Annotated in this window: 32 protein-coding genes and 6 pseudogenes; 20 read left to right on the forward strand and 18 right to left on the reverse strand. The window is 69.8% G+C overall.

What is annotated here, in order from left to right:
• Positions 1-183 precede the first annotated feature (183 nt).
• Genes ACH4UM_RS39410 through ACH4UM_RS39430 form a run of 5 tightly spaced genes read left to right on the forward strand, consistent with a single transcriptional unit; the run spans position 184 to position 5,701 of the window.
• Complete coding sequence (locus tag ACH4UM_RS39410; protein WP_398190776.1) at positions 184-1,119, forward strand: FAD binding domain-containing protein; 936 nt, start codon at positions 184-186, stop codon at positions 1,117-1,119.
• The gene (locus ACH4UM_RS39415) at positions 1,116-1,622 is read left to right on the forward strand and encodes a (2Fe-2S)-binding protein (RefSeq protein ID WP_398190780.1); all 507 of its coding nucleotides are present in this window, start codon (positions 1,116-1,118) and stop codon (positions 1,620-1,622) included. Before ACH4UM_RS39410 ends, ACH4UM_RS39415 begins: the two co-directional genes overlap by 4 nt.
• The gene (gene cutA, locus ACH4UM_RS39420) at positions 1,619-4,102 is read left to right on the forward strand and encodes an aerobic carbon-monoxide dehydrogenase large subunit (protein ID WP_398190783.1); all 2,484 of its coding nucleotides are present in this window, start codon (positions 1,619-1,621) and stop codon (positions 4,100-4,102) included. Before ACH4UM_RS39415 ends, cutA begins: the two co-directional genes overlap by 4 nt.
• Positions 4,099-4,743 (forward strand): carbon monoxide dehydrogenase subunit G, encoded by a 645-nt coding sequence (locus ACH4UM_RS39425; RefSeq protein ID WP_398190786.1) that lies wholly within the window; start codon positions 4,099-4,101, stop codon positions 4,741-4,743. The genes cutA and ACH4UM_RS39425 overlap by 4 nt, the downstream gene beginning before the upstream one ends.
• 49 nt (positions 4,744-4,792) lie before the next feature.
• On the forward strand, positions 4,793-5,701 hold the full coding sequence (locus tag ACH4UM_RS39430; RefSeq protein WP_398190789.1) for a carbon-nitrogen hydrolase family protein: 909 nt from the start codon (positions 4,793-4,795) through the stop codon (positions 5,699-5,701).
• 387 nt (positions 5,702-6,088) lie between these two features.
• Here ACH4UM_RS39430 and ACH4UM_RS39435 read toward each other — a convergent pair whose 3' ends face one another.
• The 7 genes from ACH4UM_RS39435 to ACH4UM_RS39465 all read right to left on the reverse strand — a co-directional run bounded on the left by ACH4UM_RS39435 (position 6,089) and on the right by ACH4UM_RS39465 (position 17,246).
• Positions 6,089-7,195 (reverse strand): ring-opening amidohydrolase, encoded by a 1,107-nt coding sequence (locus ACH4UM_RS39435; protein ID WP_398190791.1) that lies wholly within the window; start codon positions 7,193-7,195, stop codon positions 6,089-6,091.
• 52 nt (positions 7,196-7,247) lie between these two features.
• Positions 7,248-8,237, reverse strand: coding sequence for a carbamate kinase (locus tag ACH4UM_RS39440; protein WP_398190794.1), 990 nt, complete (start codon positions 8,235-8,237; stop codon positions 7,248-7,250).
• Positions 8,238-8,333: 96 nt separating this feature from the next.
• The gene (locus ACH4UM_RS39445; protein WP_398190796.1) at positions 8,334-9,878 is read right to left on the reverse strand and encodes a carboxyl transferase domain-containing protein; all 1,545 of its coding nucleotides are present in this window, start codon (positions 9,876-9,878) and stop codon (positions 8,334-8,336) included.
• Positions 9,875-11,122 carry a CaiB/BaiF CoA transferase family protein gene (locus ACH4UM_RS39450; protein ID WP_398190799.1) on the reverse strand — a complete coding sequence of 416 codons (1,248 nt, stop codon included), beginning with the start codon at positions 11,120-11,122 and terminating at the stop codon, positions 9,875-9,877. The genes ACH4UM_RS39445 and ACH4UM_RS39450 overlap by 4 nt, the downstream gene beginning before the upstream one ends.
• 165 nt (positions 11,123-11,287) lie before the next feature.
• A complete protein-coding gene (locus ACH4UM_RS39455; RefSeq protein ID WP_398190802.1) occupies positions 11,288-13,156 on the reverse strand; it encodes a hydantoinase B/oxoprolinase family protein in 1,869 nt (622 codons plus the stop codon).
• Between the two features lie 4 nt (positions 13,157-13,160).
• On the reverse strand, positions 13,161-15,287 hold the full coding sequence (locus tag ACH4UM_RS39460) for a hydantoinase/oxoprolinase family protein (protein WP_398190804.1): 2,127 nt from the start codon (positions 15,285-15,287) through the stop codon (positions 13,161-13,163).
• A 255-nt stretch (positions 15,288-15,542) separates the two neighbouring features.
• Positions 15,543-17,246: a PucR family transcriptional regulator gene (locus ACH4UM_RS39465; RefSeq protein WP_398190807.1), complete on the reverse strand. Its 1,704-nt coding sequence runs from the start codon at positions 17,244-17,246 to the stop codon at positions 15,543-15,545.
• Positions 17,247-17,406: 160 nt separating this feature from the next.
• Here ACH4UM_RS39465 and ACH4UM_RS39470 point away from each other — a divergent pair, with 160 nt between their 5' ends.
• Genes ACH4UM_RS39470 through ACH4UM_RS39480 form a run of 3 tightly spaced genes read left to right on the forward strand, consistent with a single transcriptional unit; the run spans position 17,407 to position 21,301 of the window.
• On the forward strand, positions 17,407-18,339 hold the full coding sequence (locus ACH4UM_RS39470; protein ID WP_398190809.1) for a DUF2877 domain-containing protein: 933 nt from the start codon (positions 17,407-17,409) through the stop codon (positions 18,337-18,339).
• A 56-nt stretch (positions 18,340-18,395) separates the two neighbouring features.
• On the forward strand, positions 18,396-19,883 hold the full coding sequence (locus ACH4UM_RS39475) for an FdrA family protein (RefSeq protein WP_398190812.1): 1,488 nt from the start codon (positions 18,396-18,398) through the stop codon (positions 19,881-19,883).
• Between the two features lie 44 nt (positions 19,884-19,927).
• Entirely contained in the window at positions 19,928-21,301 is a 1,374-nt protein-coding gene (locus ACH4UM_RS39480) for a DUF1116 domain-containing protein (RefSeq protein ID WP_398190815.1), read from the forward strand.
• 57 nt (positions 21,302-21,358) lie between these two features.
• Here the strand turns inward: ACH4UM_RS39480 and ACH4UM_RS39485 are convergent, their stop codons facing one another.
• Complete coding sequence (locus ACH4UM_RS39485) at positions 21,359-22,462, reverse strand: XdhC family protein (protein ID WP_398190818.1); 1,104 nt, start codon at positions 22,460-22,462, stop codon at positions 21,359-21,361.
• A 168-nt stretch (positions 22,463-22,630) separates the two neighbouring features.
• Between ACH4UM_RS39485 and ACH4UM_RS39490 the strand changes: the two are divergent.
• The 4 genes and pseudogenes from ACH4UM_RS39490 to ACH4UM_RS39505 form a co-directional block, all read left to right on the forward strand.
• A pseudogene (locus ACH4UM_RS39490) lies at positions 22,631-23,252 on the forward strand (IS3 family transposase); the annotation flags it as partial.
• A gap of 275 nt (positions 23,253-23,527) precedes the next feature.
• On the forward strand, positions 23,528-24,748 hold the full coding sequence (locus tag ACH4UM_RS39495; protein ID WP_398190821.1) for a sensor histidine kinase: 1,221 nt from the start codon (positions 23,528-23,530) through the stop codon (positions 24,746-24,748).
• Positions 24,749-25,736: 988 nt separating this feature from the next.
• Positions 25,737-27,167, forward strand: coding sequence for a S28 family serine protease (locus ACH4UM_RS39500; protein ID WP_398190824.1), 1,431 nt, complete (start codon positions 25,737-25,739; stop codon positions 27,165-27,167).
• 670 nt (positions 27,168-27,837) lie between these two features.
• Positions 27,838-28,323 (forward strand): annotated as a pseudogene (locus tag ACH4UM_RS39505) (transposase); the annotation flags it as partial.
• A 480-nt stretch (positions 28,324-28,803) separates the two neighbouring features.
• On the opposite strand, the pseudogene ACH4UM_RS39510 reads toward ACH4UM_RS39505, so the two are convergent.
• Positions 28,804-29,026, reverse strand: a pseudogene (locus tag ACH4UM_RS39510) (transposase); the annotation flags it as partial.
• A gap of 421 nt (positions 29,027-29,447) precedes the next feature.
• Here ACH4UM_RS39510 and ACH4UM_RS39515 point away from each other — a divergent pair.
• A complete protein-coding gene (locus ACH4UM_RS39515; RefSeq protein WP_398190828.1) occupies positions 29,448-30,455 on the forward strand; it encodes a LysR family transcriptional regulator in 1,008 nt (335 codons plus the stop codon).
• Positions 30,456-30,544: 89 nt separating this feature from the next.
• Here ACH4UM_RS39515 and ACH4UM_RS39520 read toward each other — a convergent pair.
• Positions 30,545-30,756: pseudogene (locus ACH4UM_RS39520) on the reverse strand (IS701 family transposase); the annotation flags it as partial.
• Positions 30,757-31,552: 796 nt separating this feature from the next.
• Between ACH4UM_RS39520 and ACH4UM_RS39525 the strand changes: the two are divergent.
• On the forward strand, positions 31,553-32,323 hold the full coding sequence (locus ACH4UM_RS39525) for a transposase family protein (protein ID WP_398190831.1): 771 nt from the start codon (positions 31,553-31,555) through the stop codon (positions 32,321-32,323).
• 57 nt (positions 32,324-32,380) lie between these two features.
• On the opposite strand, the gene ACH4UM_RS39530 is transcribed toward ACH4UM_RS39525, so the two are convergent.
• Positions 32,381-33,199: an MHYT domain-containing protein gene (locus ACH4UM_RS39530; protein ID WP_398190834.1), complete on the reverse strand. Its 819-nt coding sequence runs from the start codon at positions 33,197-33,199 to the stop codon at positions 32,381-32,383.
• A gap of 155 nt (positions 33,200-33,354) precedes the next feature.
• On the opposite strand from ACH4UM_RS39530, the pseudogene ACH4UM_RS39535 reads away from it, so the two are divergent.
• Positions 33,355-33,645 (forward strand): annotated as a pseudogene (locus ACH4UM_RS39535) (hypothetical protein); the annotation flags it as partial.
• Here ACH4UM_RS39535 and ACH4UM_RS39540 read toward each other — a convergent pair.
• The 4 genes from ACH4UM_RS39540 to ACH4UM_RS39555 all read right to left on the reverse strand — a co-directional run bounded on the left by ACH4UM_RS39540 (position 33,608) and on the right by ACH4UM_RS39555 (position 36,140).
• Positions 33,608-33,772 (reverse strand): hypothetical protein, encoded by a 165-nt coding sequence (locus ACH4UM_RS39540; RefSeq protein ID WP_398190863.1) that lies wholly within the window; start codon positions 33,770-33,772, stop codon positions 33,608-33,610. The pseudogene ACH4UM_RS39535 and the gene ACH4UM_RS39540 overlap by 38 nt on opposite strands.
• Positions 33,773-33,932: 160 nt before the next feature.
• Positions 33,933-34,217, reverse strand: a complete 285-nt coding sequence (locus ACH4UM_RS39545; protein ID WP_398190836.1) for a transposase — start codon at positions 34,215-34,217, stop codon at positions 33,933-33,935.
• A 377-nt stretch (positions 34,218-34,594) separates the two neighbouring features.
• Positions 34,595-35,104, reverse strand: a complete 510-nt coding sequence (locus tag ACH4UM_RS39550) for an RICIN domain-containing protein (RefSeq protein WP_398190839.1) — start codon at positions 35,102-35,104, stop codon at positions 34,595-34,597.
• Between the two features lie 352 nt (positions 35,105-35,456).
• Positions 35,457-36,140 carry a S1 family peptidase gene (locus ACH4UM_RS39555; protein WP_398190842.1) on the reverse strand — a complete coding sequence of 228 codons (684 nt, stop codon included), beginning with the start codon at positions 36,138-36,140 and terminating at the stop codon, positions 35,457-35,459.
• Positions 36,141-36,670: 530 nt separating this feature from the next.
• Here ACH4UM_RS39555 and ACH4UM_RS39560 point away from each other — a divergent pair.
• The 5 genes and pseudogenes from ACH4UM_RS39560 (at position 36,671) to ACH4UM_RS39580 (ending at position 42,106) form a co-directional block, all read left to right on the forward strand.
• The gene (locus ACH4UM_RS39560) at positions 36,671-38,752 is read left to right on the forward strand and encodes a bifunctional polysaccharide deacetylase/glycosyltransferase family 2 protein (RefSeq protein ID WP_398190845.1); all 2,082 of its coding nucleotides are present in this window, start codon (positions 36,671-36,673) and stop codon (positions 38,750-38,752) included.
• 424 nt (positions 38,753-39,176) lie between these two features.
• Entirely contained in the window at positions 39,177-40,343 is a 1,167-nt protein-coding gene (locus tag ACH4UM_RS39565) for an LCP family protein (protein WP_398190847.1), read from the forward strand.
• 263 nt (positions 40,344-40,606) lie between these two features.
• Positions 40,607-40,693: pseudogene (locus ACH4UM_RS39570) on the forward strand (MHYT domain-containing protein); the annotation flags it as partial.
• Between the two features lie 200 nt (positions 40,694-40,893).
• Complete coding sequence (locus ACH4UM_RS39575; RefSeq protein ID WP_398190850.1) at positions 40,894-41,397, forward strand: SigE family RNA polymerase sigma factor; 504 nt, start codon at positions 40,894-40,896, stop codon at positions 41,395-41,397.
• A 184-nt stretch (positions 41,398-41,581) separates the two neighbouring features.
• Positions 41,582-42,106: a L,D-transpeptidase gene (locus tag ACH4UM_RS39580; RefSeq protein ID WP_398190861.1), complete on the forward strand. Its 525-nt coding sequence runs from the start codon at positions 41,582-41,584 to the stop codon at positions 42,104-42,106.
• Between the two features lie 46 nt (positions 42,107-42,152).
• Here the strand turns inward: ACH4UM_RS39580 and ACH4UM_RS39585 are convergent, their stop codons facing one another.
• The 3 genes from ACH4UM_RS39585 to ACH4UM_RS39595 all read right to left on the reverse strand — a co-directional run bounded on the left by ACH4UM_RS39585 (position 42,153) and on the right by ACH4UM_RS39595 (position 46,307).
• Entirely contained in the window at positions 42,153-43,376 is a 1,224-nt protein-coding gene (locus tag ACH4UM_RS39585) for a TniQ family protein (RefSeq protein ID WP_398190853.1), read from the reverse strand.
• Positions 43,369-44,529 carry an AAA family ATPase gene (locus ACH4UM_RS39590; RefSeq protein ID WP_398190855.1) on the reverse strand — a complete coding sequence of 387 codons (1,161 nt, stop codon included), beginning with the start codon at positions 44,527-44,529 and terminating at the stop codon, positions 43,369-43,371. Before ACH4UM_RS39590 ends, ACH4UM_RS39585 begins: the two co-directional genes overlap by 8 nt.
• 1,109 nt (positions 44,530-45,638) lie before the next feature.
• On the reverse strand, positions 45,639-46,307 hold the full coding sequence (locus ACH4UM_RS39595; RefSeq protein ID WP_398190858.1) for a CAP domain-containing protein: 669 nt from the start codon (positions 46,305-46,307) through the stop codon (positions 45,639-45,641).
• Between the last annotated feature and the right edge of the window lie 1,313 nt (positions 46,308-47,620).

A 47,620-nucleotide genomic window follows, 5' to 3' on the forward strand; every position in this document is an offset into this window, starting at 1 on the left:
GGGTCGCGGCGCCGCCCGTGGGGGCGCGGGGGCGTCCTCCGCTGTGGGGGGGCGGCGTTGTGGCCCCCGTGGGGGGGGGGGGGGGGGGTTTGGGGGGGGGGGGGGGGGCCGCCCCCCCCCCCCCCCCCCACCACCGGGTGGCACACCGCGGCACCGACCGGATCACTCAGGAGAGGCACCACCGTGAAGCCGTCGGCATTCCACTACCACGCCCCGACGTCCCTGCCCGAGGCACTCGAAACGCTGAATCACCTCGGCCCGGACGGGAAGGTCCTCGCAGGCGGGCAGAGCCTCATCCCCATCCTCAACATGAGGCTGGCTGCTCCCGGCCATCTGGTCGACATCAACCGCCTGCCCGATCTCGCCTTCGTCCGCGTAGACTCCGGCGGGGTCCGGGTGGGTGCGCTGGCCCGGCACGCGGAGGTCGAACGCGACGGCGCCGCTCACCGCGCCGTGCCCCTGCTGCGGCAGGGCCTGCGGCTGGTGGCGCACCCAGTGATACGCAACCGCGGCACGACCGTGGGCAGCCTGGCGCACGCGGACCCCTCCGGGGAGATGACCGCGGTTCTGACGCTGCTCGGCGGTTCGGTGGAGCTGGCCCGCCAGGGCGGCACCCGCACCGTCGGCGCCGCGGACTTCTTCGTTGGCCCGCTCGAATCCTGCGTGGAACCGGGCGAGCTGGCGGTGTCGGCGTACTTCCCGCGACTGCCGGAGCGCACCGGGACCGAGTTCGCGGAGGCGGCGCGCAGACACGGCGACTACGCGATGTGCGGGGTGGCGACAGCCGTCACCCTCGACGAGGACCTGCGGATCGTCCGCGCCCGCGCCGCCTATCTGTCGGTCTCCCCGGTACCGCTGCTGCTCGACCTCACCGAGGCCGTGGCAGGTGCCACCCCCGACATGGCCCACTGGGACTCGGCCGGAGATCTTGCCGCGGGGCGAGTCGATCCGGAGCCGGACATCCACGCCTCCGCCGAGTACCGGCGCCACCTCGTGCGGATCCTCACCCGGCGGGCGGTCCGCACCGCGGCGGTCCGGGCGGCGCAGATTGCATCGCGGCCTCTCGGCACCCACGACGACGAGATCAGCGATGACCAGCAGGAAGGCGGCTGTCGATGACCGAGCAGACACACGAGATCCGGTTGCGGGTGAATGGCGTGTTCCGCACCGCTACCGCCCCCGCACGCCGGCTGCTGTCCGACTGCCTGCGCCACGACCTGGGCCTGACCGGAACCCACGTCGGCTGTGAGCACGGCGTGTGCGGGGCGTGCACCGTGCTGATCGACGGGCGGCCGATGCGTTCGTGCCTGATGTTCGCGGTGAGCGCCGAGGACAGCGACATCACCACCGTCGAAGGACTCGGCCGGCCGGACGGCACCATGCACGCGGTGCAGCACGCGTTCCGCGAGTGCCACGGACTGCAGTGCGGGTTCTGCACCCCGGGCTTCCTCACGGTGATCGCCGCATACCTGGAGGAGAACCCGCATCCCACCCGAGAGGAGGCCCGTGAGGCGGTATCGGGGAACCTGTGCCGGTGCACCGGCTATCAGAACATCGTCGAGGCGGTGCTGCGCGCGGCTGAGATCCTCCGTGCGGGTGAGTGCGAGGAGACGGCGCGATGACGACCGCGCAGACCCGGCCGGTGACCGGGAAGGAGAACGCAACGCGCCTGATCGGCAAGGCGCTTGAGCGCAGCGAGGACCTTCGGCTGCTCGTGGGCAAGGGCAGATACCTCGACGACCTGGGACGGCGGGCGTACCAGGCCGCGTTCGTGCGCAGCCCGCATGCCCGCGCCCGGGTGACCGGAATCGACATCGGCGACGCGTTCGAGGTGGACGGCCTGGTCGCCGTCTACGTCCATGACGACCTGCCGGGGAGGATAGGCGAGCCGTTGCCGCTGCTGATCCCTCACCCGGCGCTCACCCACGGCCGTACCGGGTACCCGCTGGCGAAGGAATTCGTGAACCACGTCGGCGAAGCGGTCGTCATGGTGGTCGCCCGCGACCGCTACGCGGCCGAGGACGCCTGCGAGCGGATCACCGTCGACTACGAGCCGCTGCCGCCGGTCGTCGGCATCGAGAACGCCTTCCGAAGCGAGCACCGGGTGCATCCGGACGTGCCCGGCAACGTCGCTGCCCACCTGGTCCAGGAGACCGGTGACGCACGCGCCGCCGTCGCCGCCGCACCGTACGCCCTTGAACTCCATCTCGACATCGAGCGCAGTGCCTGCATGCCGATGGAAGGCCGTGGCGTGCTGGCGCGCTGGGATGAGGCCGACGGGTCGCTGCGGGTCTACAGCTCGACCCAGACCTCCACCGGGTTGCGGGCGGCCCTGGCCGCCAGGCTCGACCTGCCGCTGGCGAAGGTCGAGTGCGTGACTCCGGACGTCGGCGGCGCCTTCGGCGTGAAGATAGTCCACCCCTGGCCGGAGGAGGTACTGGTGGCGTGGGCGGCCCGGGAGCTGGGGCACGAGGTCAAGTGGACCGAGGACCGCCGCGAGCACTTCGTCTCCTCCGCCCATGAGCGCGGTCAACTCCAGACCGTCCGGGTCGGGTTCGACGACCGCGGCCGGATCCTGGGGCTCGAGGTGGAGATCCTGCACGACAACGGTGCGTACACCCCGTACGGCATCATCGTGCCGATCATCACCTCCACCCAGCTCCTGGGGCCGTACAAACCGCGCGCCTACCGGGTGGAGTTTCGCAGCCTGTACACCAACACGGTCATCGTCACGCCCTATCGCGGAGCCGGTCGGCCGCAGGGCGTGTTCGCGATGGAACGGACCATGGACGCCATCGCCGACCACCTGGGTCTGGACCGCACCCAGGTGCGGGCGGAGAACTTCATCCAGCCCTGGGAGATGCCCTACGACCACGGGTTGCTCTTCCAGGACGGGCGCCCTCTGATCTACGACTCCGGCGATTACCCGGCCTCGCTGGAGAAATTGAAGAAGCTGGTCGGCTGGGACGAGTTCGACGCCTACCGGGCCCGGGCTCGCGCGGAGGGCCGCCGGGTGGGGATCGGTATGGGGGCCTACGTCGAGGGCACTGGCGTCGGCCCGTACGAGGGCGGCCATGTGCAGGTGGAGACGAGCGGCCGGGTCAATGTCGCCACCGGGTTGACCACTCAGGGGCAGGGTCACCAGACGGTGTTCGCCCAGATCGTCGCCGACGAGCTGGGGGTCCGGGTCGAGGACGTGCATGTGACGACCGGGGACACCCGCCGGTTCGGCTATGCGGTGGGCACGTTCGCCTCCCGTGCGGCGGTGACGAGCGGCAACGCGATCGCGCTGGCCGCCCGCAAGGTGCGGGCCAAGGCGCTGCGCATCGCGGGCAGCGCGCTCGGGGTCTCCAGTGAGGAACTGGAGATCGTGGACGGCATGGTGCGAGTGGCCGACGAGCCGGACCGGGAGATGCCGCTGGGTGCGGTCGCGGTGCTGTCCAACCCGCTGCGGTACGCGTTCGACGCGGCGTCCAGGGCGGCCACACAGTTCGGTGGCCCCGCCGACTTCGGCAAGCCGCCGGTGGCCGAGGGCGACGAGCCCGGCTTGGAGGGCCGTGACTACTACTCCCCGCCACGGGCCACGTTCGCCAACGGCATGCACGCGGCTGTGGTGGAGACCGACCCGGAGACGGCGGAGATCCGCGTGCTGCGCTACTGCGTGGTCCACGACTGCGGGTATCTGCTCAACCCGCTGATCGTCGAGGGCCAGGTGCACGGTGGGGTCGCGCAGGGTGTGGCCGGAGCGCTGTACGAGCGCATGGAGTACGACGACAACGGCCAGTTGCTCAACGCCTCCTTCATGGACTTCCTGATGCCCTACGCCAGCGAGGTTCCCGAAGTCGAGATCGATCACCTGGAGACGCCGTCCCCGCTGAATCCGCTGGGCCTCAAGGGCGCGGGCGAGGCGGGTGTGATCCCGGCGGCGGCCGTCATCGCCTCCGCGATCGAGGACGCCGAGGGATTCCCCATCAGGCGGATGCCCATCAAACCTTCCGAACTGTTCCATCTGCGGCTGCGCTTCACGGCCGGGGAGATCCCGGCGCTGCGCCGCGGCGAGCACCCGCACCACCAGAACGACGAGGAGCACCCCGAGCGATGAAGGTCAGCGGAAACGCCACACTCAATGCGACCATCGACAAGGTCTGGGACGCACTGAACGACCCGGCCGTACTCGCCCGCACCATCCCCGGCTGCGAGAAGCTGGAGGAGACCGGCCCTGACGCGTACCGGATGACCGTCACCATGGGAGTGGCCTCCATCAAGGGCACCTACATGGGCGATGTGCAACTGCTGGACCTGCAGCGGCCGGGGGCGTTCACCCTCAAGGCGTCCGGGGCCGGCGGGCCGGGCACGGTCACCGCCGAGGCGAAGGTGTCTCTCCAGGACCTGGGCGACGGGCGCACCCTGCTGGACTACGACGCCGACGCCGTCGTCGGCGGCATGATCGGCGGCGTCGGACAGCGGGTGCTGAGCGGGGTGGCCAAAAAGACCGCGAGTGAGTTCTTCAAGACGGTGGACAAGGTGCTGGCCGGGCAGCAGCCTGTCGAACTTCCCGCTCCGTCAGGGGTGCCGGCCGCTGCGCGGATCCCGCAGCGGCCGGCTGTCTTCACCCCGCCCGCCGCCGCTCCCGGCGGGGCGTCCCGGCTCACCAGCGGTGACTTCGTCAAGGGGGCGCTGTTCGGCGCGGTCGTGGCGCTGCTCGGCGCCGTCGTCGGCGGCATCCTGAGCCGAATGCACTGAGGTCCCGCACGCACGACGATCACGGCCGGACAAGGAAGGGCAGAAAACCATGCGGGCGTTCACTGCGGCGGCAATTCAACTCGTCCCCGCGCCAGGGCCGTTGACGACGGCTGTCGTGAAGGACAACGTCGAGCGGGCGGCGCAGTGGGTGACCCGATGTGTGCAGTCCACTGGCGCCGAGTTGGTGGTGCTGCCCGAGAGCGTCACCACGGGCTTCACCCCGGCGCTGCCGCCCGAGGAGTTGTGGGACCTCGTCGACGAGCTGTCCAGCGGCGCGTTGTGCGAGCCGCTGCGCGACCGCGCCCGCGAACTCGGTATCCACCTCGTGTGGGGGGCCTACGGGCGCGGCGATGAGCGCGGCGTGGTGTACAACTCGGCGGTACTCGCCGGCCCGGACGGACAGGTGCTGGGCGTGTACCACAAGACCCATCCGTTCGGGCCCGAACTGCGTGACCGCGGCGGTTGGGTGACGCCCGGCGACCGGGTGACGGTCGTGGACACCGACCTCGGTCGTATCGGCATGATCATCTGCTTCGACGGGGACTTCCCCGAGCTCAGCCGGGTGCAGGCGGTGCGGGGCGCGGAGATCCTCTGCCGGCCGTCCGCGTTGCTGCGCTCGGTGGACCTGTGGGAGCTGACCTGCCGGGCCCGGGCGTACGACAACCATGTGTACGTGATCGGCGCCAACGCCACCGGCGCCGACCCGGCCGGGGTGCTGTACTTCGGCAACTCGATGATCGTCACCCCTGGAGCCGAGGTCGTGGCACGCGGATCCAGCCACGAGAGCTGGGTGTCGGCCCGGCTGGACCCGTCGCGCGCGCTCGCCGCGCTGACCCCCGGATCGAACGTGCCACAGGTCTTCGACCACCTGCGTGATCGCAACCTGGCGCTGCTGCGCCACTACGCCGACGACCTTACGGCCGCTGCGCAGACGCCGTTCCCGCGCGGCTCGGCCTGACCGCCCGGCAGCCGCCGCGAGCGGCACCACGCCAAGGGACCGCCTCTTCATCGACATCCGCACCGGCAGGAAGCTGTCTCAGGGCGTAAGCCGACCGGCTCGCGGAAGGGCGCTGCTACCGCTCGACACGGTGGCGGCGCCTTCCCCGCGCCGTCCCGCCCGAACGCGGCCCGGGCCCGCGCTCCGCCCACCGGCCTGTCCGTCGACCTCCGCGGCCGCTTCGCCGCTGTCGGCGCCGGACCGGCGGCCGACGACGCACAACGCTCGGCCGGGAATTCCCGGCCGAGCGTTGTGCAGGAACCACTCACGGCCCGGTCGAACCGGTCACGTGGTGCGACTGCCCTGGCCGACGCCCCCTTCGTCTGCGCTGGGCGCCGTCCAAGAGTTTCAGTCCGTCGCCGCGATCGCCGCGACGGGGCCGCCGCCGGATGGCCCTTGGTGCACCGCCGCCACCGACACAAACACGGCCGGGTCCCCGGTGACGGCTGCGGTCACCCCGCCCACCGTCGCCTTGATCTGGCGGTGCCAGTGGACGTCCGAGTCGTCCAGCATGATGTTGCGCCGCCCGCGCACCCGGCCCGTCGGATCCGCCTCGCACTTGAGGAAGACGTTGACCAGACGGTCCCCCAGATCGGATGGATGCGGCCGCTCCGGCAGCTCCACCCCCGCGGAGCGGATGGCCGCCCAGATCCCGTCGGCGTCCAGCGCGTCCCTCATCAGGCCGTGGCCGATCCGGAAGCGCCCGCCGAGCCCGGTGACGTTGCCGACCACGACGATCTGCGCCCGGTCCAGTTCGACGCCGGAGGAGCACGAGGCGACGGAGGAGTAGAGGGAGAGGTCGTGGTGGATCTGGTCCGCCCTGGGGGCCTCGATCTCTTCCAGCGCCACGGCTATGCCCAGTGCGGTTGTGGAGTTGGAGACGTCCATCGATTTGAGGGTGTCCTCGGTCCACACGTCAAAGCCGCGGGCCTTGGCGTCGTTGATGGTCTCCAGCACCAGCAGCGGCGTCTTGGTCTGCACGTAGTGAACGTCCGCCGGATCCGTGATGCCTGCCGCCTTCATCGCGTCACGTACGCCGGCCGCGACCTTCTCCACCATGGTGGGGCGGCCGATGTCCTCGGGGAGGATCACCTCGCTCATGGCCACACCGACGGACAGACGCGGCTCGTCGACCGGGTCGTACCGGCCCTCCGGCGCGTATGCGAAGACCGTGGCGTGCGGGGAGATGACCCCGTCGGTACCGCCCGACCAGACCAGCGGCACCTGCCCGGCCTCCTCGGGCGTGCGGGTGCCGCGATCGACCAGCACCTCGCGGAAAGCCCGGTCGGCCAGGATCCGCGTGTAGTCGTTGACCCCTCCATTGCCCTCGGTCTTACCGATGACGGCGAGCACGTCGTCGGCGGCGAACACTCCGTCGTCGATCAGCGCGGCCATTCCGCTCGCATCGGTGACACTCTCGATGGCCACCTTGTGCACCTCGATCGGTCTTGGCACCCACGCCACCTCTTTCGCGTATTCGTCTGTTCGTTCCTGTGATGTGGAGGCGTCATAGGTCATGACGCTCCCGCTGTGCGGGAATCGGCACGTCGGCGGGTTCCACCACCGTGCCCACCGTGCCCGCCACCGCCTCCGTGATCCGGTCGAGGCTGGTGATCACGGCGCGCCCTCCGCAGTCGGCGAACCGCAGGGAAGCCTCGACCTTGGGGCCCATGCTCCCCTCGGTGAACTGCCCGGACGCGGCGTGCCGCCGCAATTCCGCCGCAGTGATCCGGGTGATCGGCCGCTGCCGTGGCGTGCCGAAGTCGAGCATGGCGTGCGGCACATCGGTCGCGATGACCAATGTCTGCGCACCGACGGCGGTCGCCAGCAGCGCCGCCGTCAGGTCCTTGTCGAGCACGGCCTCCACGCCGTGCTCGCTACCGTCGGCGCCGCGCGCCACCGGGATGCCGCCCCCGCCGGCCGCCACGGCGACGAACCCCGCGGACAGCAGAGTGCATACCGCCTGCGCGTCGAGGACTTGCAGCGGTTCGGGGGAGGCGACCACCCGCCGCCAGCCGGCGGCGCCCCGGTCCACCCAGTGCTGGCCCTGGGCGGTCAGGCGCAGTGCTTCCGCCCGGGGCAGATGGCGGCCGACCGGCTTGACGGGCCGGCCGAAGGCGGGGTCGGCCGGGTCGACGAGGGTCCGGGTGACCACCGCGGCGACTGGGGCTGAACAGCACCGCCGCCGCAGTGCGCTCTCCAGGGCGGAGACGACGGTGAATCCGAGGGTGCCCTGCGTCTGCGCCACGCACCAGTCCAGCGGGACCGGGGGGACGACATGCGCGGTGAGCTCGTTCTTCACCAGCAGGTTGCCGACCTGCGGCCCGTTGCCGTGCGTGAGCACAACCTCCGCTCCCGAGGCCACCAGGTCGGCGACGCACTCCGCGGCGATCGCCACGGCGGTGCGCTGTGCCTGCGCGGTCGCGGAGCCGTCGGGGCCCGTCATGGCGTTCCCGCCGAGGGCGATCAGGACGCGTCGCTTCTCCGGTGCTGACATGGGTGGGGCTCTCCTGTCCTGCCCGTCACCAGAGGGGGTGGTGCCGGTGCACAGATCTAAGTACGCGTGGGGTGCGCTTACATGGGCGGTTCTTGCCTAGAAATCGGCGCCGTCATAGTGGGAATTGCCAAGGTCAGCGGCCGGTGTTCTGCCCAGCCGCGCGAATCGCTCCAGACGTGTGGCCCGGCGGGCCGCGGCAGGGCTTCGCAACAGCCCGACCAGCTCGTACTCCAGTGCCTGCGCCAGCCGGGCGAGGAACGCATGTGGCTCGTCGGCGGCGTCCGGCCGCTCCGCGACTATCCGGTCGACCACTCCATGGGCGAGCAGGTCCCGGGAGCTCACCCCCTGGGCTCCGGCGACTTCGGCGGCGCGGTCGACACTGCGGTGCACGATCGCCGACGCGCCCTCCGGGGCCAGCGGGGCCAGCCAGCTGTGCTGTGCGCACAGCACCCGGTCAGCGGGGAGCAGCGCCAGCGCGCCGCCGCCCGCGCCCTGCCCCAGCAGGAGGCAGAGCGTGGGTACGGGCAGGGTGGCCAACTCGGCCAGGCACCGGGCTATCTCGCCCGCCAGCCCGCCCTCTTCGGCCTGCGGGGTCAGCGCCGCGCCCGCCGTGTCCACGACGCTGACCAACGGCAGGCCCAGCTCGGCCGCCAGCCGCATGCCGCGCCGTGCGGTGCGCAGCCCTGCCGGGCCGAACGGCCCGTACAGGCGCTGCCGTTTGCGGTCCTGCCCGAGCACCACGCACGGCGCACTGCCGAACCGGGCCAGGGCGAGTAGCAGCCCCGGGTCGCTTTCACCCTCGCTGGTGCCGTGCAGGGGGACGACGTCATGGGCGGTGTGCCGCAGCAGGGAGCGCACGCCCGGACGGCCGGCGCGGCGTGAGCGTTCGATCGACGCCCAGGCCGGCAGGTCCGCGAGCGGTTCCACCGGTAGCGGTGGTACGTCCGGCAGGCTCTCGCGCGGTGCGGCGAGCACCGAGAGCACTCGCGCCGCCGTCTCCCGCAACCGTGCTGGCGGCACCACCGCGTCTATCACCCCCTGGCTGCGCAGGTTCTCGGCGACCTGCACCCCTTCGGGGAACGGTTCGCCGTGCAGCGCTTGGTAGACCCGGGGACCGAGGAACCCGATCAGGGCGCCCGGCTCCGCCGCCGTCACATGCCCCAGCGAGCCCCAGGAGGCGAGGACACCGCCGGTGGTGGGCGCGCGCAGATAGACCAGGTACGGCAGCCCGGCCGCCCGGTGTGCGGCCACGGCCGCGCTGATGCGCACCATCTGGACGAAGGCCGTGGTGCCCTCCTGCATGCGGGTTCCCCCGGACGCGGGGGAGGCGAGCAGCGGCAGACCCTCGTCCGTGGCCCGCTCGATCGCGGTGACCAGCCGGGTCGCCGAGGCCACCCCGATGGAGCCCGCCAGGAACGCGAACTCGCCTGCGACCACTGCTACTCGGAGTCCCGCCAGACGACCCTCGCCGGTCACCACGGACTCATCGGTCCCGCTGCGCGCGGCGGCCTCGCGCAACTGCTCGGCGTACCGCGCGTCCATCCGCGCAGGCTGGTTCGGTGGGGTGTCCCAGCTGAGCCAGGTGCCAGGGTCGAGGACCTGCGTGATCAGTTCATGGGCCCCGACCCGGCGGCGCCTCATGGCCGGTCCGCGCCGACCCGGTCGGCGGAGGCGGTGGTTTCCCCGGCCGAGCCCGGAGCGGGGCCGGCGGGCATTTCGCTGCCGACCCCGTCGAGGTGGTCCAACCACGCCAGGACGGCCCCGGTATGCTCTCCCAACACGGGCGGGGCGGTGTGGCGCTGCCTGCCGCCGCCGTCGAACCGGATGGGAGGACCCGGCAGTTCGACGGTGCCCAGTGTGGTGTGGTCGACCTCCACCACCAGTCCCTGCGACCGGGTCTGCGCCCAGTCGTAGACGCGGTCCAGGGTGCGCACCTCGCCCGCGGGTATTCCTGCCGAGGACAACTCGGCGAGAAGTTCCTCCACCATCTGCGCGGCGAAGGCCGCGTTGATCACCGCGGCCAGCTCCGCCGCGTTGACCACCCGGTCGGCGTTGCGCGCGAAGCGAGGATCGTCGGCGGCCAGGCCCACCAGCGGTGCGAACCGCGCCCACAGGCTCTCGCTGCCCACCGCCACCTGGACGATGGCGTCCCGGCAGCGGTAGGAGCCGTACGGTTGGAGGGAGGGATGGAGATTGCCCTGGGCGCGCCCGATCCGTCCGGCGACCGTGTAGTTGGTGCCCTGGAACGCGTGGACCCCCACGATCGCGGCGAGCAGCGAGGTGCGCACCACCCGACCGCGACCGGTGCGGGCGCGTTCGTGCAGCGCGGCGAGGACGCCGTAGGCGCCGTACATGCCGGCGAGCAGGTCGCCGATGGGCACGCCGATCCGGGTGGGCGAGTCCGGGTCCGCGCCGGTCAGGCTCATCAACCCGGCCTCGCCCTGAGCGATCTGATCGTAGCCGGGGCGCCCGCCCTGCGGTCCGTCGTGGCCGAATCCGGTGATGGACAGCACGACCAGGCGGGGGTTGAGCCGATGCAGCTCCTCCACCGGGAAGCCGAGGCGGTCGAGCACTCCGGTGCGGAAGTTCTCCACCAGCACATCGCTGCGCTTGATCAGGCGGCTGAGCGCGTCGTGTCCGCGCGAGGACTTCAGGTCCAGCGCCACGGATTCCTTGTTGCGGTTGCAGGACAGGAAGTACGTCGATTCGGGGGCGTCGGCCGGGCCCACGAACGGCGGTCCCCAGCCTCGGGTGTCGTCGCCGCCCGCGGGGTTCTCCACTTTGATCACCCGCGCCCCCATGTCGCCGAGCATCATCGCGGCGTGCGGGCCCGCCAGGGCTCGCGACAGGTCCAGTACGACCAGGCCGGAAAGCGGTCCACTCATTTCGAGCCATCCCTTCCTGAAGGCGCGCGGGAACGCACGCGGTTGGGGGGTCGGGGGCTGCGGGCCCCGGGGAACCGCCCGCGCTCTGCGGCGCGGGGCGGTGTGGTGTGCCGGTCCGGCGGGGTGTGCGCGTGGTTGGCACCCCACCGGACCGGCCGCATGGGGTCACACCAGGTCGACCTCGGCGTACGGGCGGCCGCCGGACAATGTCGCGTAGCCCGGGCCGCGGTCGAAGAACGGCTGGACCTCGCCACGTTCCGCGCGCATCCGCGCCCGCAGAGCGACGGTGGCCTCCTGGTCGACCCGCAGGCCGTCGTCCTCGCCGACCACGGCCACCCCGTAGTCGTCGCGAGCACCCGGTACGGAGACCTTGCCCCACTGCACGTCCCGCAGGACCGACTCGGTCTCGCGGTCCAGCGGATCGCCCCAGCCGCCCCCGCCGGTGGTGCGGATGCAGATGATCTCACCGGCCCGCACCGGCTCGTCGTCGACGAGACCGTCCATGACCCGCTCGTTGGGGCCACCGGGGTCGATCACGACCTGGAAGGGCCGGCCTGCCTTGCCGCCCTTGACGCCCCAGCAGGAGAGGATGGAGCGGTCGGCGATCGACATGAAGGAGGCGTCCTGCAGCATGCGGATGTGCTTCTCGTAGCCCAGGCCGCCGCGGAACTGCCCCGGGCCGCCGGAGTCCGTCGCCAGCCCCAGGCGCTCGACCCGGAACGGGAAGCGCGACTCGGTGAACTCGGTGGGCAGATTGCGTGAGTCGGGCACCACATGGATGGTGTCCTCGCCGTCGGCGTAGTAGCGCCCGCCGGATCCGCCCCCGAGGACCTCGCGCATCAGATACGAGCGGCCCTGGGCGTCCTTGCCGTACACCCCCGTGTAGCGGATCGTCTCCTGGTCGGCGGGCATCCGGCCGTCCACGGCCTTGGCCAGTACCCCGGCGAGCACGCCCAGCAGACGCAGGATGACAAACGTCCGAGCGTTGGTGGGTGCCGGGAACACCGGGGTCAACAGCGTCCCCTTCTCAGGGAACTTCATCTCGATCAGCGGCACCACGCCCTCGTTGACGTCGAGTTCGGCCATCCGCTCCGGGGTGTCCGCGAGGTTGCGCAGGATCGGGGCCAGCCACTTCTTGAGGAAGTTGCCGTCCGCGTAGTCACCACAGTGGTTGATCGGGCCCTTGGCCTGCGGTGAGGTGCCGGTGAAATCAATAATGATCTTGTCTGGTGTCTTGGTGAGCGTGATCCGCTGGGTGTGCAGTCTGGGCTCGTCCACGCCGTCGTGCTCGGCGTAGTCCTCCCACACGTACTCGCCATCCGGGATCTTGGCCAGGATCTCCCGCCGGTAGGTCTCGGTGGTCTTGTCCAAGATGGCCTGGAAGCATGTCTCGACCGCCGTCCGGCCGTAGCGTTCGAACAGCTCGGTCAGCCGCCGCGAGCCCATCAGGCAGGCCGAGCACTCCGCGTCCAGATCCGCCGCGAGCGAATCCGGCATGCGCGAGTTACGGGTCATGATGCGCAGCGCCGCCGCGTTGGGTACGCCCTGGTCCCACAGCCTGATCGGAGGGACCATCAGCCCCTCCTCGTAGACGGTGGTCGCCCCGGAGGGCATCGAACCGGGACAGCAGCCGCCGATGTCGTCGTGGTGGCCGAACGCCTGGACAAACGCGACGACTTCGCCGTCGTGGAAGACCGGAACGGTCACACACAGGTCCGGCAGGTGGCCGATGCCGCCCTCGGACTCGTACACGTCGTTGTGGAAGAACACATCGCCGGGGCGCATGGTCTCCAACGGGAAATCGCGGACGACCGGGTGCACCAGGGCCGAGTACGAACGGCCGGTGAGCTTGCGCAGGGCTCGGTCGTGGATCCCTGCGCGGAAGTCGTGGGCGTCCCTGATCATCGGTGAGCGCGAGGTGCGCGCAATCGCCGTCTCGACCTCCATCTCAACCGAGGCCAGGGTCCCTTCGACGATCTCCAGAACGACCGGATCCACTGTGTGCACCGGCGGTTGCGTGGTCTGCCCGGTCATGGCCTCAAGGCCTCCTTTCGTTGCGCGACACCAGGACGTTGCCGTGGTCGTCGACGCGGGCGGTGAACCCGGGGTGGACCGGGATGGTGGAGCCGAACTCCTCGATGATCGCCGGGCCTTCGACGACATCGCCGGGCGCCAGATCGGGCCGCCGGTAGACCGAGGTGTCGACGTAACCGCCGGCGGCGTCGAAGCAGACCGGGCGCACGCCGCTCAACGCGCGGGACGGGTCGCCGTCACCGGCAGGCAGCCGTCGCAGTGCCGGGCGGCGGATCGGGCCGATACCTGTGACCCGCAGGTTCACCCACTCCACCGACTGATGCGGATCGCCTCGGAAGTCGTAGCCGTACAACTGGTGATGCGCGTCGTGGAACGTCTTCGCGACCTCTTCCGCCAGATCCGCGTCGATCGGGCCGTCGGGGACGGGAACCCGTACCTCGAATGCCTGCCCGAGGTAGCGCAGGTCCGCGGTGCGCGCATAGCGCTGGTCGGCGCGGGCGAAGCCCTCCTTGCCGAGCGCCTCGGAGGCTCGTGCGGTCAACTCCCGGAATATCTCGGCCGTTCGCTCGTGGTTCAACTCGGCGTGCCCACACACCGCGGTCTGCACGTAGTCGCAGCGCACGTCGACGGTGAGCAGGCCGAACGCGGAAACGTTTCCTGGATCGCGCGGCACGATCACCCCGGCCAGACCCAGAATGTCGATCAGGCGGCACAGCAGCAGCGAGCCGGAGCCGCCGAAGGTGGCCATCACGAAGTCGCGCACGTCAAGGCCGCGTTTGACGGTGATCTGCCGCAGCGCGTTGGCCTGGTTCCACGCGGAGATCTCCAGGATTCCGGTGGCGCACTGCTCCACACCCAGACCCAGGTCGTCGGCGAGCTTGGTCAGGCCCTGCCGGGCCGCCGCCACATCGAGTGCGATCTCACCGCCGAGCAGGTGCGGCGGAATGCGGCCGAGCAGTACATGTGCGTCGGTGATGGTCGGTTCGGTGCCTCCCCTGCCGTAGCACAGCGGCCCGGGGTCGGCGCCGGCCGAACGGGGGCCGACCTTCAAGGTGGCCTCGGGGGAGATCCAGGCGATCGAACCGCCGCCCGCGCCAACGGTGACCACATCGATCATCGGGATCTTGGAGGGGAAGCGGCCGACGGTGCCCTCGGTTGTCAGGGTCGGCTCGCCGTCGAGGACCACCGAGACATCGGTGGAGGTGCCGCCGCCGTCGCAGGTCAAGACCTTGTCGAAGCCCGCTGTCTGAGCGATCAGGGCGGCACCCAGCGCTCCCGCCGCCGGGCCCGACAGCACGGTGGTGATCGGCTGGTGGACGACTTCCTCGGCGGACAGGATGCCGCCGTTGGACTTCATGATGGCGAAGGGCACCCGCCGGCCCTGCTCCTCGCCGGTGCCGAGGGCGGCGTCAAGACGCTCCTTGATGCCGCCGACGTACCGGGCGACCCGGGGCTTGACCGCGGCATCGACCAGTGTGGTCATCGAGCGCTCGTACTCCCGGTACTCGCGCAGGACTTCCGAGCTGATGGACACAACTGCGTCGGGGTGCTCCGCGCGCAGGATCTGGCGCATCCGCTGCTCGTGCGCGGGATTGGCGTACGCGTGCAGCAGGCAGACCCCGAGCGTGGTGATGCCTTGGTCTCGGAACCAGCGTGCGGTCCTACGGGCGGCTACCTCGTCGAACGGCCGCACCTCGTTGCCCTGGTAGTCCAACCGGCCGCCGATCGTGCGCACCCGGTCCACCGGGACGATACGGTCCGGCTTGACCCAGAAGTAGGAGTTGCCGTAGCCATCCGGCACCGCCTGGCGGGCGATCTCCAGAACGAACTCGTACCCCTCGGTGGTGATGAAGCCGAGGCGGTCGATCTTGTCCTCCAGGAGCTGGTTGGTGGCCACGGTGGTGCCGTGCACCACGGCGGTGACGTCCGCGCCGGTGCAGCCCATGAGACCCAGTACCTTCGCGACGCCGTTCATGAAGCCGTCGGCCGGGTCGGAGGGCGTCGAAGGGGTTTTGGTGGTGATGAGATCGCCGGTGTCCTCATCGAGGGCCACGACGTCGGTGAACGTTCCACCGGTGTCGATTCCGATGCGGATCCGGCGCCGGGAATTCGCGTGCGCGGCAGGCGTCACGGGGACGCTCCTCTCGGGCGGGACGGTGGCGAATGTGCAGGCCGCGCTCTACGCCCTGGCGGCGGCTCGCGGTGTGCCAGCGATTCAACGTCGTGGCGACCGAGCGGGAATCGGCAACTTCTGCCAAGAGTTACGGCAAGAGCTGGTGGCGCTGGGTCTTCTCAAGGAACGCGTCTGCCCGAGGATGGGGGAGCCGGCCGGCCGGTGGGCGGGGGAGAGGGGCGCGAGAGCAGCCCGCTGCCGCGGGCCCCGAGGTCACAGCCCGCGCATCCGCCGGACCTGGAGCGCCAGCGCGAGATTGAGCCGCAGGTGGGGATCGGTGGTGAACGGGCCGAGCAGCCTTTCGAGCTTGCCGATGCGGTAGCGCAGCGTGTTGTAGTGGAAGTGCAGCACCCGAGCGGTTTCGGCCACGTTGAGGTTGGTGTCCAGCAGCACCTGGAGCGTCGTGCGCAGGTCCACCGCCTCCTGGTCGTCCCTCGTCGCCAGATCGCGCAGCGTCTCGCGGAGGAAGCCGGACAGCTCCGCCGAGTCCGGCACCAGGCTGAGCAGCCGGTACACCCCCAGGCTGTCGAAGTCGGCGACTGCCCCCGGCCCGTGCATCTGGCGTCCCACCCGCGCCGCGCGCCGCGCCTGCTCGTACCCCTGCGGCAGCAGGGCCGGGCGGTCCATGACGCGGCTGATGCCGGTGCTGAACGACCGGCGCCCGCCGCCGCCGTCACCCGAGACCTGCGCCACCATGTGGTGCACGATGCGGTTGGCGGCGGCCGCATCGACCGCGCCCATCACGATGACGACCTCCTGGCTGAAACCGCCCACCGCGGCCCCGGGATCGTGATCGCGGACCACCATGGCCCAGGCGGAGGCGAACCTCTCGTGGACCGGGCGAAGCCCGCGCGGCTGCGGGACCGCGTCCGCACCGGTGTCGAGCTCGGCGACCACGACGACCACTGGGCGGTCGATGTCCCAGCCCAGCGAGGCGCAGTGCGGCACGGTCTGCTCCGGATCGCCGACCCGGCCCGCCAGCAGGTCCCGTAGGAAGTCGCTCTGGTACTTGCCCTCCACCGCCGCGACCGCCAACTCCTTGGTGATCACCAGTGCGGCGGTGGCCGCGGCGCGCTCGAGTACGTGGACGTCGCTGCCGTCGACCGCCCGCTCGGCGGTGATGAGGACGACCCGGCCGTGGTCCAGCGACCCGGCCATCACCGGCACCAGCACGACCCGAGCCGCGCCGTCGTCCAAACCGTGCAGTCCGTGCTTGAAGCGCTCGACCCGGAACCGTCCGCTGGGATCAAAGCAGTCGTCCGACGCCGGTCGGCCCTGCGGGGGGTCGGATTCGGCCAGCATGCGGCCGTCCGGAGTGGTCACCAGCACGGTGCCGCCGAGCAGGGTGCTCAACTCGGAGGTCAGGGCGCTCAGGCCGCCTCCGGCCAGGACCACATTGACCAGCACCCGATGGGCGTCCTCGGAGCGTTCCAGGACCGCCGCCTGCCGGTTCAGGATGTCGGTGAGGACGTGGTTGAGGATTTCGTCGAACGCCACGTCCTCCGGCAGCGCCACGATCGGCAGACCCAGGCGGTCCGCCGTGTCCAATACCCGCGGCGGGAGCCGGTCGAGGTAGCGGCCCAGCTTCACGGCCACCGCCGCGATGTCGCGCCGGTCCAGTTCGGTGACGAGCTCGGTGAGGTCCTGCGTCTCCCTGAGCGGATACCCCGTGGTCAGCAGGAGCTCATGCGGCTTGACCCAGTCCAGGACGTCGGGTACTTCCATGATGTTCATCCGCTGGACCACCCGGTCCAGCCCGCGCTCCCCGGCCACCAGCCGGGCACCGGCCAGGCAGGGCGAATCGAGCACCTCGCGCACCGGGATACCGCGGATGAGCATGCCGCCGTTCGCGGGGCGCGCCTTCCCCGTCTCCGCGCTGCCCGCCGGGCGCGCCGCAGAGCCTTCGCTGCCTGCCACCGGGGCTTGGCCGGAACCGGTTGGCAATTCCTGCGAAGGTTCCATCTGATCATTGGCAACCTTGCCCATGGGGAGACCTTAGCGACCTGACTACCTTCGCAACAGGTCGCGGAGCCGTCGATCTGCGGCCTCCCTCGAGGTACCCGAGGAGGTGCCGACCTTGGCCATCCACACCGCCACCGACCCGGTAAGACCGCGGACGGTCCTGCCCGCGGCCGCGTCCCGAGCCCTGCGCCCGGCTCTGGAGGGCCCCATCGGGCGGGCTCGCCTGTTGGCGGTCTTCCCGACCGCGGTCTACCTGGCGACGGCCGATGGTACGGTCCTCGCACTGCTCACCACCGACGCGGTGCGCCTGCCGAACTCCCTGGTGGTCGCGACCGACGGGGCATCGCCCCTGACCGACGTCGTGCACGAGGGTGACGCCGCCGGCTGCGGCGCCGGCTTCCTGCGTATCGGCGGCCTGAGGGTTCGGGCGGCACGGTGGTGGAAACCGCGCCACCCGTCCCGGCCTCGCGACCGCACGGCGCTTCGTGTCGGTACCGCGGAACTGGGAGCGTTCTTCCACGCCACCGGCCGGCCGAAGGCGGGCCTGCCCGGCTCCGGCCATCCGGCCCTCGCCGACCTGGCCCGGTACACCGTCAAGGGCGACGGTCCGGCCGCCGCAGAGGCCGCCGCCCGCCTCATCGGACTCGGGCCCGGACTGACGCCCAGCGGGGACGACGTGCTCAGCGGCTTCCTCCTGGCACTGCACCACCTGGTACCAGCGACCCGGGCGCGTCCGATGGAAGTCGGCGAGCAGGTTCCCTGGCGCGGTACGACGGACCGGGACGACGAGGTCGCCCGGCTCGGAGCCCGCGTCGCCGCGCTCGCCGCCGGGCGTACCACCGACCTGTCTGCCGCGCTGCTCGGCCATGCCGCGGGGGGCGACGGCTGCGATCCGGTCATCGATGTGATCGACGCGGTCGCCGGTCACCAGCACCTGGCCCCTGCGCTGGCCCGCCTGCTGACGGTCGGTCACACCTCCGGGGCGGATCTGTGCCTTGGTGTGCTGGCCGGGGCGCGCACAGCCCTGGCTCGATGGCCCACCCGCTGACCACTCGCGCAGTCACGGCACAACCCCCACGCAAGAGCCGACAGTAAGGAGATTCGGTGACCAGCGCACTGGAACTGCGTCGCGGCATGTATCGCGACTCGGTGCGTCTCATGCAGGTGAGCAGATCGGTGGGCGCGCTCGACGGTGTCGCTCGCGCACTCGTGTCCATGGCGACGGAGCTCAACCTGGAGCTGCTGGCAGGCATGGGCTTCGACGTGCCGGAGGACGCCGGGGCCAACGACCTAGTGATCGCCATCCGGGCGCACGATGACGACGCGCTGCGACGCGCCCGCGAACACGTCGAACAAGAACTGGCTGCCCCCTCCGGCGGCTCCTCGCGGGGTGGCGGCACGGCGCTCGGCCCGACGTTCCGCACCGTTGGCGCGGCCGGGCAGGACGCCACCGTGGCGCTGCTGTCCATCCCCGGCCCGCATGTCTTCGCCGAGGCCGTCGACGCACTCGACTCCGGCCTCCACGTCATGGTCTTCAGCGACAACGTTCCAGTCGAGCACGAGATCCGGCTCAAGGATTATGGGCGCGAACGCGGTCTGCTGGTGATGGGTCCCGACTGCGGGACCGCGGTGGTGGGCGGGGTGGGCCTCGGCTTCGCCAACGTCGTGCGCAGCGGCCCGGTCGGGATCGTGGCGGCTTCGGGAACCGGCAGCCAGCAACTCATGTGCCTGCTGCACTCCGCCGGTGCCGGGATCAGCCACTGCCTGGGGGTCGGCGGGCGCGACCTGTCCGAAGCGGTCGGCGCGCGGTCGACACTCCAGGCCATGGCCATGCTCGACGCCGACCCCGCCACCGGACTGATCGTGGTCGTCTCCAAACCTCCGGCGCCCTCCGTCGCCGCCGAAGTGGCCCGCTACGCGGCAGAGTTGGCGACACCGGTACAACTCGCCTTCCTTGGACGGGGCCAGGACGACCTGACCACCGCAACGGAGAAGGCGCTGACCCTGCTCGGCCTGAACGGCGGCGACAGCGGCCCCACCGTCTGGCCCGCCTGGCTTCCCGAGTGTCCGTTGACCCGGCGCGGCGGTGTGCTGCGCGGCCTGTTCTGCGGCGGAACGCTGTGCGACGAGGCGATGGCCATTGCCGCCGAGTCACTGGGCCCGATCGCTTCCAACATCCCCCTGGAACCGGGCTGGGCGCTCCCTGCCAACCTTCATTCCGAGGGCCATCTGATGATCGATTTCGGTGACGACGGACTCACTGCCGGACGGCCCCACCCCATGATCGACCCGAGCCCCCGCCTGGAGCGGCTCGCCGCCGAGCTGGCCCGGCCCAGGACGGCCGCCGTCCTGCTCGACGTCGTGCTCGGCCACGGCGCCCATGCCGATCCCGCCGCGCCAGTGGCCGAGGCGATCCGAACAGCCGGCCCGGGCGCGCCGCCCGTCGTCGTATCGCTGTGCGGCACCGACGCCGACCCGCAGGGGCTGTACGCCCAGGCCCGGGTACTGGCCGAGGCGGGCGCCGAGGTGCATCTGTCCAACGCCGCGGCCACCCGCCGGGCAGTGGCGCTCGTCGAAAGGCAACCGTCGTGACCGACTGCTCCTCAGCCTCCCGGCATCTGCTAAACCGTGACCCCGTGGTGGTCGCTGCGGGCGCCGACCTATTCGCTGGCGCCCTGGCCGCCCAGGCCGTACCCGTCACCCGGGTCGACTGGCGTCCGCCGCTACCGGGCACCGCCGACGACCTCACCCGGGTGCTGGCCGATCCACGCCGCGAGGAGGCGAACCGCATCGCCGTCAGCCGGTTGCTGGCTGCCGGCGCACGGCTCGTGGCCGTTCGTCCGGCTCGGGAGGCCCTCGGCCTGGAGCCCGGACGCTTCCTGCACGCCGGGCCCCCGATCGACTGGGAGCACGCCTCCGGCCCGATGCGCGGCGCGCTGGTCGGCGCCATGCTTTTCGAGGGCCTGGCAGCCACCCCGGAAGAGGCCGAACGGCGACTGGCGCGGGGTGAGGCGGAGCTCACCCCCTGCCATCATCACAACGCGGTGGGGCCGATGGCCGGCGTCGTCAGCCCGTCGATGTGGATGTTCGAGCTGGAAGACCCGGTCCACGGCGGCCGCTCATGGTGCTCACTGAACGAAGGGCTCGGCAAGGTCCTGCGGTACGGCGCGTTCGGCCCCGAAGTCATCGAGCGCCTCCATTGGATGGCCTCGGTTCTCGGCCCGCTGCTGAGCACCGTGGTCCGCGCCCACGGGCCGGTCGACATCCGGGCGATCATCGCCCAGATGCTGGAGATGGGCGATGAGGGCCACAACCGCAACCGCGCCGGTACGCTGATGCTGCTGCGCGAACTCCTCGCTGAACTGATCGAGTGCGGCGCCCCGGCCGGAGCCGTCGCCCAAGTGGTGCGCTTCGTCAGCGGCAATGACCACTTCTTCCTCAACCTGGTCATGCCCGCCTGCAAGCTGGCGCTGGACGCGGCGAGGGGCGTTCCCGGCTCCACCCTCGTCGTCGCGATGGCCCGCAACGGAACAGAGTTCGGCATACAGGTCTCGGGCACCGGCGACCGCTGGTTCACCGGTCCCGCACAGGTTCCTGAGGGGATGTACCTGGGCTCGTACGGGCCCGGGGACGCCAACCCCGACATCGGGGACTCGGCGATCACCGAGACTGCGGGCATCGGCGGGTTCGCGATGGCGGCGGCACCCGCCATCGTGCGATTCGTCGGCGGAGAGGTACGGGACGCGCTGGACGCCACCCGCCGTATGTACGAGATCACGCTGGCCGAGAATCCGGCGTACCAGGTGCCGGTCCTCGACTTCCGCGCCACGCCGACCGGCATCGATGTCACCAAGGTCGTGCGGACCGGTGTGCTGCCGCAGATCAACACCGGCATCGCGGGGCGGGTTGCGGGCACCGGCCAGGTCGGTGCCGGGCTGGTGACGCCGCCCGCCCAGTGCTTCACCTCGGCGTTGGGCGCACTCGCGCGGGATGCGCCCCCGTTGGGATAGCGCAGTTGCGCGGCGGCAGAAGGCCGAGGGCGGACCGCCCTCGGCCTTCCCACGGCCTCAGCAGGTGGCGTGGATGCGGCCGGTGGTACGGGCGAGCTGCGACCCCGAGCCGCCGCGTCGGCACATCACGATCTCCGCCAGCACTGCGATGGCTGTCTCCTGCGGTGTCCGCGCCCCCAGGTCGAGTCCGATGGGCGAGTGCAATCCGGCCGTCTCTCGCTCCGACAGGCCGGCTTCGTGAAGCCGGGTGAGCCGGTCGCGATGCGCTCGGCGGCTCCCCATCGCCCCCACATAACAGGCCTCCGAGCGAAGGGCGCGGGCGAGCAGAGGCACATCGAACTTGGGGTCGTGGGTCAGCACGCACACGGCGGTCCGGGCGTCCACCGAAAGGGCCGCGAAGTGACGGTCGGGCCAGTCGACGACCAGTTCGTCCACGTCGGGGAAGCGCTCCTGCCTGGTGAAGAGCGGTCGCGCGTCGCAGACGGTCACCCGGAAACCGGCGAATGCCCCGGCCCGCGCGACGGCCGCCGCGTAGTCGTTGGAGCCGTACACCAGCAGCCGCGGCCGGGGAACGAACGACCGGACAAAGACGATCTCCTCGCCCGGCGCGCGGCTCGCCGCCGCGATCCCCCCGCCTGCGGGCCCGAGTCGGACCAGTCCGCTCTCCGCACGGGCGAGCATGGCTCGTGCGGCGTCCGCGAGCGGCCCCCGGTCGAGGGCCCCGGGGAGACCGGTCACGGCGCGGGTACCGATCCGGTCGGCATCGCACGAGGCGACGATCGTGGCCGTCGCCACCGGGGTGCCCGCCCGCAAGGCGGCGATCAGAGCCGGGAAGTCCGGCCGGTGAACTCGGTCGACCGGTTCGACGAACACCTCGACGGTGCCGCCACAGGTCAGGCCAGCCATCAGAGCGTCGTCCTCGTCCACTCCGTAGGCGGCCAACTCCGGCCGCGCCGAGCTGATCACCTCACATGCCAACTCGTAGACAGCACCTTCCACACACCCGCCGGACACACTGCCGAGCACCTCGCCTCTTTGCCCGACCGCCATCACCGCGCCGACCTCGCGCGGTGCGCTGCGCAGTGTCGAGACCACCGTTGCCAGTGCGAAAGTCCGCCCGGTGGCGTACCACTTTTCCAGATCGTCAAGCAGTTGCTGCATGCCGTTGCCACCTCCACTGGGCCACCCTGAACGCGGCTCAGTACACGCCCGGTGCCACCGGGGTCACGACGTCAAGTTCTGACAAGTCCACCACCGCTCCATGGTGAGCCGGACGCTCGCGTCCCCGCCCTGCCACGGCACCTACGAGGAGCGGATCATGGAGCTGGTCGACTCAAGCAGATCGTCGGCCGTCACCTGCGCCGCACCAAGCGCTCCACGATCGCGGACAGGACGGTCCCACCCGCACCGGACCTGGTCTGCGCAACTTCACCGCGAAGACGTTGAACACCAAGTGGCGCGGCGACATCACGTATGTCGCCGTCGGCTCGACGCGGCTGTATCTGGCCACGGTCATCGACATCTGCTCGCGCCGCGTGATCGGCTGGTCCATCGTCGGCCACATGCGCACCCAGCTCGTCACCGACACGATCGACATGGCGGTCTGCGCCCGCGGCGGCAGGCCAACGGCGTTGTGTTCCACACGGAAAGGGGCGCGCAATATATGGTGGCGGCCTTCGCCGACGTCTGCCACCGGCACGGCATTCGCCGCAGCATGGGCCGCGTCGGCTCGAGTTGCGACAATGCCCTGGCCGAGTCGTTCTTCCAGGGCCTGAAACGGGAGCTGCGCCACAGCGACGCCTCACCTCAAAGGCGCAGACATGGCTGGAGCCGCTCCGCCGGCCGGCCTACTACAACCGGCGCCGCCGCCAATCCGCCCTCGGCTACCTCACGCCAGTCGAGTTTCGAGCAACAGCTGATCTCATCACGTACGCTGTCGCTCATCGCATGAAACCCGGTGTCCACTCCCGAGGTTGAGCCTTCAGGTTCACGGGAGGCAGTCGCCCTTCCGAACCCGTCTCCTTGGCAAAGTAAGGCACCGTACCTCTCCGTCGCGCCTTACCAGTAGACTCTCTGCTCTCTCGCGGCTCCGCCGCTGCGGTTGCGATGCAAGGAACGTTCCTGTGCTGCGTCGTGTGTTGGGCCCGGAAGTGAGGGAGGCCCATGACAATGCGTGTATACAGGCGTGACGCCAAGTCGGCGTGCAAGCGCGGAAGACGAGGTTCGGTGGCCGGTGTCGGGCTGGGGGACGTGCTGTTGTCGTCGGCGGTCGTGGTCTACGTACTGGTGATCTACGTCGCCGTTGGTCCTTCCACTCGGGGTCTGCGCTCGGCTGATTGGTTCTACGTTTCTTGTCTGGCGACGGACATGGCTGCGGGACTGTCGTTGCTGACACGTCGTCGCTGGCCGCTGCTCTTGACCTGTGCCTCTGTGGCTGCCCAGTTCGTCACCGGGGCGGTGACGACGCTTCCGATTGCCTTCTACACGCTGATCTCTTTGCGGCGTTATGTGTGGGCAGCAATCGGTGCTGTCTTCGTCTGTGTGGCATTCGTGCTCCATTTCATGGACCTGTCGCGCGGCTATTCTTCTTATGTCAGTCTGCCGGTGGCCTTGGCGTATGCCTTCGAAGGGATCGCCATACGTGAGATGATCCCGTTCGTCGTCTTCCCGGCGCTGGTCGCCGTCACGGTCCGAGAGCATCGGCAGCGCATCGACAGTCTGCGGACGCTCAATGTGCAGTTGCGGCGCGAGCAAGAACTGGTGGCTCAGAACGCGGCGTTGACCGAACGTACTCGCATCGCACGGGAGATGCACGACGTCGTGACACACTACGTCGGACTCATGGTCCTGCGGGCGGGGGCGCTGGAGTTGACGGTCGGTCGTGCATCCGAGGCCGGACGGGGTGCCGGCGTGATCGCAGATCTCGGGCGCAAGACGATGTTGGAGCTGCGGGACCTGCTTCACGTCCTGCGTCAGGACGGCAAAGGGGAGAAGGCGGCTCTCAGCCGTGCAGGGGAGGAACCATTCGACCCCGACCTGGTACCGCTGCTGTGCAGCGCTCATGATGCCGGCATGTCAGTGTCCTGGACGGTCGACGATGCCCTGGCAGGGCAGCCGGCGCTGTTGAAGTATGCGGTTTATCGCATTGTGCAAGAAGCGCTGGCGAACGCTGCCAAACATGCTCCCCGGTCCGCGGTGCACGTGACAGTGAAACAAGAGAAGGACGCGCTGCGGCTGACCGTGCGGAATCCTGTGCCGGCGTTCGCTCCGCGGGACTGTGATCGTATGGGCACCGGCACCGGCACCGGCAGCGGACTCGGCCTGATCGGCATGGAGGAGCGTGCACGGCAGCTGGACGGTCACGTGGAGGCTGCCGTCGCCCCGGACGGACAGTTCCAGGTACTGGCAACCTTCCCACTGGCGCGGACGCAGCCAACGAAGGTGTGACCATTCACCTGCGCACACGTTGGACCGCAACTCGTGGCCGGACCCCTCGGGGGAGAGGAGGGAGGCGGGCAGGAGCGGGGGCAGTCCTGCTCCTGCCTCGCCGCTTCTCACGGAAGGCGGCGCAGCCGTCCGGCTTGCATCAGGCCGCTGCTGCCACTGGGCACTGTCAATCCCCTCGAACTGTGGAGATCTTCTATGTGGGCGCCGGCCGTTCCGAGAACGGCGACCCCGTACGCCGCCAGCGCGAGACCAAAGCTGTGCAGCGTGCCCGCATGAAACCGAGGTCCTCGGCGGCCTGTGCGGGATCGGCTTCCCCGTCTCGATCACGATGCGTGCAGCACCCTCACGGAACTCGGCGTTATGTGAGCGGTGCTTGGGCCCCGTGAACCTCAGCTTCCCCTGTCATCCGCGGGCTTCACGGTACGAGGGGAGGAACCCACCGACGGCTGATCAGCCGGGGATGTTCAGAGCAGATCGAGGCGAACGGGCTGCGCCATCGGCCCCAGACGTCCCCAGCAACAACCGGGGGCCTGGGGAATGGCGTGAGCGTCCACTGCCCTGTATTTCCCGGCCTGGCGGCAATGTCACCTGCTGTGGATTTCGCGGCGGGTCGTCCCGTAGGACGCAGCCTTAACCGATTCTTAAGGGCTCCATAACAGCCTCTCTGGTATCTCACCGCCTGGTTCTGGGGGGCGTTGCGGGGCTGTAGAAACGTTGTGGCGGGTTCCGTGAGCCCGCGATGAATTGGCCGAGAGGATCTGAGCTGCTGCTGCCCCAGGCGGACAGCCAAGCCGGCCGCGAAGACGAGCGCTGACCGGCATTTGCCGATCCCTGTAACCGTCACGCCTGTCACCGAACCTTTCCGGGGAGCAGGCGGCGCACCCGGGCCGGACGGTGTCCTGCAACTGTCCGGTCCCGCAGATTTCACGGTCCGCGCTGCTCGGGACCACCGAACAGCGCACGAGATGACTCTCAGTTAGGAGGACACATGCGTCACCGCCGTAACCGAAGTAACCGCACGTTAGTGACATGGCTTCTTGCTCTTGTGCTGCTCATACCTGCAACGGCTGCGGGCACCGCCGCTTTGGCCGCGGCCGGTCCGGCATCTGCGGGGCAGGACATCCGTGTGAAGCTCGAGGCAGTACCCGGAATGAAGGTGATCGGCGAGTCCCGTCCCGAGTCCGGATACCGGTTCTTTCAGCTGACGTTCCAGCAGCCGGTCGACCACGCCCACCCGTCGGCAGGCGTTTTCCAGCAGCGGCTCACGCTGCTGCACAAGTCGGAGTCCAGGCCGATGGTCCTCTTTACCACCGGCTACGGCGTGCTGCCCCAGCCGTACCGTTCGGAGCCGACGCAGCTGGTGAACGGAAACCAGCTCTCCGTCGAGGAGCGGTTCTTCATCCCGTCGCGCCCCAGCCCCGCCGACTGGTCGAAGCTGGACATCTGGCAGGCCGCGAGTGATCACCACAGCCTGGTCATGGCACTGAAGAAGATCTATCCGAATAGGTGGATCTCGACCGGTGGGAGCAAGGGCGGGATGGCGACGGTGTACCACCGCCGCTTCTACCCGGGCGATGTCGATGGCTCCGTTGCGTACGTGGCGCCGAACGACGCGGTCAACGACGAGGACTCGGCCTACGACACGTTCTTCCAAAAGGTCGGCACCAAGAAGTGCCGTGACGCGCTCGACAATCTCGAGCGCGAAGGCCTGCTCCGCAGGAGCAGGCTGGTTCCGCGGTACGCGGCCGAGGCCAAGAAGCAGGGGTTGACCTTCAAGCTCCTGGGAGGCCCAGACCAGGCGTACGAGAGCGTCGTGGCGGGCGTATCGTGGTCGTTCCGCCAGTACCACAGCGAAACTGAATGCGGCAACATCCCGTCCAGCAGCGCCTCCGACGACGCGATCTACCGGTCCATCGACGGCATCAGCCAGTTCACCGCCGGTACGGACCAGGAGCTGGATGGGTTCCTGCCCTACTACTACCAGGCGGGTACCCAGCTGGGATGGCCGACCTACAAGCAGCCGCACCTGCGCGGCCTGCTGCGCTACCCCGATGTCGACGTGCCGCGCAAACTGGTACCGCGGAGCATCCCGATGCGCTTCCAGAAGGATGCGATGGCGGATGTGAGTAACTGGGTGCGTGATCACGGGAGCCGGCTGCTGTTCGTCTACGGCAGCGACGACCCGTGGGGCGCCGAGCAGTTCGCGCTCGGCAGCGGCGCCCGCGACTCGGAGAAGTTCATCGCCCGCGGGGCCAACCACAGCGCGGACATTTCTCAACTGACCCCCAAGGATCGCGCCACGGCCACCGCCGATGTGCAGCGCTGGGCGGGAGTCGGCGGGCCGGAAGCGGAAGTGAGGACGGAGCGCATTCCCGCCCTCGACTCGTACAAGGAGGGGCTGGAGCGGCGGCCGCTGTAGGGGCTGCCGCGGGCTGGCGGAAGGCTGCCCGCGGCAGCTGCCGACGTCAGGGCAGCCGCCGTCGCCGGTGGCGCGGGCTTCGGGTCCGCGCCACCGAGCCCCGGCGGCTGCGCTGACGTATTGCGGGCGCCAGGCCGTCAGGCGGGAGCAGCTCCCGCACTGACATAACACATCGCGCCGGGCCACAGCGCCCCGCCGCCTGCGGGACTGGACCGAAGCCGACGTCCCTCGGCGGCCGTTGAAGTCTGCGTCCTGCCCGGGGGCACGCGGCGAGGGCGACCTGAGCGTCGCCCTCACTGAACATTTGCGCGGCCTGAACGGCTGAGCCGATGTCACCCGTTGCGTGGACAGCTTCCACCAGGTCTCCTGCCCCGCCTGGAATCGCGTGGTCGGGTTGCCGGGGGTACCGGCAATGGACATCGCGGCAACCTGACGACGAACACGGGGCCTTTGGAGGGCATGCCCTTCATGGCCGGGTCGGGCCCGCAGTTGCACGCATCGCGGAGAGGAGCGCCGGAAGGCGGTCGGGACGGCAGTGCGGCCGGGGCTGCGCGGCCGGCGCATCATCCAAGTGCGGGAACGTGTGAGAGGCCGAGCGCGAGCCCGGGCCGGTCCAGGCGCTGCACGCCCAGGACCGGGCGTATACGGGCGGATGGGGGGCAGGATGCGCGGCCGCGATCCACTCCCCGTCTGCTTGTGGACGTCGGCCACCGGCCTGTCGGGCGAGGGCATCGACCTGCGCCGGCAGGCGTTCTTGCGCAGATTCGGTCTCGGGCGCACCTTCTGGGTGATCGAGCAGACGCTGGGCTGGGCCTGCTCGAAGCTCCGCACGCCCGGGGTGGCGCACCGGTGGACCTGGCTGGTCGTGGTGGCTCACGCCCAACTCCGTCTGGCCCGGCCGCCGGCAGCGGACCTGGGCCGCCCCTGGGAGAAGCCAGCCGAGCCCGGCCGGCTCACCCCCGCCTGAGTCCGCCGGGGGTTCAGGGACCTCCTCAGCCCGAACTTGGCTTGCCCGGCCCGTGCGCCGAAACCCAGCCGGCCCAGCCTCGGCCGGCCGGCCGGCTCGAAGAACGGGCACCCCGCCACCCGCTACGACGTGGGCAAAACAGCCAGGCGGCCCGAGAACACCGCCGAACGTGACCAAGTCAGACCATGAACAACAACCCCGCCAGTTCGCTCCGTTGTGGCCAGTCGGTCGGCTGCAGCCGCTGAAGTGACAGGACTGCTCAACGATCGTTGATGCCGCCTCATTCTCAAGGCGGTTCCAATCGCCGTTCGTTGAAGCTTCACTGCCTATCACGAGCCAGTGATTGTCTGGGGGCCTGGCGGCAAGACGGCTTGTCCCAGACCGTGTGACCTAACAGGAGATTCCCGTGTCGCCGTCCGCAGCAAGTCCTTTCACCTGGCCCTTTCCTGGCTGCCCGGGTCCTGAGCCGGCGTGGGACGAGGCCCTGTGCCACCAGAATTGTGAGGTGCCCGACGCGTCATGTCTGGAGGCTTCGGTCGCTGTCATCTTGTCCTGGAGACGGGATCGGTCCGTGGCTGGCCGTGTCCCCGCGGGACACGACGAGCGATACACACGGGCCGCTCATGGAGTGGTGGGGTACCGACGGCCACTCGGCGGTCTCTCTTGAGGCTATGCGGTGAGTTCGGCCGGTAGTAGGGTCTGGTCGGTTTCTGACTCGATGGGGTGGAGGCGGGCCTTGGCCGGCAGGTCGAGTCACATGTGGCGGCGGGCTTGGGCCCACTCGACGTTCTGCTCAGCCGGCGACCAGGCGGATCAGGGTGGTGCGGTCGGGGCAGATGCCGACCTCGTCGGTGTGACGGCGGATCTCCTTGTTGAGCCGTTCCTGCGGGTTACCCCCTCAGACGACACAACCCCCTCGTACTCAACCCACCTGTCTGCTGGCGGTACTCGCGGTGGGCTTGTCGCACCGCACTGCTCTGCGTGTGCTTTTGCGCGTACCGCTGCCCGCGCCGCGGGTGTCCCGCGTGATCGGCGTCGGAGAACCCCGAACGCCCCACAGACCACGCGCGGGGCTGCCTCCCCGGGCGCCGGCTGCCGAAAACGTTGATCATTCCGGCACGCGTCCACACCGCGCAGGTGGAAGGTGAATCGCATACGGCGGCACGGGCCCCGGACACCTCACAGGCTTGACGCGTCATCGACACGGATGACGCCTTCCGTGGAGCCGTGCGGTGGTGTGCGCAGTACTGTGACACGTGCCAGACCCGTTGCTGCCCGCACCGCCGCCGCGGTACACCTTCGAGGAGCGGCGTATGCGCCTTGAGTACCACCATCTGAACGTCGTGGTTCAGGTAGCCGACGCGGGCAGTATCCGGGCGGCCGCGGCAGTCCTTCAGATCTCCCAACCCGCCCTGAGCACCCAGCTGCGCCGCATCGAGCAACTGGTGGGCGCCCCCCTGTTCGACCGTCACCGCGACGGCGTGCAGCCCACCGACCTCGGGCACTATGTCATCTCCCATGCCCGTCGGCTTGTCGCCGGACTCGACGAACTGCGGACAGAGGTGGAAGGGCTTACCGCCCCCGATCCCGCCACTGTGCGTATCGCCGCACCCGCGACGGTCCTCCCCCTCATCGTGGCCGAACTGCGCAGGCGTGTTCGCGGAGCCTCGGTGCACAGCATTGCGGAGCGCTACCACGTGTCCCTGATCGACGGCGTGGTGTCCGGTAGCCTCTCCTTCGCGGTCACCCACGAGCCCTCCGGACCAGACCAGGCGCTGCCCGACACGCTCGAGTCCGCAGTCCTGCTGCGCGAGCCCGTCTTCGTTGGACTTCACCCCGACCATCCCCTGGCCGCAAGCGCCCAGGTCGACCTGGCCCAACTGGCCGCGGAGAACTGGATCCTTCCCCGGCCCGACGGCTCCGAATGCCACCGCTTCTTCTCCGCAGCCTGCGAGGCGGTGGGCTTCGTACCGAGGATCAGCCACCTGACAACCGACTCCTCCCACGCCGTCGCACTCGTCTCCTCGGGCGAGGGAGTGGCCGGCTTCTACCCCGCCGAACACAGCGGAATCGTCCTCAGACCCCTCACGGGCAACCCGCTCAGCCGTGAACTCGTCCTGGTCTGGTGCACCGGCCACCAACTCGCCCCGCAGCTGCCCGGCTTGTGTGAGAGCGTAAGGGCCGCATACTGCAGACGCCTGCACGACGACCCCAGAACAGCACAGTGGTGGCACGAAAGCGGTGAATCCTTCGTCACACCCCCGTTGAGGTGTCCTGGTGATGTTGGACGCTCACTGTCTACGCCGCCGGGGGCGTGTTGATGCCGCTGCCTGGTCTCGGCTGGGGTGAGGTGGCCGAAGACCTCGTGCTTTGGCAGGCGGCGGCGGTTGCAGAAGGTCTTGGTGAAGTTGGCGAAGTTCCGGACGTCATCGCGGACCCCGTCGGCATCCCGGTCCGCCTCGCCCGGCGGCCGCTGCATCCCGATCGGGTACGTTTGACCTGCGCGTTCCGCCGACGGCCAGCCGTTCTTGCGCTCCAGGGGCGCGATCGGCCCGGCCATGTACTCCAGCGCCCGGCCTCGCGGCTCGGGCCGGGAAACCGCGAAGCGATCCGCGTGTGCATCCCCGCCAGCACCTCACGCCAGGATGCGACTTGGCGTACATCAAGATCCACGGACACCAGGGCACTGGGTCGCACCCGGCCCCGCAACTGTGATTGCCGTACCAACGCGGGGGCGGATGGCGGGGATGCCGTAGGCTCGGGCGAGGTGAGTACCGGTGATGGTCTCGTGGAGTTGTCCGGCGATGGCGCGGTCGCCTTCGGCGAGTGAATTCACCCGGCGCTGCGGCCGGGACCGTCCTGCCGGCGGTCACCCCGGGGGGTGGGAGACGCCGACGCCCGGGGCCAGGCCCAGGACTGCGTCCACGCCGCATCCGGTGCGGATCTGGCCGCGCCGCCCAGGGCACCGCCGCTCTGGTGGCCACCGAGGACGCCCGCTCTCTTCGGCCGTTGCCTGAAGGGCTGTGAGCGCGGTGATCGGGCAACTGCGGGAGGACCTGTGACTCCTGCCGAAGGGGGCTATCGGTCCAGCAGCCGATGGACTTCTTTGCCGAGGGACTCGAGGTCGTCTTGGAGGTGGCTCCGGGCGCACGAGACTGCGTCGTGTGCCGACTCTTCATCCTGGGAGATCCGGGCCGGTCGTGCCACGGGTGGTCGCATGCGCCCGAGGTCCATTGCGAATGCGGTGTCGCTGAGGCGCGGGTTGCCCCTGAGCAGGGTGAGTGCTCGCACATCCGGTTGACTGCGTGACGGTCGTTCTCCGCGGTGGCCTGCTCGGCTTCTGTGAGCGCACGGTGGAGAACCGCACTGGAGTGCTAAAGGGGGTTGCAGAAGGCTGTGATCAGGGCATCTTCTCTGTATGGGTGGGGTGTTGAGGGCTGAGCGGGTGTGGGTGGAGACGTTCACCGGCCTGCGGACTGATCAGTTCAGCCGGCTGTTGAAGGCGGTTCGGGAGCGCGGTGGGGAGGAGTGTGGGTGGGGTCGTCCGTGGCGGCTGCCGCTGGCTGAGCGGGTGTTGCTGGTGGCCGTGTACTACCGGACGAACCTCACCATGCAGCAGCTCGCCCTGCTGTTCGGCGTCTCCCCGGCGGCCGTGTGCCGGGTGATCCAACGGCTCGGTCCGCTGCTCGCGCTCGAGCCGATCCGGGCCCGGCAGGAGGCCGTCGAGCGGTTGTGGATCGTGGATGGCACGTTGATCCCGGTGCGTGACCGGAGGGTGGGTGCCTCCTCGCGCAACTACCGGTTCTCGGCGAACGTGCAGGTCATCGTAGATGCGGAGACCCGTCTAGTGGTGGCGGCGGCCCGTCCGGTGGCGGGTACGACCGCGGATGCGAAGGCCTGGCGGGACTCCGGGCTGGCCGAGCACTGCCAGGGTGTGACCGTGCTCGGCGACGGCGCCTATATCAACACCGGCCTGATCGTCCCGCACCGCAAACGGCCCGGGCGGGCGCTGCTGAAGGGCGAGGAAGAGGACAACGCCGCCCACCGCAAGGTCCGCGCCCGCGTGGAGCACGTCTTCTCCCGGATGAAGAACTACAAGATCCTGCGTGACTGCCGGCAGCGCGGCGACGGGCTCCACCACGCCGTCCAGGCCGTCGCCCGCATGCACAACCTCGCCCTCGCCGCATGACCACACAGGCCAGACACCCGCTTCAGGCCGCCTGACCACGGCCTTCTGCAACACCCTTTAGGGTCTGTAGGGCTGGGACGGCTGTTGCGCGGGGTAGGGGATGCCTGCTGTATGGGGTGCGGGCGCTGCCTGGTCCCAGTTGTCGTCGCCGAGCATCATGTCGGGGTCGAACATGACGATGACGGCGGCGATCAGGAGGACGGAGAGGGGGCCTGCGAGCATGACGAAGAGGAACGACAGCAGGCTGGTGGAGGACTGCACGGTCGTGGACTGGCTGGTGAGGTGGACGGAGACGGCGGCCATGCCGGTGTAGTGCATGCCGGTCACGGCCACGCCCATGACCAGGCTGGCGCCGAGACTGGCCCACAGGGCGTGGATGGAGACGGCCGCCCACAGTGCTGCGGTGGCGGCCGCGACGGCGATGGCGACGGACAGGACCACGGTCTGGGTGTCGTAGCGGAGGGTGCCGGTGGTGTGGATGGCGGCCATGCCGAGGTAGTGCATGGCCGCGACGCCGAGGCCGGTGACCGCGCCGGCCGATGCCAGGGTCGTCGGGGAACTGCCGCAGTAGCCGACGAGGAAGACACCGATGGCGACGACGGCGATGGCGACCGCGAGGCTGAGGAGCGTCCTGGTCGTGTCGTAGTGGACCAGGGCGCCCTGGATGCTGAAGCCGATCATGGCGATGAAGTGCATGGTCCAGATGCCGCAGCCGATCGATATGGCCCCCAGTGCCAGCCATCCTGCTCTGCGGTGCCGACGGCGCAGCGACCGTGTCGTGCACCGCAGTCCGAGCGCCGCCCCGAGGCAGGCCATCAGGTAGGCGGCGACCGGGGTCACGGCGCCGTAGTGGAAGTTGGAGACGGTGGAGTTCATACGGGCTCCTTTCACGTGCGTGACGGCAGGCGGCACCCCCTGGCTTGGTGTGCCGCACCGTGGTGCGGCGCATGCCCCCGCCCGGCTGCGGGGCGCACGGTCGCGGGGCCGGTGCGGGGCCTTTCCGCCGAACGCGGGGTGCGTTGGCGCCCCGGGATGCGGCGTCGCCGAAGTCGCAGGTGCCGGTGTGGCGGAAAGGGCTGGCCTGGTCGGTGCTGTCGGTGGACTGCCAGCGCATCCTCCAGGTGCTCGCGGACCGCGCCCGGCTCGGTCAAGGACCGCTGACCTGCCAGGAGATGGCTGCCTTGTTCGGCATGGACGTGGTGCCGGCGCGGGTGGAGGCGTTGCGTTCGAAGGCCGAACGCCTGGTGGCCCGCTTTTGGCTGGCCGAGCCCGCACCGGGCCGGTTCACGCTCGCGCAGGAGGGGGCCGGGCCAGGAGGCGGGTGCGCATCAGGTGGGCGAGGAACCGCTGGACGATCCACCGCTTGTGCAGCACCACGAACCCCCGTTGGCCGTCGCTGCCTTTGACGACCTTCGGCACCGGGGCGAAGGCGACCAGGCGGTACTCCACGAGGCTGCCGGTGCAGCCGCCATGGCCCATATAGGGGGCCGGCAGGTGGTGCGCCGGCGACTTGTCGCAGCGGGACCTGCGCGGCGGTGCGGCCGCCGGTGTCCGCGGCGGTGACCACCACACGCAGCGGCAGACCGAGCGTGTCGGCCACAACGTGCCGCTAGCGCCCGTTGACCGGCTTGCCGCCGTCAAAGCCGCGGCTGTCCGCACCGAGGACGGTATCCGCCCTGACCGACTGCGAGTCGATCACCCCGGCCGCCGGCTCCGTATCCCGGCCCAGCCCGATCCGGACCTGACCTGGCAGCCGGTCGGGGAACTCCTTGACCAGGCCGTGGTCGCGCCACCGGCGCAAGAAGGCGCAGACGCGGTCCCGCGGCGGGAAGCCGGCCGGCATCGCCCGCCGCTTGATGCCCATGTTTACCAGGTAGCGGATCGCGTCCAGCATCGCCCGGTGCAGTACGCCTCCGGCTGCCCGCCCCGGCCGCGCAGCCGGCCCGGCACCGGCAGCAGCGGCCGGACCACGGCCCACCCTTCCGCGTCCGTCATCTCCGTCGGGTAGCGCGGGCCGGGACCCGTTGCCGACGGCGTTCCCGAACCGGTGAGCCAGGCAATCACACGCATGGGTGACCGCGCCGGACTCCGGGATCTCGGCAGCGTACGACTGCGGCAACAGGGCTGTTTGCTAAGTGAGTTGGGTGACGTTGCCGAGCTGCCAAGTGGCCCTGTTGTCATGGCCGGCACCGGGCGCGACCACCCGATCGGGACCCCGGTTCGACGCACATCCCTCAAGATCGGAAAGACAACAGCTACTGAGACCGACTGCTAGGACGGCACGTCTTCGAGCTTCCACCGGAAGCGGGCACCGTCACCCTGCGGCTCGGAGAGGTACATGACGGAGCCCGGGACGGTGATGTCGCCCCGCACGACGGCACCCTCCGCCGCAGCCTCGCTGGTCAGCATCACGCTTTTGGCATCGGCCGGCAGAGTCTTCCATCGCTGCGACGGATCGTCGGTGGACGCGCATTTCATCAGCAGTACATAGTTACCGGAGCCGTCGAGGCAGTACCCGCTCTCGGCATTGCGGATCTGGGACCAGCCTTGGCCGACGTCCGTGAGCACCCACTGCTGGCTTGCAGTCCCCGCCGGCGCCGTCTGCCTCAGCTGGAATTGGCCACCGGGAACCGGGGTTGCGTCAAGGGCCGCCTCCACTGCGGCGCTTTGGATCGTCACCCGGTGCTCGGCTTCCTGTGCGCTGGCGGACGGTATCAGGGTCACACCGAGCAACACCGAAAGGCCGCTCACCGACACGGCAACAACGTGGATCTTCTTCATCAAGTTCTCCCCTTCGTCTCGTTCTGCGCGACCGGTTCAGCCCTCGCACCGGGCACAGGACCGGTGTTTCGCCGGCTCCGGATGATCGGTGCACGTGCCTGGTTGTGCATGTGCCGGGCCGTGATGGCCGATCACGGCCCGGCACCGCCGCCGACCGCGCAGGCCAGTCAGCGGCTCGCGGCAGCCGGCGAGGTTCCCCACAACCTCACCGGGCACCGTCCACGTGCTGCGGGCGGGCTGGCCGCAGCTATGCCAGCCGCGTAGGCGGGTGCAGCACGAGGCTTGCGCAGCCGGTGGAATCGGGCCCGGCGTCGGTGCCCGGCCAGCGATTTCCCCCAGGCGTCACCAAAGGTCAGCCTTTGATGATGTCGAGAATGGACGACTTCTGCGCGGCCACATCACCGAATGCTTCGCCGCCTATGCCGCAGACGTCTTCTCCGCCCGACGAATCGGCGCCGACCAGGCGGCCGCCCACGACGAACGGTCCGCCCGAGTCCCCGTAACAGGTGGTGTTGTTTTCGGTGACGTCAATGCACAAGAAGGGATCCTCACCCCCACAGCTGGCCGACGATGCCACCGTGGTGGAAAGCTTCTTGAGCTGCGTCGACAGGGGACAGTCGCTCGTACCGCAGGTCGCGCCCCAGCCGTAGGCGGTCCCGCTCTGTCCCGGATCCGGCGTGCTGTCGGCGATCTCTATCGGGGTGTTGTCGACGGGCTCGGACAGCTTCATCAGCGCCACATCCCCCTGCCCCGCCACCTGTTGGACGATGTCGCGCGTCGTGCCGCCGTCGCCGTGGGAGTCGGAGCCGATCCTGGCCTGGGAGACAGAGTTCATGCAGTGCTTTGCGGTGACCACCCAGCTGGACGACACGAGAGATCCGGTACAGAAGGAGTCCCCGTCCAAGGCGACCACCCAGCCCGGGTTTTCCGTCTCCGAGCCTCCGACGACGCCCATGGCCGGGTCGGCGACGAAGGCAATCACCCCGACAGCCACCGGCACTGCCGCCAGCGCCGCTATTCTTCGGAACTTCGCCACAAGTCAGCTCCATTCAATGATCTGATCGGCGGGAATCTGCATCAGACCGCGGTGAAGTCCGATGGCCGCCGCGGTTGTTGAAGACTAGACAGAGCCGCAAGGCCGGCCTATATCCCGAAGGCCTATAACTTGCTTGACGGACCACTCCCAGTCGGGCCTGACGTACATGTCGGATTCGACGTCCCGGCCGTATCTGAAACGCAGTATTCGTCACGATCGCAAGCGGCCGCGGACCGTGAATGATTAGAATCCCTCGCTATGTGTGAAGCTCGCCGTAACGGAAGTCTGCACGAAATGCGCATTTGTCAGTCCGGCATCGAGGCTTCCGGCGGACTGGAACAGTTGCTGCGGCAGGCGGCTGTGGCTGCCGGATTGGGCCCCCACCTCGCATGTGCCGCCGGCCGGCCGGGACTACGAGATCCTGTATCCATGGCCGCAGCCGGTCCGGTGCCGGCCTGCGCCCACGGCCGCCGCCCGGCCGGGCCGGAGGTGACCGGCGCCGCCTCCATCTCGGGGAAGGGCGCCCTACGGTGAGCGGTCGACACGCGCAGCACCGGGTGCCGCGCGCCCACTGGCTGATACTGTGCCTGGTCCTCCTCGCGGTTGCCTCAGCCCTGCTCTTCGAGGGCTGGACCGTCCACGAGGTCGACGCCGCAAAGAAGCGCCTCGATTGCACCGAACCTGTACCGGCGGCCGTGAGCCGAGGCGGTCCGGTGCTGCGCATCGGCCCCGGGACGGTGGAGTCCGCCACCATGCCCCCCCATACCGTTGCGCTCACCTTCGACGGGGGGCCGGACCCGGTGTGGACCCCGCGCCTGCTCGAACTGCTGGCTACGCACCATGCACACGCGACGTTCTTCCTTTTCGGCAGCAGTGCGGTCAGGCACCCGGATCTGGTGCGGCGGATCCGGGCCGAGGGCCATGAGATCGGCTCGCTGACCTACACCGGAGCCGTGATGGGCGCGGCCTCACCGCTGCGTGCCCGGCTGGAACTCTCCCTGACGCAGACGGCGTTGGAGGGCTCTGCCGGTATCCGTACCAGGCTGCTGCGGCTGCCCCGGACCGGCCCCGTGGACACCCTGTGCGGCGCGGAATGGACGGCGGCGCACCATGCTGCCGCGGACGGTTACCTGCTGGTCGCCGCAGACACCGAGGACCGCTTGCCGCCGCAGGGCGTGGTACGGCAGTTCGGCCATTCGGCCGACGGCTACCAGCAGGCCAAGGCGCTGCTCGGCGACCGGAACGGGGATGAGTTCACCACCGTGACGGGCGGGCTCAAGATACCCCCGGCCAACACACCGGCATCCCTCCTCGGGCGATGGCAGGGCACCGCACTGATCTGGATGGCAGCCCTCGGGCACGCGTGCGCGGCAAGCCTGACATGGACACTGTGGCTGGCAGTGGGGCTGGGCGTGCTGCGGCTGGTGCTGCTCGTCGTCTTCGCCCGTGTCCATGTCCGGCGGCTGCAACACCGCTGCCGGGCTGCCGCCTCCTGGCCGCGCGAGGTCAACGACCCGGTGACCGTCCTCATACCCGCCTGCAACGAGGAAGCGGGCATCGAGTCCACCATCCGTTCGCTGCTCGACTCCACACACCCCCACTTGCAGATCATCGTGATCGACGACGGGTCGACCGACCGGACCGCCGAGATCGCCGCAGGGATCGGCGATCCCCGCCTGGCGGTGGTCCGCCAGGCCAACGCGGGCAAGGCCAGTGCCCTCAACACCGGTCTGGCCCACGCGCGTCACGGCATCGTGGTCATGGTGGACGCCGACACCGTCTTCGAGCCGGAAACCGTCCACCAGCTCATCCAGCCGCTGGCGCACCCGGCCGTGGGCGCGGTCAGCGGCAACACCAAGGTCGGCAACCGGCGCGGCCTGCTGGGCCGCTGGCAGCATCTGGAATACGTCTCGGGTTTCAACCTGGACCGGCGCACGTTCGACGTGCTGGAGTGCATGCCGACCGTCCCCGGCGCCATCGGCGCCTTCCGGCTCGACGCACTGCTGAGCGTCGGCGGCGTCAGCCAGGACACACTCGCCGAGGACACCGACCTCACCATGGCTCTGTGGCGGGCCGGCTGGCGCGTGGTGTACGAGGAATCCGCCATCGCCTGGACCGAGGTCCCCCTGGCGTTCGGCCAGCTGTGGAGGCAGCGCTACCGCTGGTGCTACGGCACACTCCAGGCGATGCGCAAACACCGCCGCGCCGTCTGGGAAGTAGGCCCAGCCGGACGCTTCGGCCGCCGCGGGCTGGCCTATCTCGCCGTCTTCCAGGTCGGACTGCCGCTACTCGCTCCGGTCATCGACGTCTTCGCCCTGTACGGGGTGCTCTTCCTCAGCCCCGTGCAGTCGGCCGGGGTCTGGCTGGGCTTCCTCGCTGTCCAACTGGCCTGCGCCGGATACGCACTGCGGCTGGACGGCGAGCGGCTGAACGCGTTGTGGGTCATGCCCTTCCAGATCTTCGCCTACCGGCAGCTGATGTATCTCGTGATCATTCAGTCCATGGTCACCGCTGTGCTCGGCAGCCGGCTGACGTGGCACCGCATGCAGCGCACCGGCACGGCCACGCAGCAGCGCGGCCAGCCGGCCCCGGCCAGAAGCCTGGCATCGTGACCTGGACCTCAAGGCAGCTGTCCGCCACGGGCCCGGTCCCGCGCGCGCAGCAGCGGCCCGATGCAGGCCGGACACCCCCCTTCACCGGCTGCCGACCTGCCCGGCGCCCGGCGGACGAACAAGGGGCCGCTCTGCGCGACCCGGAAAGGATGCCCCTCATGCTCATCGGCACGATCCCTCCGCCCCAACGGGCTGAATCCGGCAACCACCGGCCCCAGTTGCCGCCGACACCCATACCGCTCCTCGTGACCGAGCGGCGCGGCGGCGGATGCGGACGCTCGGCGGCTGGGGACGACGGGGCGCAGGCCATGACGGCGTACGCATACTGCTTCCCGCGGCCGAACGCCCCGTCCGGCGGCCGTAAGACGACCGGCGTGGCGGCGCGGCGGCTGCGGATGACGGGGCGCAGGCCATGACGGGGAGCATGAGGAGGCATCAGGCTGCAACCTGGCCGGACAAACTCTTCAAGCCGCCGCCACCCACGATCTTCCAGGGCACGGTGCCCCCTCGCCCCGGCCTCCCGCCGGGGTCCGCCGGCCGCAGGGGCTGCGGACACTGTCACCGTGATCCCGGTCGCAGCCGGCCGCCGTCCCGCCGGGGCTGGCGCCGCCGGGCGACACGGACGCTGGCCCTGCTGACCGCCGTACTGCTGGCGGCACTCTTCGGTACCTTCTTCTGGGCCGAGTCCAGGCTCCATCGTGAGGTCGACCTCGCAAAGATCGCGGACCGTGCGCCGCTCGGCAAGGGCACCAACTACCTCATCGTGGGCTCCGACAGCCGCGCCGGTCTCTCGGACAAGGCCAAGAAGGATCTGCACACCGGCGGCGAGGCCGACGCCGGGCGCCGCACCGACTCGATGATCCTGCTGCACACCGGCGCCCACGGCACCACGATGATGAGTCTGCCGCGCGACTCGTGGGTGACCATCCCGCCGTACATCCGCCCTGACACCGGCGTGCACTACCCGGCGTCGCAGAACAAGCTGAACGCGGCGTTCGCCTTCGGCGGACCTGAACTGCTCATACGTACCATCGAGCGCAACACGGGGCTGCACGTCGACCACTACACGGAAGTCGGCTTCGCGGGATTCGTCGGCATCGTGAACGCCGTCGGCGGCGTGCAGATGTGTCTGGACAAGGACGTCAGGGACGAAAAATCGGGGGCGGACCTGACGAGGGGCTGCCACACCCTCAACGGACGCATGGCGCTCGCGTTCGTGCGCGAGCGCCACCAGGAGACCCAGGGTGACTTGGGGCGCACCGAGAACCAGCAGAAGTTCCTGTCCGCACTCGCGCGCAAGGCGGCCGCGCCGGGCGTCGTCCTCAACCCTGCCAAACTCTACGAGACCACGAACGCGGGCCTGGGCGCGCTCATCGTGGACAAGAACATGCGCCTGTGGGACCTTGCAGCGATGTTCCGGGCGATGAACGGCATCACGGCCGGCCAGGGGAAACGGTTCAACATCCCCGTGACCGGCCGCAGCTTTCCCACCCACGCCGGCAGCGCCGTGAAGTGGAACGCCGTGCAGACCCAGAAGCTCTTCACTGAACTGAGAAACGACCGGCCCGTGAGCTACGAGGGCGGAAGCTGACCGCCCCGCAGGACCGTCGGGAAAGTAGCCCTGCGGATGCCGCTGGTGCAGGGGGCGCTCCCGGTCATGTCCACCGGGCCGGGCCGCAGCGCGCGCGACGGGGGAGGCAACGAACGCACCCCGCGCTCGGCGGGCAGCGCCGCACCGGCTCCGCCCAGAAACCGTCCGCCCCGCAGCCGGGCGGGGCGGACGCCGCACCACAGTGCCGGCACACCACGCCAGGGGGTGCCGCCTGCCGTCACGCACGTGAAAGGACCCCGTATGTGTCGATCGGCTGCGGCATCTGGACCATGCACTTCATCGCTATGATCGGCTTCAGCGTCCAGGGCGCCCTGGTCCACTACGACACGAGCGACCCTAGGTCGCAGGCTCTGCGACCGTGGGTAAGCCAGCGGTTCCTGGGCTCTTTGGTCATCTTGCAATCCCTGGTATGTGCTTCGATGTGCGGCGTACGAGACCTATACGCAGGGCGTAGACCGCCGGGTTGCACGGGAATGCACGCATGTTCCGTGCCACAACGGGAAGTTGGGTGACCAGTGGCGTGGGAGGCATGACTGACGAAGAGTTTGACGCGTTCTACGCTGCCGCGTTCCCCCGGCTCACCGGCCAGCTCTACGCCTTCACCGGTGACCACGGCGAGGCGCAGGACGTCGTCCAGGAGGCCTTCGTCCGGGCCTGGTGTCAGCGGCAGGACTTCTTCGCGGACGCGGCGCCCGAGGCGTGGATCCGGACCGTGGCGATGCGCCTTGCCGTCAGCCGGTGGCGTCGGGCGCGGCGCTGGCTGGAGCTGGTCCGCTTCACTACGCCGCCCGAGCATGTGGCCGGCCCCGAGCCCGAGCGGACCGCTCTGGTCGCCGCACTGCGTCGGCTGCCCGAGGCCCAGCGCATGGCCGTCGTCCTGCACCATCTGTGCGACCTGAGCGTCGAACAGGTAGCCTCCGAAACGGGAGTCCCCGTGGGCACGGTCAAGACCCGCCTGTCCCGCGGCCGCGCTGCGTTGGCCCGCGAACTGGACATCGACGAGGGGGACAGGGAGGGCGATCGTGCTCGATGACCGCCACGCCGGTGACTTCGACGACGGCCCTGGTGACCTGTCTCCCGGCGCCGTCCATGAACTCTCCGCGGCTCTCCATCAGTTGGCCCAGGACCATCAGTCCGCCCCCCTCGTGCGCGGTGCCGAGATTCGGCGGCGGGCGGTGCAGCGCGGGCGGCGGCGTGCAGCCGGGGCGGGGGCTGCTATGGTGCTGGCCGTTGGGGTGCTCACGAACCTCGGGCATGAACCAGGGCACCGCTCAACTCCGGCCGCGAGCCGGAGGCACGGGCCCGTAACGACCGCAACGGTCGCCCCCTTCGCGGCGGAGGCGACCGTTGATCTCACGACGCGGACGCTGAGAGTCGCGGGCCGCGTGCTGCCCGTTTCCTCGGGCGTGCCGGAGTGGCCCACACCCATGGGGCGAATGACGGTCGTAGCCAAGTACGAGGTGACCGAATTGCCCACCGACGCGCTCCACCCCGACGGCAAGAGCGAGATCAAGCTCCCGTGGGTCATCGAACTGCGCACCCCGGGCCAGGGGCGGAACTACATTGTCCCGGTGACCTGGGCCCCAAAGGCCCCCGGCAATTACTCCGCCACCGGAGGCTGGATCGGTGTGCGCACGAGCGACGCGCACTGGCTGTACACGCAGTTGCACGAGGGCTCTGTGCTGGTGGTCATGGGCGAGCCACCGGCGACGCAGGCTCCCGAGATCGCACCGACCGCGTAGGCCCGACCTTGCGTGCGCACCTTGCACGCCGGGGCGCCAGTAGGTGTCAGGGGCGGCGGTAGCCAGGCCCGCACACCAAGCGGCATATCTCGCACAGCGGTTGAGGCCCCGGCCGGCCTACAGACGCTGCCGGGGGATCGCCGGTGGCATGGGTGGAGTGTCGGGCGTCTGTGGACCCGTTCTTCTTGAACGCGGTGTCCCAGCTGTGGTGGCGTGTGGGGGTGATGCCGGTGCGGGTGCGGTTTTCGACTGGCGCGAGCGGCATGAGGGCGATGCGCAGATCGTCGGCGCTGAGGATGGTGTCGGCCGCTTGAAGGAAGGCCCCGCATGCTCGTGCGTCGGTGCGCGGGGCATTGGAGTGGTGGCGCTGTTTCGGGACGTGGTGTTCGGCGGCGTACTGGTCGGCAGCCGTGACCGCGGTGCTGGAGGTGCCGGGTCGACTCCGGGGCCAGGTGATGATGACCAGCGCGGTGACCAACTGCAGTTCGGTGAAGTACTGACTGGCCGGCTCGGGAGCCCCCGCAGCAAGCAAGGCGGCGATCTTCTGCTGCAGGGCGAGGAGTTCGGTGCTGGGGCGGTCGGCGGGGTGGAGTTCGGCCCGGTCGAGACGGCCCTGGCAGAGGTCCTCGCGGGATAGGGGCCTGCCCTCTGCCCGGGGGCGAGGCTGCCGGCACTGGGCGGGATGGAGCCCGGCGATCGTGGGCCGGGCGATCAAATGGCCGTAGCGGCGACTGCCGATGGCCTGGTGGCAAGCCGGGCAGAGGTGCTCGAGAAAGCGCTCGTGGCGGAGGCAGACGAAGAACATCAGCAGCCGCCGGACGCGCTGCCAGGGGCCGCCGTGCCGTTTCTGGATGGGCGTCCCGTCGCCGGCCAGGCAGTCGGGACAGTAACGGGCCGTGGACGCGAACAGTCCGTCGATCTGGCGCGTTGGGCGGCCGGCTTTGAGCAGGGCCGCGGTTCGGGCGATGGGCGGGTAGTAGGCAGCCCAGTCAGCCAGGGTCAGAGCGGTGGTCTCGGAAAGGGACAGCCGGGTCGTAGGGGCGAAGACGGAGGTCCTGGAGGCCGGCAGGAACGTCGACCAGCCGCTCTTGGCCCTGGCCTGGGTGTTGGGTTCGATGTCGGCCAGTCCCGTGCGGCGCATCAGCTGGTCCGGAGAGACGTGCAGCCGGTGGGCGAGCCTCAGGACGAAACCGGCCAGCGACTCGCCCTCCAGCGGGTCCAGGCTCCGCCCGATCGGCCGGGCTTCGGGACGAAGGGCAGTGTCAGTCACCGGCGGCCGGCCTCTCGCCGCGGTCGTCGAAGACCGCGTTCCGTCCTCGTTTCCTGCGTTCCTTCGACTGCTTGGGCGGTGTCACGTTCTGCGGGATCTCGGGGACCTCCCCGGCGTCCGGGTCCAGGTCGCTATGGTCGCCCAGCTGGATGGTGGTCCTCGCGAGCAGTTCGGGGGTGAGCCGTTCCTCCCCGCTGGTGATCGCTTTGGTGCTGCCGTCCTCGATCAGCCGCCGCAGCAGGCCGACGATGCCGCGGGTGCGGTCGTAGAGGTACTCGGGCATCTCGCCGGTGGTCAGCATGCCGGTGAAGGAACGCAGCAGCCGCAGCTGGTCCTCGATTCCGGCCAGGTGGTCGAGGAAGGCGGCGATGCCGGCGGGGGTGGAGTAGTCGAACGGATCGAGGTCGACGATGTCGAAGCGGCGGCCGGTCTGGGCGGCGGCCGCGGCGGTGTGGTGACTCTTGCCGTGCTTGGCCTCGGGATCGGGGAAGAGCCACTGTCCGGTGCGCGGGTCGACGTATGCGCCGCGCAGGAGTCCTGAGCCGGGGATGTCCACTCCGATCAGGATGAGTGTGACGTTGAGGTCCATCAGCTCGCGGATCAGGTCGAGGGTGTCCTGGTCGTCCTCGCGGTGCAGCCGCAGCCGGGTCACATCGTCGATCAGCAGCGCGATGGTGTGATGGCCACGGATCGCGTCCCGCACTGCCCTGACCAGGTCGTCCAGCGTGCCGGGATGGGGATCGCCGTGGACGTTCAGGATCGCCTTGCAGAGCCCCTGGGGTGTCGCGCGTACCGGCAGACGGCAGTAGGCCACCGGCACGAACACGTCCCGGGTGCCGGGCGTGCGGCCGGGCAGCAACTGGTGGTGGACCTCGTGCCAGACGTCCTCGAAGGACGCGGCCGCGTCGCACGCAGTCTCGGTCTTGCCCTGGAACCCGCCGCCGTTGATCACCAGACCGTCGCGGGTGCCGGGCATGAACTTCACCGCGTTGTTCTGCAGCCGCCCGCGCGTCAGGTTCGCGACCCGCACGCTCATCGGCGTCTCCTGCAGCCGCATGTTGACGTGCGTCGCCGTGCGGTGCAGGTCGTGCAGAGCCCGCTGCCGCTTGCCCAATGCCTGGTGGTCGGCCGGTTTCAGGCGAGGCGCGGGCACGAAGGTGTCCCCGACGGGCGGCGGAGGAGATGTCCATCGCGAAGCCGGTCTGCGCGAACGACGCCGCGAACAGCGAGTTCGGACTGTGCGGGCCGTCCGGATCCCAACTCGGGGCGCACTCGCCCAATGTGCGCCTTTGCCAGACGGCGACGCTCCAGGTGGCGATCAGGTGCTCGAGCTGGCTGACGGCAGCCGGCGCCGCGAAGCCAGCGCGTCCAAGCCGGGCGAAGGCGTGCTCGCGCCAGCGGGCGGCGACCGTGTAGCGCCAGCCGCAGGCGACAGCGACCTCGGCGGCCGCGGCGAACGACTCCCGGTCCGGCTCCTTGATCAAAGCCTTGGGCCGTACGTCGATCAGCCAGACGCCGTGGCGGGTCACCGCGAGGTAGTCCGGGGTGTGATGGCGGCGCTTCCCACCGGCATCGAAGGAGATCTTCAAGGGCTGCGAGACGACGTCGACGAGGTCACCGGCGAAGTCCAGGGCCAGCAGGACCCGGCCCTCCTCCAGGCTCTCCGCCCCGTGGTGACGGCCGGTGCTGGTAAGGAACTGCAGGCCGGGACGGTGCCGTTGGCCCGGGCGCCAGGTGAAGTGACGCATCGGATCGCTCGACAGCACCGGCTCCTGTACGAGTTCCTGTACCGAGGAGGAAGTGCCGTCCCCGTCGGTCCGCCACGAGACCGTCCACCGCTTCGTCCAGCCGTCACCCAGATCGAGTCCGGACCTGCCAGGGTCGACGTCTGTCAACACGAAAAGGTCATCCCAGCTGCACCGATACGACCACACGGCCTTGCTGTCAGCGCGGGCTACTGCCCTTTCGAGCCCACACGTGATCCCGCCATGGGCCCATGGAATCGGCCTCAGCATCCAAGAGCTCCCGGCGGCGGCTGCGAGGCCTGTTACGTTTCCACGCCCGTGGAGCGGGTTCCCGGGGTAGTTCGGGGGCTCCCTCGTCAACCGAGCCTCCGGCACCCACGGGGACGCCCCGGCGAGGTCTTCTACCTCGTCGGGGTCGCCGACCGCTCGACGCGCGTGGGGTGCCCAGCGACGAAGCCGGCGAACGCGCCCGAGGAGGCGGGGTGAGAGATCATCGCCCGCTGCCGTCCAGTCGGACTCAACCGCGAAGGCCGTGGCACTCGTGCGGAGAGACCCTGCGGTGAGAGATTCCGAAGCACCGTGCCTTCCGTGCGGCCTCGTCACCGGATTGGCTCCGGCTGCCGAAGTCCTGGGTCCACCACGGGCCTCCTTGGCCCGAAGCCACGCCTACGCCGATGTCCTTGAGACCGCAATCGAGGATGTTGTCGCGGTGGCCGGTACTGTTCGTCCAGGTCCGCATGACCGAGACCGGGTCCGGCTGGCCGAAGGCTATGTTCTCGGCGTACGACATCCAGTGATAGCCGGCAGCCGTGATGCGTTCGGCCGGGCCCGCGCCATCGGGGTTGGTGTGACTGAAGAAGTGCCGGGCTTGCATGTCATCCGAGTGCCGCTGCGCAGCCGTGCTCAGGAGGGCATTCAGCTCCAGGGGTTGGCATCCGGCAGACCGGCGCTCGGCATTGACCAGGCGAACGATCTCTCCGACCAGAGCTGAGCGCTCGCGCGTTGCGGTGTTGTCCCGGCTCGACGGACCGACGGCCTGCCGATCCCCGGGGGGAGCGGCGTTCTCCGGGTTCTCCAGGTGGGTGGCATTCGGCTTCTGGGCGGAGCTGGCTCCCCGGCCGTCCGAGGAACGGGTGTCAGGCGTGCGGGCAGCGAGGTTGCCCGACTGGGTCGTGGTACAGGCCATGGCCACGCCGACTCCCGCTCCGCCGACGGCGAGTCCGGCGGCGACCGTTGCTGCCTTGAGCGCCAGTCCGCGCTTCGTCCGGTACTTGTGGCGGGAATGCTGCCTGAGCATATGGTCCTCATTTCTTGAGTGACGGACTTTCGGTGCGGGACGCCGCCGAGGCCTGTGTATCCGGCAGAGCCTTCCAGGCCGTGCTATGAGGCGGTTCGCGCGGCAGGGCCGCCTGGCAGGCGAGCCGGTGACTCCACTCCGCTCGCGGCACGCCGCCCGGCGTTGGAACTCCGTGCTGCCCGACGGCAACGAGTGAAAAGCAAACGAAAGTTCGATGGATCGGACCTGGGGAGGATCCCGGTGCCAAGGCGCCTGCGTAGGGGCGGTGGCCTACGGGTGGTTCATGTGAGTCGGCTTGTGCGAGGCCGCAGGGGAGTCGGCAGCGTGGCCGCCCCCCTTGGGGACGGGGTGCGTCGTACCAGACGGACCCGCCACCGAGGTCGCCTGGGCCAGCCAGCGTGAGCGCGTCATCCGCCGCCGCTCCGGCACCCGACGGCGACTGTGTCACGAACCGCTGCGCGGAGCAGCGGCAGCCTTGTGGCCCGTGGCACAAGGCCGGTACGTCTTCCCACGCCCCTGGCTGTTACCGGGCCGCAGCCGATGTGCGCATATAGCGGATGTACCAGAGTCCTCGCGCTGGCAACGGAGGCGTTGAACGTTGTGGATGGTCCGCAGCTGCTGAACGTGTGCTTGATGATGCCGGTTCCGACGAAGGTTTGACCGAACTCGTTCCGGCGGCTGATGACGGTGACGGAAGTTGTTCTTTGACTTGTTGCGGTCCACGCGGCAGGTCCGGCCACCCCGTCACCCACCGGAGCACCTGTGGCTGATCGTGCGCCCAAGCGGCGCGCGGCCCGGCCGTGCGGCGAGGACAACGAGCCCGCCCGGCTCGGACGGTGATTGCCCGTCTCCTCCCTGTGCCTGGTGCGACGTTTGTGAGTCGTGACAGTCGCTGACCGGCCCGTCCGCACGCGGGCGAACGCGGCGGGCGTCGCCTCACTTCCCACCGGCATAGGAAAGAACTGTCACCATGCGCAGAGAAACAGTGCGTAAACACGGGCGGAAGAAGCCGAGGGCCTTTCTTGTGGCCCTCGGCGCCCTGACGGGAATGGCTGCCGCGGCTGTCGGTATCAACGCTGCTGTGGCAGGAAGCCCTGTCTTCGCGGATTCACCACCGGGGTCGGCCCGCAGCGGGATATCTTCCCCCGTGAAACGGCCCGCTCCACTGGGTGAGCCTCCGAGGAACAACGTCGACCGAGGGA

The sequence above is a fragment of the Streptomyces sp. NPDC020801 genome (genome assembly GCF_044334385.1).
Taxonomy (GTDB): Bacteria; Actinomycetota; Actinomycetes; order Streptomycetales; family Streptomycetaceae; genus Streptomyces.

Coding starts and splice junctions, on each gene's coding strand:
- ACH4UM_RS39580 (WP_398190861.1), top strand. CDS start 41,582: ATGGTGCTGGCCGTTGGGGTGCTCACGAACCTCGGGCATGAACCAGGG.
- ACH4UM_RS39565 (WP_398190847.1), top strand. CDS start 39,177: ATGAGGAGGCATCAGGCTGCAACCTGGCCGGACAAACTCTTCAAGCCG.
- ACH4UM_RS39415 (WP_398190780.1), top strand. CDS start 1,116: ATGACCGAGCAGACACACGAGATCCGGTTGCGGGTGAATGGCGTGTTC.
- ACH4UM_RS39455 (WP_398190802.1), bottom strand. CDS start 13,156: ATGACCGGGCAGACCACGCAACCGCCGGTGCACACAGTGGATCCGGTC.
- ACH4UM_RS39550 (WP_398190839.1), bottom strand. CDS start 35,104: ATGAAGAAGATCCACGTTGTTGCCGTGTCGGTGAGCGGCCTTTCGGTG.
- ACH4UM_RS39530 (WP_398190834.1), bottom strand. CDS start 33,199: ATGAACTCCACCGTCTCCAACTTCCACTACGGCGCCGTGACCCCGGTC.
- ACH4UM_RS39545 (WP_398190836.1), bottom strand. CDS start 34,217: ATGCTGGACGCGATCCGCTACCTGGTAAACATGGGCATCAAGCGGCGG.
- ACH4UM_RS39445 (WP_398190796.1), bottom strand. CDS start 9,878: ATGAGGCGCCGCCGGGTCGGGGCCCATGAACTGATCACGCAGGTCCTC.
- ACH4UM_RS39430 (WP_398190789.1), top strand. CDS start 4,793: ATGCGGGCGTTCACTGCGGCGGCAATTCAACTCGTCCCCGCGCCAGGG.
- ACH4UM_RS39575 (WP_398190850.1), top strand. CDS start 40,894: ATGACTGACGAAGAGTTTGACGCGTTCTACGCTGCCGCGTTCCCCCGG.
- ACH4UM_RS39440 (WP_398190794.1), bottom strand. CDS start 8,237: ATGTCAGCACCGGAGAAGCGACGCGTCCTGATCGCCCTCGGCGGGAAC.
- ACH4UM_RS39450 (WP_398190799.1), bottom strand. CDS start 11,122: ATGAGTGGACCGCTTTCCGGCCTGGTCGTACTGGACCTGTCGCGAGCC.
- ACH4UM_RS39500 (WP_398190824.1), top strand. CDS start 25,737: ATGCGTCACCGCCGTAACCGAAGTAACCGCACGTTAGTGACATGGCTT.
- ACH4UM_RS39515 (WP_398190828.1), top strand. CDS start 29,448: ATGCGCCTTGAGTACCACCATCTGAACGTCGTGGTTCAGGTAGCCGAC.
- ACH4UM_RS39485 (WP_398190818.1), bottom strand. CDS start 22,462: ATGCAGCAACTGCTTGACGATCTGGAAAAGTGGTACGCCACCGGGCGG.
- ACH4UM_RS39525 (WP_398190831.1), top strand. CDS start 31,553: ATGGGTGGGGTGTTGAGGGCTGAGCGGGTGTGGGTGGAGACGTTCACC.
- ACH4UM_RS39595 (WP_398190858.1), bottom strand. CDS start 46,307: ATGGCCTGTACCACGACCCAGTCGGGCAACCTCGCTGCCCGCACGCCT.
- cutA (WP_398190783.1), top strand. CDS start 1,619: ATGACGACCGCGCAGACCCGGCCGGTGACCGGGAAGGAGAACGCAACG.
- ACH4UM_RS39425 (WP_398190786.1), top strand. CDS start 4,099: ATGAAGGTCAGCGGAAACGCCACACTCAATGCGACCATCGACAAGGTC.